48 protein-coding genes and 1 pseudogene are annotated in these 47,333 nt (G+C 68.2%); 28 read left to right on the top strand and 21 right to left on the bottom strand.

Annotation, left to right across the window (positions count from 1 at the left end; translation table 11 throughout):
* On the bottom strand, positions 1-1,081 hold a 1,081-nt coding region (locus QQJ79_RS05125; protein WP_431307571.1), incomplete at its 3' end, for a D-alanyl-D-alanine carboxypeptidase family protein.
* A gap of 253 nt (positions 1,082-1,334) precedes the next feature.
* On the opposite strand from QQJ79_RS05125, the gene QQJ79_RS05120 reads away from it, so the two are divergent.
* A complete protein-coding gene (locus tag QQJ79_RS05120) occupies positions 1,335-1,874 on the top strand; it encodes a phasin family protein (protein WP_284221818.1) in 540 nt (179 codons plus the stop codon).
* Between the two features lie 66 nt (positions 1,875-1,940).
* Here QQJ79_RS05120 and QQJ79_RS05115 read toward each other — a convergent pair whose 3' ends face one another.
* Positions 1,941-2,291, bottom strand: a complete 351-nt coding sequence (locus QQJ79_RS05115; protein ID WP_284221817.1) for a hypothetical protein — start codon at positions 2,289-2,291, stop codon at positions 1,941-1,943.
* Between the two features lie 111 nt (positions 2,292-2,402).
* Here QQJ79_RS05115 and clpS point away from each other — a divergent pair, with 111 nt between their 5' ends.
* From clpS to QQJ79_RS05100, 3 genes are all read left to right on the top strand, one after another.
* Entirely contained in the window at positions 2,403-2,738 is a 336-nt protein-coding gene (clpS, locus tag QQJ79_RS05110) for an ATP-dependent Clp protease adapter ClpS (RefSeq protein WP_284221815.1), read from the top strand.
* 13 nt (positions 2,739-2,751) lie between these two features.
* Complete coding sequence (gene clpA / locus QQJ79_RS05105; RefSeq protein WP_284221812.1) at positions 2,752-5,064, top strand: ATP-dependent Clp protease ATP-binding subunit ClpA; 2,313 nt, start codon at positions 2,752-2,754, stop codon at positions 5,062-5,064.
* 101 nt (positions 5,065-5,165) lie between these two features.
* Positions 5,166-5,747 (top strand): DUF4287 domain-containing protein, encoded by a 582-nt coding sequence (locus QQJ79_RS05100; protein WP_284221810.1) that lies wholly within the window; start codon positions 5,166-5,168, stop codon positions 5,745-5,747.
* Between the two features lie 4 nt (positions 5,748-5,751).
* On the opposite strand, the gene QQJ79_RS05095 is transcribed toward QQJ79_RS05100, so the two are convergent.
* Positions 5,752-7,401 (bottom strand): sensor histidine kinase, encoded by a 1,650-nt coding sequence (locus tag QQJ79_RS05095; protein ID WP_284221809.1) that lies wholly within the window; start codon positions 7,399-7,401, stop codon positions 5,752-5,754.
* Positions 7,402-7,533: 132 nt separating this feature from the next.
* On the opposite strand from QQJ79_RS05095, the gene QQJ79_RS05090 reads away from it, so the two are divergent.
* Positions 7,534-8,223: a TorF family putative porin gene (locus QQJ79_RS05090; protein WP_284221807.1), complete on the top strand. Its 690-nt coding sequence runs from the start codon at positions 7,534-7,536 to the stop codon at positions 8,221-8,223.
* Positions 8,224-8,230: 7 nt separating this feature from the next.
* On the opposite strand, the gene QQJ79_RS05085 is transcribed toward QQJ79_RS05090, so the two are convergent.
* Positions 8,231-8,536: a CsbD family protein gene (locus QQJ79_RS05085; protein ID WP_284221802.1), complete on the bottom strand. Its 306-nt coding sequence runs from the start codon at positions 8,534-8,536 to the stop codon at positions 8,231-8,233.
* 359 nt (positions 8,537-8,895) lie between these two features.
* Here QQJ79_RS05085 and QQJ79_RS05080 point away from each other — a divergent pair, with 359 nt between their 5' ends.
* Positions 8,896-9,471 (top strand): DUF2239 family protein, encoded by a 576-nt coding sequence (locus tag QQJ79_RS05080; RefSeq protein WP_284221800.1) that lies wholly within the window; start codon positions 8,896-8,898, stop codon positions 9,469-9,471.
* Positions 9,472-9,647: 176 nt separating this feature from the next.
* Here QQJ79_RS05080 and cobS read toward each other — a convergent pair whose 3' ends face one another.
* The 4 genes from cobS to QQJ79_RS05060 all read right to left on the bottom strand — a co-directional run bounded on the left by cobS (position 9,648) and on the right by QQJ79_RS05060 (position 12,777).
* Positions 9,648-10,652 (bottom strand): cobaltochelatase subunit CobS, encoded by a 1,005-nt coding sequence (gene cobS / locus QQJ79_RS05075; protein ID WP_284221799.1) that lies wholly within the window; start codon positions 10,650-10,652, stop codon positions 9,648-9,650.
* Positions 10,653-10,663: 11 nt separating this feature from the next.
* Positions 10,664-11,773: an FAD-dependent oxidoreductase gene (locus QQJ79_RS05070; RefSeq protein WP_284221798.1), complete on the bottom strand. Its 1,110-nt coding sequence runs from the start codon at positions 11,771-11,773 to the stop codon at positions 10,664-10,666.
* A 48-nt stretch (positions 11,774-11,821) separates the two neighbouring features.
* Positions 11,822-12,013, bottom strand: coding sequence for a hypothetical protein (locus tag QQJ79_RS05065; protein ID WP_284221796.1), 192 nt, complete (start codon positions 12,011-12,013; stop codon positions 11,822-11,824).
* 92 nt (positions 12,014-12,105) lie between these two features.
* Entirely contained in the window at positions 12,106-12,777 is a 672-nt protein-coding gene (locus QQJ79_RS05060) for a J domain-containing protein (protein ID WP_284221794.1), read from the bottom strand.
* A gap of 45 nt (positions 12,778-12,822) precedes the next feature.
* Here QQJ79_RS05060 and QQJ79_RS05055 point away from each other — a divergent pair, with 45 nt between their 5' ends.
* The 3 genes from QQJ79_RS05055 (at position 12,823) to QQJ79_RS05045 (ending at position 15,701) form a co-directional block, all read left to right on the top strand.
* A complete protein-coding gene (locus tag QQJ79_RS05055; protein WP_284221792.1) occupies positions 12,823-13,131 on the top strand; it encodes a BolA family protein in 309 nt (102 codons plus the stop codon).
* Between the two features lie 99 nt (positions 13,132-13,230).
* Positions 13,231-15,051, top strand: a complete 1,821-nt coding sequence (locus tag QQJ79_RS05050; RefSeq protein ID WP_284221791.1) for a response regulator — start codon at positions 13,231-13,233, stop codon at positions 15,049-15,051.
* 134 nt (positions 15,052-15,185) lie between these two features.
* On the top strand, positions 15,186-15,701 hold the full coding sequence (locus QQJ79_RS05045; protein ID WP_284221789.1) for an RcnB family protein: 516 nt from the start codon (positions 15,186-15,188) through the stop codon (positions 15,699-15,701).
* A gap of 56 nt (positions 15,702-15,757) precedes the next feature.
* Here QQJ79_RS05045 and QQJ79_RS05040 read toward each other — a convergent pair whose 3' ends face one another.
* Positions 15,758-16,363 (bottom strand): hypothetical protein, encoded by a 606-nt coding sequence (locus QQJ79_RS05040; RefSeq protein WP_284221788.1) that lies wholly within the window; start codon positions 16,361-16,363, stop codon positions 15,758-15,760.
* A gap of 103 nt (positions 16,364-16,466) precedes the next feature.
* Between QQJ79_RS05040 and QQJ79_RS05035 the strand changes: the two genes are divergently transcribed.
* From QQJ79_RS05035 to egtB, 3 genes are all read left to right on the top strand, one after another.
* A complete protein-coding gene (locus QQJ79_RS05035; protein WP_284221786.1) occupies positions 16,467-17,444 on the top strand; it encodes a mechanosensitive ion channel family protein in 978 nt (325 codons plus the stop codon).
* A gap of 4 nt (positions 17,445-17,448) precedes the next feature.
* Positions 17,449-18,462 (top strand): threonine aldolase family protein, encoded by a 1,014-nt coding sequence (locus QQJ79_RS05030; protein ID WP_284221784.1) that lies wholly within the window; start codon positions 17,449-17,451, stop codon positions 18,460-18,462.
* A gap of 98 nt (positions 18,463-18,560) precedes the next feature.
* On the top strand, positions 18,561-20,720 hold the full coding sequence (gene egtB / locus QQJ79_RS05025; RefSeq protein ID WP_348521775.1) for an ergothioneine biosynthesis protein EgtB: 2,160 nt from the start codon (positions 18,561-18,563) through the stop codon (positions 20,718-20,720).
* Between the two features lie 59 nt (positions 20,721-20,779).
* Here egtB and QQJ79_RS05020 read toward each other — a convergent pair whose 3' ends face one another.
* Together QQJ79_RS05020 and QQJ79_RS05015 are read right to left on the bottom strand one after the other, a co-directional pair.
* Entirely contained in the window at positions 20,780-21,004 is a 225-nt protein-coding gene (locus tag QQJ79_RS05020) for a con-10 family general stress protein (RefSeq protein WP_284221782.1), read from the bottom strand.
* Between the two features lie 119 nt (positions 21,005-21,123).
* Positions 21,124-21,285 (bottom strand): hypothetical protein, encoded by a 162-nt coding sequence (locus QQJ79_RS05015; RefSeq protein WP_284221781.1) that lies wholly within the window; start codon positions 21,283-21,285, stop codon positions 21,124-21,126.
* A gap of 143 nt (positions 21,286-21,428) precedes the next feature.
* Here QQJ79_RS05015 and QQJ79_RS05010 point away from each other — a divergent pair, with 143 nt between their 5' ends.
* Positions 21,429-21,710, top strand: coding sequence for a hypothetical protein (locus QQJ79_RS05010; protein ID WP_284221779.1), 282 nt, complete (start codon positions 21,429-21,431; stop codon positions 21,708-21,710).
* An 8-nt stretch (positions 21,711-21,718) separates the two neighbouring features.
* On the opposite strand, the gene QQJ79_RS05005 is transcribed toward QQJ79_RS05010, so the two are convergent.
* Entirely contained in the window at positions 21,719-22,420 is a 702-nt protein-coding gene (locus QQJ79_RS05005; protein ID WP_284221821.1) for an MBL fold metallo-hydrolase, read from the bottom strand.
* Between the two features lie 205 nt (positions 22,421-22,625).
* Between QQJ79_RS05005 and tig the strand changes: the two genes are divergently transcribed.
* The 7 genes from tig (at position 22,626) to QQJ79_RS04970 (ending at position 29,339) form a co-directional block, all read left to right on the top strand.
* The gene (tig, locus tag QQJ79_RS05000; RefSeq protein WP_284221778.1) at positions 22,626-23,969 is read left to right on the top strand and encodes a trigger factor; all 1,344 of its coding nucleotides are present in this window, start codon (positions 22,626-22,628) and stop codon (positions 23,967-23,969) included.
* Between the two features lie 141 nt (positions 23,970-24,110).
* Positions 24,111-25,082 carry a hypothetical protein gene (locus tag QQJ79_RS04995; RefSeq protein ID WP_284221776.1) on the top strand — a complete coding sequence of 324 codons (972 nt, stop codon included), beginning with the start codon at positions 24,111-24,113 and terminating at the stop codon, positions 25,080-25,082.
* A gap of 94 nt (positions 25,083-25,176) precedes the next feature.
* Positions 25,177-26,148 (top strand): hypothetical protein, encoded by a 972-nt coding sequence (locus QQJ79_RS04990; RefSeq protein ID WP_284221774.1) that lies wholly within the window; start codon positions 25,177-25,179, stop codon positions 26,146-26,148.
* A 62-nt stretch (positions 26,149-26,210) separates the two neighbouring features.
* Entirely contained in the window at positions 26,211-27,137 is a 927-nt protein-coding gene (locus QQJ79_RS04985; protein WP_284221772.1) for a hypothetical protein, read from the top strand.
* 98 nt (positions 27,138-27,235) lie between these two features.
* Positions 27,236-28,183: a hypothetical protein gene (locus tag QQJ79_RS04980; protein WP_284221770.1), complete on the top strand. Its 948-nt coding sequence runs from the start codon at positions 27,236-27,238 to the stop codon at positions 28,181-28,183.
* Between the two features lie 114 nt (positions 28,184-28,297).
* Entirely contained in the window at positions 28,298-28,939 is a 642-nt protein-coding gene (locus QQJ79_RS04975; protein WP_284221819.1) for an ATP-dependent Clp protease proteolytic subunit, read from the top strand.
* Positions 28,940-29,018: 79 nt separating this feature from the next.
* A complete protein-coding gene (locus tag QQJ79_RS04970; protein ID WP_284221768.1) occupies positions 29,019-29,339 on the top strand; it encodes a hypothetical protein in 321 nt (106 codons plus the stop codon).
* Positions 29,340-29,345: 6 nt separating this feature from the next.
* Here the strand turns inward: QQJ79_RS04970 and QQJ79_RS04965 are convergent, their stop codons facing one another.
* The gene (locus QQJ79_RS04965) at positions 29,346-29,987 is read right to left on the bottom strand and encodes an HAD-IB family hydrolase (protein ID WP_284221766.1); all 642 of its coding nucleotides are present in this window, start codon (positions 29,985-29,987) and stop codon (positions 29,346-29,348) included.
* Positions 29,988-30,176: 189 nt separating this feature from the next.
* Here QQJ79_RS04965 and clpX point away from each other — a divergent pair, with 189 nt between their 5' ends.
* Both clpX and lon read left to right on the top strand, forming a co-directional pair.
* Positions 30,177-31,451 carry an ATP-dependent Clp protease ATP-binding subunit ClpX gene (gene clpX, locus QQJ79_RS04960; protein ID WP_284221764.1) on the top strand — a complete coding sequence of 425 codons (1,275 nt, stop codon included), beginning with the start codon at positions 30,177-30,179 and terminating at the stop codon, positions 31,449-31,451.
* 376 nt (positions 31,452-31,827) lie between these two features.
* Positions 31,828-34,224: an endopeptidase La gene (gene lon / locus QQJ79_RS04955; RefSeq protein ID WP_284221762.1), complete on the top strand. Its 2,397-nt coding sequence runs from the start codon at positions 31,828-31,830 to the stop codon at positions 34,222-34,224.
* An 87-nt stretch (positions 34,225-34,311) separates the two neighbouring features.
* On the opposite strand, the gene QQJ79_RS04950 is transcribed toward lon, so the two are convergent.
* The 3 genes from QQJ79_RS04950 to QQJ79_RS04940 form a co-directional block, all read right to left on the bottom strand.
* Complete coding sequence (locus QQJ79_RS04950) at positions 34,312-35,007, bottom strand: pirin family protein (RefSeq protein WP_284221760.1); 696 nt, start codon at positions 35,005-35,007, stop codon at positions 34,312-34,314.
* Positions 35,008-35,085: 78 nt separating this feature from the next.
* On the bottom strand, positions 35,086-36,171 hold the full coding sequence (gene aroC, locus QQJ79_RS04945) for a chorismate synthase (protein ID WP_284221759.1): 1,086 nt from the start codon (positions 36,169-36,171) through the stop codon (positions 35,086-35,088).
* Between the two features lie 8 nt (positions 36,172-36,179).
* A complete protein-coding gene (locus QQJ79_RS04940; protein WP_284221758.1) occupies positions 36,180-36,905 on the bottom strand; it encodes a DnaJ C-terminal domain-containing protein in 726 nt (241 codons plus the stop codon).
* Positions 36,906-36,992: 87 nt separating this feature from the next.
* Between QQJ79_RS04940 and pdxH the strand changes: the two genes are divergently transcribed.
* Positions 36,993-37,667, top strand: coding sequence for a pyridoxamine 5'-phosphate oxidase (gene pdxH / locus QQJ79_RS04935; protein ID WP_284221756.1), 675 nt, complete (start codon positions 36,993-36,995; stop codon positions 37,665-37,667).
* 4 nt (positions 37,668-37,671) lie between these two features.
* Here pdxH and QQJ79_RS04930 read toward each other — a convergent pair whose 3' ends face one another.
* Together QQJ79_RS04930 and udk are read right to left on the bottom strand one after the other, a co-directional pair.
* Complete coding sequence (locus tag QQJ79_RS04930) at positions 37,672-38,307, bottom strand: TetR/AcrR family transcriptional regulator (protein WP_284221754.1); 636 nt, start codon at positions 38,305-38,307, stop codon at positions 37,672-37,674.
* A gap of 73 nt (positions 38,308-38,380) precedes the next feature.
* Positions 38,381-39,025: a uridine kinase gene (gene udk, locus QQJ79_RS04925; protein WP_284221751.1), complete on the bottom strand. Its 645-nt coding sequence runs from the start codon at positions 39,023-39,025 to the stop codon at positions 38,381-38,383.
* A 144-nt stretch (positions 39,026-39,169) separates the two neighbouring features.
* Here udk and QQJ79_RS04920 point away from each other — a divergent pair, with 144 nt between their 5' ends.
* Both QQJ79_RS04920 and QQJ79_RS04915 read left to right on the top strand, forming a co-directional pair.
* Positions 39,170-40,804 carry a long-chain-fatty-acid--CoA ligase gene (locus QQJ79_RS04920; RefSeq protein ID WP_284221749.1) on the top strand — a complete coding sequence of 545 codons (1,635 nt, stop codon included), beginning with the start codon at positions 39,170-39,172 and terminating at the stop codon, positions 40,802-40,804.
* Positions 40,805-40,808: 4 nt separating this feature from the next.
* On the top strand, positions 40,809-41,498 hold the full coding sequence (locus QQJ79_RS04915; RefSeq protein ID WP_284221747.1) for a DUF1499 domain-containing protein: 690 nt from the start codon (positions 40,809-40,811) through the stop codon (positions 41,496-41,498).
* A 2-nt stretch (positions 41,499-41,500) separates the two neighbouring features.
* On the opposite strand, the gene QQJ79_RS04910 is transcribed toward QQJ79_RS04915, so the two are convergent.
* Positions 41,501-42,403: an MBL fold metallo-hydrolase gene (locus QQJ79_RS04910; protein WP_284221745.1), complete on the bottom strand. Its 903-nt coding sequence runs from the start codon at positions 42,401-42,403 to the stop codon at positions 41,501-41,503.
* A 57-nt stretch (positions 42,404-42,460) separates the two neighbouring features.
* Between QQJ79_RS04910 and QQJ79_RS04905 the strand changes: the two genes are divergently transcribed.
* On the top strand, positions 42,461-42,607 hold the full coding sequence (locus tag QQJ79_RS04905; protein ID WP_284221743.1) for a hypothetical protein: 147 nt from the start codon (positions 42,461-42,463) through the stop codon (positions 42,605-42,607).
* 4 nt (positions 42,608-42,611) lie between these two features.
* Here QQJ79_RS04905 and QQJ79_RS04900 read toward each other — a convergent pair whose 3' ends face one another.
* Both QQJ79_RS04900 and QQJ79_RS04895 read right to left on the bottom strand, forming a co-directional pair.
* Positions 42,612-43,010, bottom strand: coding sequence for a protein tyrosine phosphatase family protein (locus QQJ79_RS04900; protein ID WP_284221741.1), 399 nt, complete (start codon positions 43,008-43,010; stop codon positions 42,612-42,614).
* A gap of 2 nt (positions 43,011-43,012) precedes the next feature.
* A complete protein-coding gene (locus tag QQJ79_RS04895; RefSeq protein WP_284221739.1) occupies positions 43,013-43,528 on the bottom strand; it encodes a cell division protein FtsQ/DivIB in 516 nt (171 codons plus the stop codon).
* A gap of 291 nt (positions 43,529-43,819) precedes the next feature.
* Here QQJ79_RS04895 and QQJ79_RS04890 point away from each other — a divergent pair, with 291 nt between their 5' ends.
* Both QQJ79_RS04890 and QQJ79_RS04885 read left to right on the top strand, forming a co-directional pair.
* On the top strand, positions 43,820-46,804 hold the full coding sequence (locus QQJ79_RS04890) for a TonB-dependent receptor plug domain-containing protein (RefSeq protein ID WP_284221737.1): 2,985 nt from the start codon (positions 43,820-43,822) through the stop codon (positions 46,802-46,804).
* Between the two features lie 160 nt (positions 46,805-46,964).
* Positions 46,965-47,333 (top strand): annotated as a pseudogene (locus QQJ79_RS04885) (hypothetical protein); the annotation flags it as partial.

The following is a 47,333-nucleotide window of genomic DNA, read 5'->3' as shown; positions in this document are numbered from 1 at the left end:
CGGGCCGCTCGACCGAGGCGCGTTCGGACGGCGGCGGCGTCACGCGCGCCGGCTGGACCGGACTGGCGGGCAGGGCGGCGTAGGCGACGCCGGCAGACGGCGGAGCGCTGGATCCGGCGCCGGTCTCGCCGTCCTCGTCATCGGCGACGGCGGCGTATTCGATCGGGCCGTTGCTGTCGGGGCCGATGCCGAAGCCACGGGCCTCGAAGAAGGTCTGCGCCACCTGGATGGTCTCGCCCCGGGCGCGGGCGCGTTCGACTTCGAAGCCCGTGTCCATCAGGGCGGCGACGTGGGCGTTGCGGCTGGCCGTCGATCGGCCGCCCAGGACGATGGTGATGATGCGACGCCCGTCGCGCACCGCCGAGGCGGCCAGATTATAGCCGGACGCGTTGGTATAGCCCGTCTTCATGCCGTCATAGCCCGCGCCGCCGCGCAGCAGGCCGTTGGTGTTGCGGTAGTCCCGGCCGTTGTAGGCCCAGTCGTGCAGGCCGAAATAGCGATAGTACTGCGGATAGTCCCGCATGACGGCCCGGGCCAGGATGGCCAGGTCGCGGGCGGAGGTCAGCTGACGGGCGTCGGGCAGGCCGTTGGCGTTGACGTACCGGGTCTGGGTCATGCCCAGTTCGCGGGCCTTGAGGGTCATCTGCGCGGTGAAGCGCGCCTCGGACCCGCCGATGTGTTCGGCCAGGGCCACGGCCATGTCATTGGCGCTGCGTACGGCCGTGGCGCGCATGGCGTCGTCGAGGGTGATGGTCTGGCCCGCGGCAAGGCCCAGTTTCGACGGCGGCTGGCTGGCGGCATGGGGGGAGACGGTCAGGACGTCGTCCAGCTTCACCTTGCCTTCGGCGAGAGCCTCGAACGTCAGATACAGGGTCATCACCTTGGTGATGGAGGCGGGATAACGGCGGCTGTCAGCGTGGCGGGCGAACAGCACCTCGCCCGACTCGGCGTCCACGACGATGGCGGCATAACGCGCATTGTCAGCGGACTGGGCGTGCGGCGCGCGTGTCGGCGTCAGCGTGACCGCGACGGCCAGCAGCAGCGACAGGAAGCCGCGACGGATCAGGGCGGAGAGCGGCAAAGATCAGGCCTCACAAGACATTAGCGCGACGGCGGCCCCACCACGCGACGCTGACGAAAGGCTAACATGCGTCATTCCGGTTTCGTGAGGGTAAACAACCCGTCAACGATTTTGTGAACTTTTGTGCAGCGCACCATTTTCCCTTGACGTCTGTTCGCACTTGCACCATATGACCGTCTGTCGCGATGGACTGGCTCCTCGCGGAACCGATCACAGGCGGTCCCCCCGCCGCGAAACGATACTGGAGATCATCATGGCTGACACCACCGCCGACACCGTCAAGAAGACCGTCGAAACCGCCACGGACACCGTGAAGAAGACCGTCGAAACCGCTACGGCGACCGTCAAGGCTTCGGCCGAGAAGGCCCAGGCCACGTTCCAGGCCAATGCCGAGCAGGCCCAGGCCGCCGGCGCCAAGGCGCTGCGCGAAGTCGCCGACAAGTCGACCGCCGGCCTGACCGAGCTGAACGCCCAGTCGAAGCAGAACCTGGAAGCCCTCGTCGCCTCGGCCGCCGCCGCCCAGAAGGGCGTCGAGACCCTGTCGGCTCAAGGCGTCGCCTTCACCAAGAAGTCGTGGGAAGACGCCACCGCCGCCGCCCAGTCGATGTCGCAGGCCCGCTCGATCCAGGAGCTGCTCGAGCTGCAGACGACCTGGGCCAAGTCGGCGACCGAGGCCTATCTGGCTGAAGTCACCAAGGCGACGGACGTCCTGACCGCCTCGGTCAAGAACAGCTTCCAGCCGATCACCGAGCGCGTCACCGCTTCGGTCGAAAAGTTCCAGGCCGCCCGCTAGGCCTGAGACCGAAGTAAGCTTACGGACGAGCCCCCGGCGGAAACGCCGGGGGCTTTTTCGATTGCGTCAGGCCTCGCCCCAGAGGTTCAGGTGCATCCAGGTCGCTTCAGCCAGGATGGCCTCGCCGCCGTGGGCGCCGCGGTTCCAAACTTCGTCCCGGTCGTCAGGTCCGCCGGAGGCTTCCCACCCCGGAGCCGCAAGGGCTTTCACCGCCTCGAAGGTCGCGGCCTGATCGGGAGACGCCAGTTCCAGCCACAGGCCGAACTGGTCCTCGAACTTCCAGTAGGGATAAACGCGGCACTCACGCACCGTCGCGATCGGAGCGAGCGCCGCGATGAGCCGCTCCGCCAGTCGAAAGGCGGCCGGATAGTCCGCAGCCGTCCCGTAGACGCGCAGTCCCAGTTTGCGGTGATCCATGTGTCACTCCGGAAGTTTCATCGCCCGTCACGCAAGCTGTGACTGGACGCCCCTGTAAATCAGGCCATCATTCCCTATCTGATCCATCGACTCTCCCCATACGGATTACGAATGCCGCCGTCCCGCAGGCCAGGTGAACAACAAGGTGGAGGTCTCGGCGCCGCCACGGTCACCGAGACCAAGCCGAAGCTTCAGAAGCCCTCGCTGTACCGGGTGCTGATCCTGAACGACGACTACACGCCGATGGAGTTCGTCATCTATGTGCTGGAGCGGTTCTTCCAGAAGGACCGCGAGGCGGCCACTCGCATCATGCTGCATGTGCACCAGCATGGCGTCGGAGTGTGCGGCGTCTTCACCTACGAAGTGGCCGAGACCAAGGTCGCCCAGGTGATCGAGACGGCGCGACGCCACCAGCACCCCCTGCAATGCACGATGGAAAAGGACTGAGAGGAACTTCCCCATGCCCTCATTTTCGCGTCCTCTCGAAGAGACCCTGCACCGCGCCGTTCACTATGCGAACGAGCGCCGGCACGAGTACGCCACCCTCGAACACCTGCTGCTCGCCCTGGTCGATGATCCGGACGCCGGCAATGTGATGACCGCCTGCAACGTCGATCTGGTCGCGCTCAAGACCGCGCTGACCCTGTATGTCGACACCGACCTGGCGGCGCTCGCCACCAGCGACGGCGAGGACGCCAAGCCCACGGCCGGCTTCCAGCGCGTGATCCAGCGCGCCGTGATCCATGTCCAGAGCTCTGGCCGCGAGGAGGTTTCCGGCGCCAATGTGCTGGTCGCCATCTTCAGCGAGCGGGAGAGCCACGCCGCCTATTTCCTGCAGGAGCAGGACATGACCCGCTACGACGCGGTCAACTACATCGCCCATGGCATCGCCAAGAAGGCGGGCGGTTCGGGCGAGACCCGTCCGGCCAAGACCGGTGGCAGCCCCGAGGACGCCGAGGACGCCGCCGCCGCCAAGACCGGCGGCGAGGCGCTGGAAGCCTATTGCGTCGACCTCAACGAGAAGTCGCGCAACGGCAAGATCGACCCCCTGATCGGCCGTCACGCCGAGGTCGAGCGCGCCATCCAGATCCTGTGCCGCCGGACCAAGAACAACCCCCTGCTGGTCGGCGACCCCGGCGTCGGCAAGACCGCCATCGCCGAGGGGCTGGCCCGCAAGATCGTCAACCACGAGGTCCCGGAGGTGCTGGAAGGCGCCACCATCTACAGCCTCGACATGGGGGCGCTGCTGGCCGGCACCCGCTATCGCGGCGACTTCGAGGAGCGGCTGAAACAGGTCGTCAAGGAGCTGGAGACGCACGACAACGCCATCCTGTTCATCGACGAGATCCATACGGTGATCGGCGCGGGGGCGACCTCGGGCGGGGCCATGGACGCCTCCAACCTGCTGAAGCCGGCGCTGGCCTCTGGCTCCCTGCGCTGCATGGGCTCCACCACCTACAAGGAATACCGCCAGCATTTCGAGAAGGACCGGGCCCTGGCCCGCCGCTTCCAGAAGATCGACGTCAACGAGCCCACGGTCGAGGACACGATCAAGATCCTCAAGGGGCTGAAGACCTCCTACGAGGGCCACCACAAGGTCCGCTACACCGACGCGGCCCTGCGCACGGCGGTCGAGCTGTCGGCGCGCTACATGACCGACCGCAAACTGCCGGACAAGGCCATCGACGTCATCGACGAGGCGGGCGCCAGCCAGATGCTGCTGCCCGAGTCCAAGCGGAAGAAGGTCATCGGCCAGAAGGAGGTCGAGGTCGTCATCGCCCGCATGGCCCGCATCCCGGCCAAGTCGGTGTCCAAGTCCGACACCGAGGGCCTGCGCCAGCTGGAGACTGATCTGAACCGCGTCGTGTTCGGCCAGTCTTCGGCGATCGAGCAGGTGTCGGCGGCCATGAAGCTGGCCCGCGCCGGCCTGCGCGATCCGCAGAAGCCGATCGGCGCCTTCCTGTTCAGCGGCCCGACGGGCGTGGGCAAGACCGAGGTGGCCAAACAGCTGGCCTCGACCCTCGGCATCGAGATGCTGCGCTTCGACATGTCGGAATATATGGAGCGGCACACCGTCAGCCGGCTGATCGGCGCGCCTCCGGGCTATGTCGGCCATGACCAGGGCGGCCTGCTGACCGACGCCGTCGACCAGCATCCGCACGCCGTGGTCCTGCTGGACGAGATCGAGAAGGCCCACCCGGACGTCTACAACATCCTGCTGCAGGTGATGGACAACGGCATGCTGACCGATGCGGTCGGCAAGAAGGTCGACTTCAGGAACACCATCCTGATCATGACCACCAACGCCGGGGCCGCCGACAACGCCCGCGCTTCCATCGGCTTCGGCCGCGGCAAGGTCGAGGGCGAGGACGAAAAGGCCATCCAGCGCCTGTTCGCGCCCGAGTTCCGCAACCGTCTCGACGCCATCGTCGCCTTCAAGGCGCTGGACGCCGAGACGATCAAGTCGGTGGTCACGAAGTTCATCATCCAGCTGGAGGCTCAGCTGGCGGACCGGAACATCACCATCGAACTGACCGACGAGGCGGCCGACTGGCTGGCCAAGAACGGCTTCGACGAACTGTATGGCGCGCGGCCGCTGGCCCGGGTCATCCAGGAGCACATCAAGAAGCCGCTGGCCGACGACATCCTGTTCGGACGCCTGACGCGCGGCGGCCATGTGAAGGTGACCCTGACCGACGGCAAGATCGCCTTCGACGTCAGCGGACCCAATGCGGCCCAGACCAAGGCGGTCGAGGCCCAGACGGCGGACTGATCCAGTCCGTCGCCCGATGAACGAGGCCCCGGCGTCGCCGCCGGGGCCTTTTTCTTTGCCGCGGGCGGGGGCAAGGTCCCGGACGAGCGGAGGCGGGGACCATGAAGAGCGGCGCGGGGCTGACCGAACGGCAGCGGAAATGGTTCGCCACGGTCGAGGCCAATTTCGAGAGGGCCACCGGACGGCCGGTGGCGGTCTGGGTCGACATCCTCAAGGGCTGTCCCGAGACCCGGCCCCGGGCCCAGGCGGCCTGGTTGAAGGCGACTCATGGCATCGGCGCCAATCATGCGGCCCACATCCTCAGCGCGGCGCGACCCGACGAGGCCATGGGCTGGGATGACGCCGAGGCCTTGCGCGCCGCCCTGTGGAGCGAGCCGCGGTCGCTGGCCATTCTTGAGGCGATCGAACGCGCGGCGGCGGGCGTTGACGGCGTGATCTCGGGGCAGCGCAAGGGCTACACCGCGTTCAGCCGGGCCGTGCAGTTCGCGGCGACCCGGCCGTTGAAGGGCGGCCGGGCGTTATTGGGGCTGAAGCTGGAGCCGACGGCGTCGCCGCGCCTGATGCCCGCCGCGCGCAAGGAAAGCTGGTCCGAACGTCTGTCGGCCGTGATTGAACTGGACGGACCCGGCGCCGTGGACGGCGAGATCGCCCGCCTCTTCGCGGCGGCGGCGGAAAACGGCTGAGGCCTCAGGCGGCCTGCTGTTCGGCCGCCGCCTGCCCCTCGACCCGCTCGGCGGGCAGATGGACGGTGAAGATCGATCCCATTCCGGGCGTGCTCATGGCGCGGACCGCGCCGCCCATGGCCTCGACCAGGCCGCGGGCGAGGGTCAGGCCGATGCCCGCCCCCTCCCGGGTGCGGGTGTGGGAATCATCGGCCTGGACGAATTTCGCGAACAGCTCGGGCAGGCGCGACGGGGCGATCCCGACGCCGGTGTCCGCCACCCGGAACTCGAGCTCCGAACCGATCGCCCGCGCCGTCAGCCGCACGGACCCCCTGGGCGTGTGCCGCAGGGCGTTGTCGACCAGATGATCGAGGACCTGCCGCAGGTAGTCCCCGTCCAGCCGCCAGAGGCCCTGGATGGAGCTGTCCGCCTCGGCGGTCAGGGTCAGGCCGGCGCGCTCGGCCGCGGCCCGGTGCGCATTCGCGACGGTCTGGAGCAGGGTGACGGCGTCGACGCCGGTCGGGCTGGGGACCATCTCGCCCTTTTCCAGCTTGGCGACGGTCAGGAGGCGTTCAATCAGGCTCAGCAGGTTCTCGCCCGACTGTTTCAGCACGGCCAGCTGGCTGCGCTGCTTGGCGTCGAGGTCGCCCATGGCGAGGATTTCGGCCATGCCCAGCACGCCATTGAGGGGCGTGCGCAACTCGTGGCTCATGACGCCGAGGAACCGGGTCTTGGCGATATTGGCGCCCTCGGCCCGGTCGCGGGCCTCGGTCAGGTCCATCTGGTTTTCCTCCAGCCGGCGCACGATGCCGCGGACCCGCGCGAACAGGGCCGCGGCGGCGGCGGCCAGCAGCAGGATCAGCCCTCCAACCGCGGGCGCGGCTCCCGTGAGTACCGAGAGTCCCGGCCGCTCCGGCGTCCAGCGCACCTGGCCCAGCACCACGCCCCCCGCCCCTTTTAGAACGAGGTAGCCCTGGTTGTCCTGCGAGGGACCGGCCTCGGTGAGGACCGGGCTCCGGATCGCCAGGTCCTTTTCAAGGGCGATGAGAAGTTCGGAAATCGGCTTGGCGGAGACGATGACCGGGTCGTTGTCCAGCCGCGGCGCCTTGAGGTCCTCGCGCACCACGGTGCCGAAGCCGACCAGATAGATGTCGGTCCCCGCCCGCACCAGGGCGGAGCGGTTGACGGCGGCGTCGAAGCTCACGCGAGGGCGGTCGTGCCTGCCGGCGGCCTCACGGCGCACCTCGGCCACCAGCGGCGCGACGGCGTCGACGAAGGCCTGCTCGCTGGCGGCGGAGACCGGCTCGCTGTCGCGGGAGGCCAGGATCAGTTCGCCGTGCCGGTCGTAAACCAGGGTGACGGCGTGACCCATGAAGTCGGCGTAGTAGTCGCCGAAATTGGACTGGATCCAGGCCAGGTCGGGCTCGCCTGCGAAGGTGATGACAGCGTCGTTCCAGATCGCGGAGGAGTTGATATTCTCGATCAGGCCTTCGAACGTGCGGTCGAGGCGGACCTGGGCCAGTTCGCGTTCCTTTTCGGCCTGCACCCGGTCGATGCCGGCGGCGGCATAGGCCATCAGGCCGACCGCGCCGGCGATGACAAGCGTCAGGGCGGCCAGCGTGATCGCGATGATCCGCTTGAGGTCCTTGCGCTCTGAGCTTGTACGGCCCGCCATGCTCAAGGCGGTCGCACGACGGGCGATAAGGTTCGGTGATGGAACTCGGTTACCGCTGGTTAATCGTAACCGTACACGGAAGATTGCGCGTCCCTGTGCGACGGGTCGCCGGTGTGGAACGGGGCGTGGACCATGAAGTATCGAGTCATCGCGGCGGGTCTGGCGGCGCTGTGTGCGTCCAGCCTTCCGGCGCTCGCGCAGGAGGCGGGGCCGTGGTCCGTCGAGGGGCGTGTCGGCGCCGTCTCTGACTATCGCGACCGGGGCTATACCCTGTCCGCTGAGGAACCGGTGCTTCAGGGCGAGGCGACCCTGTCCCACGCTTCCGGCCTGTATGGCGGCGTCTGGGGCTCGGGCATCGAGGAATACGGCGTCGGGCCGGACGGGGACGGCGCGACCGTGGAGGTCACCCTGTACGCCGGCTGGGCCGGATCGGCGGGAGGCTTCGACATCGACCTCGGCGTCTGGTCCAACGTCTACCCCGACGGCGACGACGTGAACTATGTCGAATTCCCCGCGCAGATCGGCCGCACCTTGGGCGACGCGACCTTCAGCACCGGCGTCGTCTGGGCCCCGTCCCAGACCGGCACCGGCGACGAGGCCAACACCTGGGTCTGGACCCGCGCCGAATACGCGCCCGAAGACTGGCCCGTGAGCCTGCACGCCATGGTCGGCCATGAGGACGGCGGCTTCGCCCCCGACGGCAAGACCGACTGGCGCGTCGGCGTCGCGGCGCCGCTGGGCGCCTTCACTCTCGGCGTGGACTGGGTGGACAGCGACACCGAGGACAACGCCGTCGTCGCCTCGGTGTTCTGGGGCTTCTGAAGCGGTCCTAGCGGCGGCGGCCCAGGCCGCTGAGCAGCACGGCCAGACCGGCGACGATGCCGGTGGTCAGCAGCGGCTTGCGACGGGCGAAGTCGAGACCCTGACGCGCCCGGCCCTGATATTCGAGCGGCGCCTTCTCGACCAGGCCGTCCAGCCCGTCGATGACGCGGCCATAGGCGTCCAGCGCCCGGCCCTTCACCTCGTTGAGCTTGCCGTCGAGCTGCAGCTTCGTGTCGCCGGTCAGGCGGCCGAGGCCGGACTGGACCTTGCACTCGAGCTCGGCGGCGGCGCCTTCGATGCGTTGGTCGGTCATGAGGAAATCCTTGGTTTGAACGGGGCGGGGAGGCCTGAACCGGAAGTGCATGTCGGGATCGGTTGTTCCTGCGGCAAGGCGTCCGGGGCGAAGGAATTCGGCGCTTCCCGGTCGCGTCGATTGTATCCGGGTTATATTGACGGCGAGTGTTTGATCCGGGTAGAAAGCGGTTTCCCGAGGCGTGGGACGTAAAAACACCGTCCGAAGCGTCCGAAGCGTCCGAAGCGTCCGAAGCGTTCGCTCCATTCGCTGCGTCAGACTGATCCACCGCGTCCTCCCCGTCCGGCGCCGCCCGGCGCGCAGGATAGGACGCCCCTACGTCAGAACCGGACGCAGCCGCGTCCGGCCCGGAGCCCGCCATGTCCGCGTCCATCGACCTGCCCGTCGTCGTCTTTTCGGCCCACCGCCTGATCGCCCGCGGGCCGCTGGGGGCGGTGCTGGCCGATATCCGGGCGGCGGCCGAGGCGGAGACGGCGCCGCTGGTCATCGATCTGGCCACGGGGCGGGTGGTGGACCTGGACCTGCGCGGGACCGTGGACGAGGCCACCGCCCGGCTGACCCCGGCGCCGGAGCCGGAGAAGCGCGGTCCCGGCCGGCCGAAGCTGGGCGTCACGGCGCGAGAAGTCACATTATTGCCGCGCCACTGGGATTGGCTGGCCGGCCAGCCGGGTGGGGCCTCGGTCGCGTTGCGCAAATTGGTCGAGGGCGCGCTGAAAGAGGCCGAGGGGCCGGACCGGGCGCGGCGGTCCAAGGAGGCGACCTACCGTTTCATGACGGCGATCGCGGGCGATCTGCCCGGCTATGAGGAGGCGACGCGGATGCTGTTCGCCGGGGACTGGACGGCGTTCGACGCGGCGACGGAGGCGTGGCCGGAGGGGGTGCGGGAGACAGCGCGCGGGATGGCGGCGGGGGCGTGGCGGAACGGGGCTGGGTGAGCATTCCTTCTCCCCTTGCGGGAGAAGGTGGCGGCCGAAGGCTGACGGATGAGGGGTTTCTCTGACGGCGAGAGTCATCGACCGTCGGTGGCGCGCTCGCCGGCTCCGCCGGTGTGACCCCTCATCCGACCTCGCTTCGCTCGGCCACCTTCTCCCGCAAGGGGAGAAGGGTCGGCTTACCCCACCTTCACCCGCGTCGCCGCTTCCGGCAGGTCTTCCCCGAACGCCCGCTGGTAGAACTCCGCGATCGTCGGTCGCTCCAGCTCGTCGCATTTGTTCAGGAAGGTCAGGCGGAAGGCCAGGCCCACATCCCCCGCGAAGATGATCGCGTTCTGGGCCCAGGTGATGACCGTGCGCGGGCTCATGACGGTGGAGATGTCGCCGTTCATGAAGGCGTTGCGGGTCATGTCGGCGACGCGGACCATGGCGGCGATGCGGCGGCGGCCGTCGGCGTCCTGCCACTCGGGCACCTTGGCGGCCACGATCTCGGCCTCGACGTCGTGGTCGAGGTAGTTGAGCGTGGTGACGATGCTCCAGCGGTCCATCTGACCCTGATTGATCTGCTGGGTGCCGTGGTACAGGCCCGAGGTGTCGCCCAGGCCGATGGTGTTGGTGGTGCTGAACAGGCGGAACCACTTGTTCGGGCGGATGACGCGGTTCTGGTCCAGCAGGGTCAGGCGGCCCTGGGCCTCGAGCACGCGCTGGATGACGAACATCACATCGGGGCGGCCGGCGTCGTACTCGTCGAAGCACAGGGCGATCGGGCGCTGCAGGGCCCAGGGCAGCATGCCCTCGCGGAATTCGGTGATCTGCTTGCCGTCCTTGAGGACGATGGCGTCCTTGCCGACCAGGTCGATGCGACTGACGTGGCTGTCGAGGTTCACCCGCACCATCGGCCAGTTCAGGCGGGCGGCGACCTGTTCGATATGGGTCGACTTGCCGGTGCCGTGATAGCCTTGGACCATGACGCGGCGGTCGAAGGCGAAGCCGGCGCAGATGGCCAGGGTCGTCTGCGGGTCGAAGCGATAGGCGTCGTCGATCTCGGGCACATGGCTGTCGCGCTCGGTGAAGACCGGCACGACCATGTCGGAGTCGACGCCGAAAATCTCGCGCACGGTCGCCTTGCGGTGCGGTTCCAGGGTCAGCAGGGGATCGGGGGAGGCGTCGAGCGGGGAGGTCATGACCGCAGCGATTACCGCACCCTCACCGGGTGGTCGAGGCCCATGCCGACGCGGATGATGCGGTTCATCACAAAGGGCAGGCGGCTGAGCGCCGGTATGGCCAGACGGCGGATCAGATCCGCGCGCCCGGACCTGGCCCGGGCCGCCGCGGTCAGGGCGCGAACGCGGCGGACGACGGCCGCGTCGACGGGCTGACGGATGCGGCCGTAGTCGTCCAGCCGCCCGGCCTCTCCGGCCAGAAAATCGGCGGCGCAGGCGGCGAAGACGAAGGCGTCCTCTATGCCCAGATTCATGCCGCGCGCCCCGACCGGCGAGTGGATGTGGGCCGCGTCGCCGCCCAGGCACACCCGGCCGACGGTCATGGCCTCGACCATCCGGTGCGAGATGTGGAATCCCGATGCCCAATGCACCGTTCCGGCGGTCCAGCCCGTGGGCAGGTGCTCCAGCGGCGAGGGGCCGAAGCCGATCAGGCGAAAGGTGCGGCCCGAGAACGGCAGGCAGACGAACGGGCCGGTGGGCCGCAGGTCGATCCAGGCCTCGTCGGCGGCCGGACCGGTCAGATCGATGTCCAGAAGATGCCAGGGCTCGTCCCAGGCGTCGCCGGGGAAGTCGAGGCCCAGGGCCTTGCGGGCCGCCGAATGGGCGCCGTCGGCGGCGAACAGGATCGGAACGACGACGCCGGTCCCGTCCGACAGTCTCGCGGTGACCGCATCGCCGGTCTGTGACAGGCCGGTCAGGCCGAGGCGGCGCTCGACCGTCACGCCGAGGGCGGTCAGGGCTTCGGTGAGCAGGGCCTCGGTGCGCGCCTGGGGCAGGATGACCATGCCGTGGTCGGCGCCGAGGGCGGCCCAGTCGATGGTCAGGGTCGCCAGAGGCCGGCCCAGCCGGTGCAGCCGCAGGGCGCGGACGCCCTGGGCCTCCGCCTCGATGGCGGCGGTGACGCCCGTGTCTTCCAGCAGTTTCAGCGTGCGCGGATTGACGCCGAGCGCCTTGGACGTCCGCGTCGGCTCCGGCGCGGCGTCGATGATGCGAACCGGAACGCCGCGCCGTGTCAGGAACAGGGCCGCGGCCAGTCCCGTGGGACCGGCGCCGACGATCAGAACCTGGGCCGGGCGCGTCATGGGGAGAGTCTAGGCCCACGCCGGGACCGGCTCAATCGGGCAGGGGCTTCAGGCCGCCTCACTGGCGGCGCGGGTCGAGCGGCGACGCGCGCGGTCCCGCATGACGGCGTTGAACCAGACCCCGACCCCGGACGCCACGCCGTCCACATCGAACGCCTGCATGTCGCCGTCCCGCTCCCGGGCGAACCAGGCGGACAGGCGAATCTTGCGGTTGTTTCGTCTCGGGACCTTGCCGAACATGCGGTTAGCGCCTCCAAGCGCTGCGGTCCGGTCATAACCTGTTGGCGGGACAAAGGTTGCATTCGCGCGGAATACAGATTCCGCGAGTGCGCTCAGGCCAGCCCCGCCTTCTTCAGCGTCTTGTAGGCCTTGATGACGCTTTGCAGCTTGGCCTCGGCGCCGCGATCGCCGTGGTTCAGGTCCGGGTGGAAGCGCTTGAGCATCTCATGATAGCGCGCCTTGACGCCCGCCTTGCTGGTGCGGGCGTCGAGGTCGAGCACCGACAGGGCGGCCCGCTCCAGCTTGCCGAGGCGGAGCGTGTCCTCGCCGGCGGGTCCGGCCTGCTCCTTCATCCGGCGGCCGAACAGGCCGAAACTGTCCTGCCAGCTGCCGGCCCCCTTGGTGTTGGCCGTGCCCATCTTCGAGGCGAAGGCGGCGGCCTCGCGACTGAACTTGCCCGCCTTCATCTCCCAGGTCGGGCGGCCGCCGGTCATGGCCTCGTTTTCCTTGGCCGCGCGGACCTCGCCGTCGCTCATGCCGGCGTAGAAATTCCAGCCCTTGTTGTACTCGCCGGCATGACCCTGACAGAAGTCGTAGAAGTCGTTCAGCCGCTCACGCGACTTGGGCGCGCGCGCCGTCGCCGGCTTGCTGCAGTCCGGCCACTGGCAGCGGACCTCGCCGGGCTTGAGGTGCAGGACATCGGCTTCCGCCGCCGCCTCTTCGGGGCGCGGCGGTTTGATCCGCATGTCCTTGAAGCGGGGTTTGTATTCAAACTCGGATGACATCGGCGCAAGTGTAAGGTCGAATTGGTCACCAACAAGGACACACCCATGCCGGAAGGCCCGATTGCGACGATTATCCGGAAAAAACTGACGGCGGGCCTGTCGCCGGACCGGCTGGAGATCGAGGACGACAGCGCGCGGCACGCCGGCCACCATCACGAAGGCGGCATGGACGGGCGACCCGGCGGCGAGAGCCATTTCAACGTCACCGTGGTCTCGGCGGCGTTCGAAGGGCAGGGCCGGGTGCAGCGCCAGCGGGCCGTTACCGCCCTGCTGCGGGCCGAACTGGCCGGTCCGGTCCATGCCCTGTCGATCCGGGCGTTGACGCCGACGGAGGCTGAAACCCCGGCCGGCTGAAGTTCGTCGAACAATGATCGTGACAGAACGGTCACGTTCACCTCGTCTTAGAAGGTTCGCCCTAGCGTCCCGGTTGGGGTTTTTCAGGGGCTGGGCGCAATGGTTGAATCCGACGGCATCGGCAAGTCGGCGAGCGGCGAGCCCGGAGCCGGCGAGGCCGCGCAAGCCTTGCGCGCGATTCTCCAGACCCAATACCTCCGCTACCTGATCATCGGCACCTGGGCGCTGGGCCTGCTGGCGACGGTCGGCTTCGCCAGCGCGGCGCTGTGGTTCCTGGGCACCGTCGCCGCCGGCGCCATCCGGGGCGCGGTGGAAAAACGCATCAGCGACCGCGTCGGAACCGGCTGGGGGCTCGTATTCCCGGCCGTCGCGACCGCGACCACCGCCGCCTGGGCCACGGCGCCCCTGATCGCCTGGTACTCCGGCCATCCCTTCGGGCCCGCGCTCGCGGCGACCCTGCTGGTCTGCGGCTATGTGCTGGTGTTCTCGCAACTGCGCGCCTCGCCGCGGCAGGCCCTGGTCATCTCCTCGCCCTATGGCGTGGCCGCTTCGGTCATTCTGATCAGCATGTGGGGCGGCCCGCTGTTCTGGCCCTTCCTGTCGATCCTGCCGCTGGCCGGATCGGGTCTCGTGGTCCTGGTCATGATGACCATGCTGCGGGAAGAGCGGATCCGCGCCTTCCAGGAGCACCAGTCCCATCTGATCGAGGAGCTGGAGGCCGCGCGCGACAAGGCCAACGCCGCCAACGACGCCAAGTCCAACTTCCTCGGCGTCATCTCGCACGAGCTGCGCACGCCGATGAACGGCGTCCTGGGCGCCGCCCAGTTGCTCGGCGCGACCCGGCTGGAGCCGACGCAGCGCGAATATCTGTCGATCATCCGCAACTCGGGCGACAATCTCCTGAGCCTGCTCAACGACATCCTCGACATGACCAAGATCGAGGCCGGCAAGATGACCTTCGAGACGGTCGATGTGTCGATCGAGGATCTGCACAAGCGGGTGACCGGACCGTTCCAGGCCCAGGCCGAGGCCAAGGGGCTGACCTTCACCGCCCGCTTCGAGGGCGACATCCCGACCGTGGTGCGCGGCGACCCGCTGCGTGTCTGTCAGGTCATTCACAACCTGCTCTCCAATGCGGTGAAATTCACCGACAAGGGCGAGGTCTCCTATGTGGTTCGGGGCGAGCGGCTGGAGAGCGGTCGTGTCCGCTTCGACTTCGCCGTCACCGATTCCGGCGCCGGCATCGCGCCGGACGATCTGGCGCGGCTGTTCCAGCCCTTCACCCAGGTCGACGCCTCCTCGACGCGCCGCTTCGGCGGGACGGGCCTGGGTCTGACGATCTCGCGGCGCATGGCCAATATCATGGACGGCGACATCAGCGTGGTGTCGACCCTGGGCGAGGGCTCGACCTTCACCTTCACGGTCGAGGCCGATGTGGTCGAATGGACGCGTCAGGTGGCCGCCGAGCCGATCCATGCCGAGATCAAGGACGGCCGGGCGCTGAGCGTCCTCGTGGTCGAGGACCACCCGGTCAATCGCATGATCCTGGAAGCCTGGATGGGTTCCGCCGGCCATACCTCGGCCACGGCCGAGAACGGCCAGATCGCCGTTGAGGCCGCGGGCGAGCAGCGCTTCGACCTCATCATCATGGACGTGAACATGCCCGTGATGGACGGACTGACCGCCACGCGGGCGATCCGCGCCTGCGAAGGCCCGAACCAGGACACGCCCATCGTCGTCCTGTCGGCCTCGGCCCGCAGCGAGGACCATGCGGCGGGGCTGGACGCCGGGGCGGACGCCTATCTGAACAAGCCCATCGACTTCGCGGCCCTGGCCAAGGTCATGAGCCGCGTCGGCGGCGGCCGGACGGCCATCCGGGCGCTGGTGGACGCCGGCGAGACGACCGCCGCCGCCGCCTGATCGGGCCGCAATCGCGTTCAAAAGGCGACCGCCTTCTGAACCCCGGATGACCAGGGTCGTTCAGACCCGGCTCAACAGCCGCGTCCCAGAGTGCGGGCAAGTCGAACCCCTTCGGCCGCACCTGGAGACGTCTCATGAAGAAGATTCTCACCGCCGCTATCGCCGCGACGCTCGCCATGAGCTCGTTGGGCGTGGCCTCCGCCGCCGAGGCTCAATCGCGCGGCGCCTACGAACAGCGCCAGGATCGCCGTGACGATCGCCGTGACGACCGGGGCGACCGCCGCGAGGATCGTCGTGACGACCGCCGCGAGGATCGCAACGACCGCCGTGAATGGCGCCAGGACAATCGCGACGACCGTCGTGAGTTCCGTCAGGAGCAACGCGCCTACGGTCGCTGGCAGCAGTCGCAGCGCCGTTACAACGCGGGCCGCTACCATGCGCCGCGCGGCTATCAACAGCGTGACTGGTCTTATGGCCAGCGCATGCCGTCCTACTACCGCTCGGATCAGTACGTGGTGAACGATTACAACCGTTACGGCCTGCGCGCTCCGCCCCGCGGCTACCACTATGTCCGCAGCGGCGATGACGTCGTCCTCGCCGCCGTCGCCGGCGGCCTGATCAGCGCCGTGATCGCGGGCCTGTTCAACTAGGACACGCCGACCGCCTGAAGAGCGCCCCGCAGGGAAACCCGCGGGGCGTTTTCGCGTCAGCGGTCGGCGCCCCGCCATGCCGGGTCGCGTTCACCGGTCAGTCCGCACAACTGCAGAAAGCCGATCACCGCCGCCGTCCGGGCCGGCGTGGGCCGGGCCAGGAACAGCTGCGGGGCCGCCTCTGCGCGGGCCATCAGCGGCAGAACGATCCAGCGCTCGGGAAAGCGCCGCACGTCGATGTGCGGATCGGCCTTGAGATGGGGACAGTAACGCAGCGACCGGTCGACGCAGGCGCGGTGCAGGGGGGCGATGGCGCCCGCATCGACAAGGATCGCGTCATCCGTCAGGTCTGTCGGCAGCCTGTTGCCCCGCCCGTCCGCCCGCAGGCGACCGGCGGCCACCGGATGCGCCACCTGGGTCCAGCGGTCCTGCGCACTGGTCGGCCGGCCGCACATCGGGCACAGCATGTCCCTGACCGACAGCCGCTGCCGCACGGCATGGTTCTGGGAGTACAGCGGCTTGCCCTGACCGGGATTGCCGGCCTGAAGGATGGCCGGCGCGCCGCCGACGGACGGGCAGGGGCCTACCCCGAGGGACGGCTCGCCGGTCCAGCTGGTGACCCAGGGCACGTCCACGCCGACCTTCAGTGACGATGCCTTCATCGGAATCCCTCGCGCCGATCCTGCGCGCCCGCGCCGTCGCCGTCGAGCAGCGTTTGCGGACCGCCGGGGTTCCAAATCCGGGCGGAGACGTTAGACCCGGCGCATGGCGACGCGCATTCCCACCCTGAACGAGGCCCTCTCCGCCGGTGAAAAGGCCGTGGCCGTCGATACGGCCATGGTCGCCAAGATAACCGACATGGCCGGCGACCTCGCCGTCAATCTGTCGATCGCCGTCGTCATCCTGGTCGCCACCGTGCTGGCGTCACGATGGATCTCGGGGATCACGCGACGGATGTTGTCGCGGGTGCGGGGCTTCCGCCATGACCGCACGGTCATCAGCTTCATCGTTCAGGTGGTGCGGGTCGTCGTCTATATCGTCGGCTTCATCGCCGTGCTGCAGCGGCTGGGCGTCCAGACCACCTCGATCATCGCAGTCCTGGGAGCCGCCTCGCTGGCGGTGGGACTGGCGTTGCAGGGCACGCTGTCGAACGTCGCCGCCGGCGTGTTGCTGCTGGTGTTGCGCCCCTACAAGGTCGGCGACGTGATCGAGGTCGGCGGGGCGTCAGGCACGGTGCAGAGGCTTGATCTGTTCGTCACCCAGATGTCGAACGCCAACAATCACAAGATCGTCGTGCCCAATTCCAAGGTGCTGGGCGACGTCATCATCAACCTGACAGGCCAGAAGACACGGCGGATCGAGATCCTGTTCAGCGTCGGCTACAGCGCCAATCTGAAGCAGGCGAGGGCGGTTCTGGCCGGCGTCGCCGAGGCGCATGAAAAGGTCCTGCCGGATCCGGCGCCCTGGGCCGGGGTGACGAACCTGCTGGACAGCGCGGTGGAGGTGACCCTGCAGGCCTGGGTCGAGGTCGACGACTGGTGGCAGGTCAAGGCCGACCTGGTTCAGGCCGGCAAGGAGGCGCTCGACGCCGCCGGGGTGGAAATCCCCTTCCCGCATCAGGTCGCCGTGGCCTATGAACCGCCCGCGCCGGGTCCTGACCCGGTCGAAAAGCCGAAACCCGAACCTGAGCCCCAGACACCCGCGCCGGCCTCGCGCCGCCGCCGGCTGGGCCGAAAGGCCTGATTCCATGCGTTATGACTTCGGCTCCGACAACACCGCCGGCATGGCTCCCGCCGCGCTTCAGGCCCTGATCGCGGCGAATGACGGCTACGCCCGGGCCTATGGCGCCGACGACGTCACCGCGCGCGCCGCCGACCTTATCCGCCAGCGCCTGGACGCCGACGCGGAGATTCGCTTCGTCTTCTCCGGCACGGCCGCCAACGCCATCGCCCTGTCGATGCTGGCCTGGCCGCATGAGGCGGTGCTGGCGCACCACGCGGCCCATGTCTGCACCGACGAGACGGGGGCCCCGGGCTTCTTCGGCTCAGGCGTCGGCCTGATCGGCCTGCCGGGTCTGTCGGGCAAGATCGAGCCCGGGGCGCTGCAGGCGATTCTGGACGAGCCCGAGGTCGGCCACCGCCAGCCCCCGGCGGCGCTCAGCCTGACCCAGTCCACCGAATACGGGACGGTCTATACCGAGGAGGAGCTTCGCCATCTGATCGAGCCGGTGAAGCTGAAGGGCCACGGCGTGCACATGGACGGCGCGCGGCTGGCCAATGCCGCCGCGGCGGGTTTCGACCTGACGCAGATCGCCCGGCTGGGCGTCGATGTGCTGGTGTTCGGCGGGGCCAAGGCCGGGGCCAACTGCGCCGAGGCCATCGTCATGTTCGACCGGTCGCTGGCGCGCCGGATCGACAACCGCCTGAAGCAGGCGGGGCAGACCGCGTCCAAGACCCGCTTTCTCTCCGCCCCGATCCTGGGCCTGCTGGAGAGCGGCGACTGGGAAGCCGGCGCCGCCCACGCCAATCTGATGGCGCAACGGCTGGCGGCGGGCATCGCCACCCGCTCGGCCTTCGCCCTGGCCCATCCGGTCGAGGCCAATGCGGTGTTCGTGCGGATGCCGCCCGAGGCGCACCAGCGGCTGAATGACGCCGGCTGGGCCTGCTACCGGTTCGACGACGGATCGGTGCGGTTCGTCTGTTCGTGGGCGACCCGCGAAGAGGCCGTGGACGAACTTTTGCAGGCCATCGCAACGCTTTGAGCGCGACGTCATTGAACAGTCGCCATGCCCCACCTAGATAGAACAAAACGAGACCATTCTCGCCTGACGGCGATCGGTCCGGGGCCGGAGGGACTGACATGAACGCACCGTCGCGAATCGCCGATCGCACCGCCGACGACCTCATGGCCTACCGGGTCGTTCGCGCCGCCATGCCGATTCTGGCGGAGGGTCTGGGCCCGGAGGACCTTGCGGCCCAGTCCATGCCCGACTGCAGCCCCGGCAAATGGCACCTGGCCCACACCAGCTGGTTCTTCGAGGCCATGATCCTGGGCGAGGAGCCCGGCTATCAGCCGGTCGATCCGCGCTTCCAGACCCTGTTCAACAGCTATTATGAGGCGCTCGGGCCGCGGGTCGACCGTCCCGCGCGGGGCCTGATGACCCGGCCCTCGCTCGACGAGGTGCTGGCCTATCGCCGCGAGATCGACCGGCGCATGACCCGCTGGCTGGGCGAGGGGCCCACCGATGCGCGCCGCCTGTATCTGTTCACGCTGGGACTGAATCACGACCAGCAACATCAGGAGCTGTTCCTGATGGACCTGCTGAACCTGATGGCCCGCTCGCCGCTGGATCCGCGGGCCTATCCGGCTGAGCCGCGTTCACGTCCGCCGCAGCGGGCGCTCGGGGGGATCACCCGGTTCGACGGGGGTCTGGTCGAGATCGGACACGGCGGCGCGGGCTTCGCCTTCGACAATGAGGGGCCGGCGCACCGCGTCTGGCTGGAGCCCTACGCCCTGGCCAACGACCTGGTGTCCAACGCCGACTGGTTCGCCTTCATCGCGGACGGCGGCTACGCCCGGCCCGAGCTGTGGCTGTCGGACGGCTGGTCGACGGTTCAGGCCGAGGCCTGGGATGCGCCCCTCTACTGGCGCCGCGACGGCGACGGCTGGACCACCATGGGTCTGACGGGCCGCGCGCCGCTCGATCCGGCGGCCCCGGTCCGCCACATCAGCTTCTATGAGGCCGACGCCTACGCCCGCTGGGCCGGCAAACGGCTGCCGACCGAGGCGGAGTGGGAGCATGCGGTGCGCTGCCGCCCCGAGGCCTTCTCCAATGCCTTCGGGGAGGTCTGGCAGTGGACCGCCAGCGCCTATGCGCCCTATCCGGGCTTCCGGCCGACCGAGGGCACGGCGTCCGAATACAACGGGAAATTCATGGCCAACCAGATGGTGTTGCGCGGCTCCAGCTTCGCCACGCCCGAGGGCCATGCCCGGGTCAGCTACCGCAACTTCTTCTACCCGCATCAGCGGTGGGCCTTCACGGGATTGAGACTGGCCGAGGACGCGCCCGCGCCCCTGGTTCGCGCGACGGACCAGGGCGAGACCGCCCGGTTCCGCCGCGATCTGGTCGCCGGCCTGTCGCGCTCGCCCAAGGTCGCCTCGCCGAAATGGTTCTATGACGCCGAGGGCTCGAGCCTGTTCGAGGCCATCACCCGCCTGCCGGAATACTACCCGACGCGGCAGGAGGCGGCCCTGCTGCGGCGCGTCGCCCCGGACTGGGCGGCGCGTTTCGGGTCCGGCGCCGCCCTCGTCGAGTTCGGCTCCGGGGCCAGCGAGAAGACCCGCATCGTCCTCGACGCAGCCTCCGACCTCGGCGCCTATGTTCCGATCGATATCAGCGCCGACGCCCTCGACGCCGCTGCAGGCCGGATCGCCGAGGCCTATCCGGCTTTGACGGTGACGCCGCTGGTCGGCGACTTCCTTCATCTGGGCGCCCTGCCGGCCGGGATCGGGCAGGGCCGGCGGGTCGGCTTCTTCCCGGGCTCGACCATCGGCAATCTGGAGCGGGACGAGGCCATCGCCTTCCTGACGGCGGCGCGCGGCCTGCTCGGCCCCGACGCCCTGTTCATCCTCGGGGTCGATCTGGTCAAGTCGCCGGAAACGCTGATCGCCGCCTATGACGATTCCGCGGGCGTGACCGCCGCCTTCAACCGCAATCTTCTGGTCCGCGCCAATCGCGAACTGGGGGCCGGGTTCGATGTGGATTCCTTCGCCCATCGCGCGGTCTGGAACGCTACGGCGTCGCGGATGGAGATGCATCTCGAGGCGACCCGCGACATGACCGTTCTGCTCGACGGCCGCCGCATCCCGTTCCGGCGCGGCGAGACCATCCATACGGAGAGTTCGCGGAAATACACTGAGGACTCGGTGCGCGAGCTGGCCGAGGCCTCCGGCTGGACGGTGGCCGGATTCGAGACCAATCCCGACCCTTCCGTGGCCCTGGCGCTGCTCGAAGCCTGAAATCAAAAAAGGCGGCGACCGGTGCGGTCGCCGCCTTTTCGGATGGATGGCCGGGTCGGCTATTCAGCGACGGGCGGCGTGGTGCGGGGGCGGGCGCCGTGGGAGGCCTCGCCGCCCTTGCGGCCGGCCTGGGCGGCCAGGCTGCGGTCCTGGGAGAAGCTGCGCTTTTCGCTGGGGACGCTGGCCCCGCCCTTGCGGGCGATCTCGCGCTGCCGTTCCGGATCCATCGAGGCGAAGCCCCGCTTGGAGACGCCGGAGGCTCGAGTGGGCTGACCTTGAGCCATTGGAGGTTCCTTTCGTGGCGACGATGACGGTTCGGGGGATGAACCCTCCGCACCGTTTCCGGTTCCGGATGCGCGGTCACACAATTGCGAGCGAATCACAGGGTTTGGACGAGAGCGGCTCACTTTTCGTCATACGGTCGGGCGTCGCCTTCGCCGCCGCCGCCCGGGTCCTGTTGCGGAATTTCGTCGGGCACGCCGGACGGGTCGATGTCCGGTCCCGGCGTCTCGGGCGGCATGATTTCCGGCTGGCCGCCGGGGCTGTCAGGCTCGATAAAGGTCATGGCTGTTCTCCATCCTGACAGGAGAACGCGGCGGCGGCCGGCGCCGTTCAATCACGATTGGACGTCGTCCCATGTTCGGCGGAACCGGGGCGGCGGGGCGGGATTGAGGCAGGCCGGATCCCCTGCAACGGAACGCCCTCGCCATGACCGAACCCTATAACGGACAGACCTTCGCCGACGACATCGAGGCGGACGTCGACTCGCCCTCGGCCCGCCTCGATCGGGAGGCTGACGCCATCCTTTTGGAAGGCGACCGCCAGCCCCGTCCCCTGCGGCGCGCGGTGCGGGAGGATGCGGGCCTCGTACGCGACTGGGGGCGGGAGCGGGCTGCCCGTCTGCGGGGGACGGTCGAGGCCGAGCCTCTCAAGGCGACGCTCTATGCGCTCGCCCTCGGCGTAATGATCGGCATGCTGGCGGCGCGCTAGGCCGGGGCTCAGGACGGCCCGGTCGCCGGACGGGCGATCGGCGTCCCGCGCATGGCGGCGTCCGACACGAACGGATTGCTGCGCCGCTCGGCTCCGAAGGTCGAGGTCGGACCATGGCCCGGCACGAAGGTGACGTCGTCGCCCAGCGGCCAGAGCTTGGTGGTGATGGCGTGCAGCAGGCTGGCGTGGTCGCTGCGCGGGAAGTCGGTGCGTCCGATGGACCCCTGGAACAGGACGTCCCCCACCTGGGCGAAGCGGGCCTCGCGGTTGAAGAAGATCACATGGCCCGGCGTGTGGCCGGGGCAGTGCCGGACCTCCCAGGTCGTCTCGCCCAGGGTCAGCACATCGCCGTCGGCCAGCCAGCGGGTCGGGGTGAAGCTCCGCGCCTCGGGCAGGCCGTACATCTGGCCCTGGGCCGGAATGCCGTCGATCCAGAACTGGTCGTCGGGATGCGGGCCGATGATGTCCAGCCCGGTCTTCTCCTGCATCTCGGCGGCGCCGCCGGCGTGATCGAGGTGGCCGTGGGTGATCCAGATGGCGTCCAGAGTCAGCCCCTGCTTCGCCACCGCGCCGAGCAGGCCGTCGACCGAGGCCCCCGGGTCTATGATCGCGGCCTTCAGCGTCTTGCGGCACCAGACGAGGGTGCAGTTCTGCTGCAGGGGCGTCACCGGAAAGACGGCCACGCCGATGGGGGAGGGGGAGGAGCTCATCCCGGCTGGATAGCGCGCCTCGGCGTCGATCGAAACCATGCTTCGTCCGCGTCTCACGTTGACCTTTCGGACGGTCATCGACATAAGGGCGGGCTTCAAAGGCGCCGCCTCCCCGGAAACGGATTTGGGGCGGCCCTTTTTGTTTTACCCACACAGTGCAGCGCCCGCCCCAAAGGCGCCGCCCCAGAGCGTCAGAATCCCGGCCATGCAAGTTGTCGAAAAGTCCAACGAAGGTCTCAGCCGCGTCATCGCGGTGACCATTCCCGCCGCCGAGCTGAACCAGAAGCTGGACGCCAAGCTGAAGGAAGTCGCGCCGCAGATGAAGCTGAAGGGCTTCCGTCCCGGCAAGGTCCCGGTGTCTCACGTCAAGAAGACGTTCGGCCGCGACCTGATGGGCGAGATCGTCAATGACGCGCTGAACAGCTCGAGCCAGAAGGCCCTGGACGACGCCAAGGTGCGTCCGGCCGCGCCCGCCGAGATGAAGCTGACCTCGGACATGGACAAGGTCATCGCCGGCACGGAAGACCTGGCCTACGAAATGGCCCTGGAGGTGATGCCCGACTTCACTCCGACCGACATCAAGAAGCTGAAGCTGGCCCGCCCGACCTATGAGGCGACCGACGCCGACCTCGACGAGGCCCTGACCGAACTGGCCGGCCAGGCCAAGTCCTATGAGGACAAGAAGGGCAAGGCCGTGAAGGCCGCCGAGGGCGACGAGGTCACCATCGACTTCCTCGGCAAGCTGGACGGCGAACCCTTCGAGGGCGGCGCCGCCGAGGACGCGCAGCTGGTGATCGGCTCCAACCGCTTCATCCCGGGCTTCGAGGAGCAGCTCAAGGGCGCCAAGGTCGGCGACGAGAAGGTGCTGAACGTGACCTTCCCGGCCGACTACCAGGCCGCCCATCTGGCCGGCAAGGCTGTGACCTTCGAGGTCAAGGTCAAGGCGATCAAGGCCGAGGCCCCCGCCGTGATCGACGAGGACTTCGCCAAGCGCATCGGCATCGAGTCGCTGGACAAGCTCAAGGAGCTGCTGCGCACCAATCTGAACCAGCAGTACACCGGCGCCGCCCGCTTCAAGCTGAAGCGCGCCCTGCTGGACGCCCTGGACAAGGCCCACGACTTCCCCCTGCCGCCCAAGATGGTCGAGGCCGAGTTCGACGGCATCTGGCAGCAGGTCCAGGCTGACAAGGAAGCCGGCCGCCTGCCGGAAGACGACGCCAAGAAGTCCGAGAAGAAGCTCAAGGACGAGTATCACAAGATCGCCGAGCGCCGCGTGCGCCTGGGTCTGGTGCTGGCCGAGATCGGGCGCGCCAACAACGTCCAGGTCACCGACCAGGAACTGAACAACGCCATCATGAACGAGGCCCGCAACTACCCGGGCCAGGAGCGTCAGGTGCTGGACTTCTATCGCCAGAACCCCAACGCCGCCGCCCAGATGCGCGCCCCGATCTATGAGGAGAAGGTCTGCGACCTGATCTTCGACACCGCCAAGGTGACCGACACGCCGATCAGCAAGGAAGAGCTGCTCAAGGAAGACGACGACCTCTAGGTTCGACGTCCAGCCCGACTATCCCGCCCCGCCGCGACCCCGTCGCGGCGGGGTTTTCGTATTCGGGAACCTCCGGGGCGGATATTTCCGACTGGCCTGAACGCTGGTACGCTCCGTGTCCAGTCAGTCCGGGACACGCTCATGTTGTACGCCCTTTTGGCCGCCGCCTTGCTGGCGTCGCCCCAGGCCGCCCAGACGCCGCCTCCGTCGCAGGACCCGGTCCGCCTTGAGGACGTCGTGGTCGACGCGCAGCGGCTGGAGGACACGACCGAGGCCTATGTCGACCAGGTCGCCGCCCCGGCGCCCCGGCGGGGCCTGGCCCGCTGGAAGGACGGCATGTGCGTGGGCGTCGTCAATCTGGAGACGGAGACAGCCCAGTACCTCGCGGATCGGGTCTCGGACGTGGCCCGCAGCCTCGGCCTTCGGGCCCACGAGCCCGAGTGCCACCCCAGCGTCCTGATCGTCGCCACCAGCGATGGCCCCGGCTTCACGGAGCAGTTCGTGGCGATGCGCCCGCGGCTGTTCCGCGTCGGCGCGGCGGGCATGGACCGCGGGTCCGCTGAACTGCGCGATTTCATCAGCGAGGATCGGCCGGTCCGCTGGTGGCATGTCAGCCTGCCGGTGGACAGCGAGACCGGCCTCCCGGTGGTGCGTCCACCGGGATTCGTGGCGGGTTCAGGAACGGGCGGCGGGGGGCGGGATGCGACATCCGCACAGGAATATGCACCGATCACAGCCATCCATGCCGCGTCGCGCCTCACCACCCAATATGTGGACGTCCTCAAGCGCGTCTTCATCATCGTTGATGTCGATCAGCTCAACGGCGCGAACATCCAGCAGCTTGGCGACTATGTGGCCATGGTGGCCATGGCCCAGATTGACCCCGACGCGGACACCAGCCGTTTCGACACCATCCTGAACCTGTTCGACGATCCGGCGACGGCGCCGACAGGTCTGACCGGCTGGGACCGGGCCTATCTGGAAGGTCTCTACGACGCCGGTTCCGAGACCCACCGCATCAACCAGCGCGCCCAGGTCCAGGCGGTCGCCTCGGCCATCGCCAGCGCCTACCGCGGCAGCGCCGCCGAGCCGGAAGACCTCGAACAACCCTGAGGCCTGAAAGCCCGGTTCCGGTTCGCCGCGCGCCGTATTCCCAGCAGGTCGGAACGCTGGTATGTAACGTGTATCTTCAAGCGGAGACACGTCGATGTTGTATGCCCTTCTGGCCGCCGCCCTGCTTGCGTCGCCCCAGTCCGCTCCGGCCGCCCGGACGCCGCCTGCCTCCCAGGACCCTGTCCGGCTGGAAGACGTCGTGGTCGACGCCCGGCGGCTTGAAGACACCGCCGAAGCCTATGTTGATGAAGTCGCCGCGCCGGCGCGCCGCCGCGGGCTTGCCCGCTGGAAGGACGCCGTATGCATCGGCGTGGCCAATCTGGAGCCGGAGGCCGCCCAGTATATTGTCGACCGGGCTTCCGACGTCGCCCGCGGCCTCGGTCTTCGCCCCCGCGAACCCGACTGCGACCCCAGCGTCCTGGTGATCGCCATAAGCGACGCCGCCAGCTTCACCGAGGACTTCGTCGCCCGCCGCCCGAGACTGTTTCGCGTCGGCGGCGCCGGCATGGATCGCGGCGGGGCCGAACTGCGCGATTTCATCGGCGACGACCGGCCCATCCGCTGGTGGCATGTCAGTCTGCCGGTGCACCGCGAAACCGGTGGGGCGGCCGTGCGTCTTCCCGGCGACGTTTCGGGCAGCGGGGCGGTCACCGGCGGACCTTCCGCCCAGCAGTATGCGCCGCTGAGCCGCGTCAGCGCCCCCTCCCGCCTCAACGACGACACCGAGGACGTGCTCGCGCGGGTCTTCATCATCATCGATGTCGATCATCTGAACGGCGCCAGTCTGCAGCAACTGGGAGACTATGTGGCCATGGTCGCCATGGCCCAGGTCGACCCCGACGCCGACACCGGCCGGTTCGACACCATCCTGAACCTGTTCGATGATCCCGCGACAGCGCCGACGGGCCTGACCGGCTGGGATCGGGCCTATCTGGACGGCCTGTACGACCCTCGATCGGAAACGCATCGCGTCAACCAGCGGGCCCAGGTGCAGGCGGTCGCCTCCGCCATCGCTGCCGCCTATCGCGGCAGCGCCCCCGACCCTGAGGACCTCGAACAGCCCTGATCCTGCGCGATTGACGGCGTGCAAGGCCGGGGTCAGGGTTCAGCGTCGCCTGGGAGGGCTGGATGTCCCTGTTTGTCGCCATCGCCGCGCTCGCCCTGGGCGCCCTGGAGGATTCGGGCGGCCAGGAGCCCGCTGCGCCGCAGACGCGGCCCGTGCCTTCCGCCGTCGGGCAACTCGAAGACATCGTCGTGGAGGGCACGCTCGAGAGCCGGGTCCGGGCGTTCGTTGACGAGATCGTCGCGCCGCCCAAGGGCCGGTTTCTCGCGCGCTGGCACGACCGGCTGTGTCCGGGCGTCGTCAACCTGGACCGGGAGGCCGCGCAGGCCGTCGCTGACCGGATCGGAGACCTTGCGGCCTCACTCGACATCGATGTCGGCCGTCCCGGCTGCGACCCCAATGTCGTGGTGATCTTCACGACGGAAGCGGCCGGGCTCGCCACGGCGATGGTCGAGCGGGACCGCCGCATCTTCGACCATCCGCAGCTGGGAGCCTTCAACCGCGGCGACGTCGCGTTGGAGCACTTCATGACCTCGGACGCCCCGGTGCGGTGGTGGCACCTGAGCATGCCGGTCGATCCCCTGACCGGCCTGCGCACGGTTCGGCTGGGTGAAGACCTTCAGCCGCGACAGCCTGTGGCGGCGGAGGGGCGCCTGGGCGTGTCCACGGTCGACGTCCTGTACAAGGCGATCATCATCGTCGACGTGGACCGGCTGGGCGGGGCGGACTTCAGCCAGGTTGCGGACTACATCGCCATGGTCACCCTGGCGCAGATCGAGCCTGAGGCGGACATCGCCGGCCAGCCGACGATCCTCAACGTCTTCCGGCAACCGGATGTCGCGCCCGGCCTGACTGAATGGGACCGGTCCTATCTGGACTCGCTCTACGCCTCCATTTCCCGGCGGCGGAACCCTGGCAGTCGTACATCCGAGGTCGTCAACCTGATGGTCCGTGACCAGCGGCAGGATCCGGAACCCGCCGAACAGCCCTAGATCGGACCCGCGGACTTCGCGTTTAGATGGTAGCAAACGGGATTGACCCGTTTGTGTGGCGGAGTCAGTGTGGACAGGCTGTCTCAGTGGGGGTTGTCATGCCGTCGTTGCCCGTCGTTCTGTCCCTGACCTTCGCGCTCGCGGCTGGTGCAGCCTCGGCGCAGGAGCCTCCCACCCGGCAGCCGCCGACGCGGCCTTCTGCCCAGCTGGACGACGTGGTCGTCGAGGGCCGTCAGCTGGAAAACCTGGTCCGGAATTTCGTCACCGAGGTCTCCCAGCCGGCCAACAATCGCGGCCTGGCGCGGTGGAACCGGCCGATCTGCGTCGGCGCGGTCAACCTGCGCAATGACGTCGGTCAGTATGTCGTCGACCGTATCTCCGACGTCGCCCGCGAACTGGAGGTCGAGGCGGGCGAGCCCGGCTGTCGGCCCAATATCCTGATCGTGGCCGCAGACGACGGCGCGGCCCTGGCATCGGCCATTGTCGAGGACCGGCCCCGCAATTTCGACCTGCGTCACAACGGCACCGACGCCGGTACGCGGGCGTTCCGGAATTTCCGGACCGGCGAGCAGCCGGTGCGCTGGTGGCAGATCAGCATGCCGATCAACGCCGAGACGGGCGATCGCGCCGTAAGACTCCCCGGCGACATCGATCCCGCGACCGGCCAACCAGCCGCGCCGACCATTCATGTCTTCGCCGCCTCCCGCCTCCGCACCCAGATCCGCGACGACATGGTGCGATCGGTCATCATCGTCGATGTCGAGCGGCTGGCGGGCGCCAACCTGGTTCAGCTGGCCGACTATCTGGCGCTGGTGGCCCTCGCCCAGGTCGACGCCGAGGCCGACACCTCGGCCTTTCCGACCATCCTGAACCTGTTCGCGGACCCGGCGTCGGCGCCGGCGGGCCTTACCGACTGGGACCGGTCGTATCTGACCGCGCTCTATGAGCACGACCAGTTCCGCATCAACCGCAACAGCCAGGTCCGCGCCGTGGCCGAGGCCGTAATCCAGGATCGGCGCGAGGCGGCGGAGACCGCGTCCGAGTGATCCGGCATTCCTGACGCCATCGCGCCTTGCGTCAACGGTTCGGCAACGCGATATCCTGTCCAACAGGGGGAGCGACCGGTGAGTCGCACCCGAATGCATCCCGAGAAGGCCGAAATGCGCGATCCCATCGAACTGATGAACATGAACCTCGTCCCCATGGTGGTCGAGCAGTCCAGCCGGGGCGAGCGCGCCTTCGACATCTTCTCGCGCCTGCTGCGCGAGCGGATCATCTTCCTGACGGGGCCGTTCGAGGACAGCATGGCCTCGCTGATCTGCGCCCAGCTGCTGTTCCTTGAGTCGGAGAACCCGAAGAAGGAAATCAGCATGTATATCAACAGCCCCGGCGGACAGGTGTCGTCGGCGCTCGCGATCTACGACACCATGCAGTACATCCGTTCGCCGGTGTCCACCGTGTGCATGGGCATGGCCGCCTCGGCCGGTTCGCTGATCCTCACCGCCGGAGCCGCCGGCCAGCGCGTGGCCCTGCCGAACGCCCGCATCATGGTGCACCAGCCCTCGGGCGGCTTCCGCGGCCAGGCCTCGGACATCGAACTGCACGCCGCCGACATCCGCTACACCAAGCGCCGCCTGAACGAGATCTACGTCCACCACACCGGCCGGACCTATGAGGAGGTCGAGAAGACCCTCGACCGCGACCACTTCATGAGCGCCGAGGAAGCCAAGGCCTGGGGCATCGTGGATCACGTCTACGACCGCCGCGAACAGGCCGAGAGCGACGGCGTCAAGACCGTCTGATCCGCACCCGCCGCCGGCAAGTTGAGAAAGGGCGCGTCGTGACCGGCGCGCCCTTTTCCTTTTGTGCTATCAGGCCAGCATGGAACATACGCGTGAAACGAGCGGGACCGTGGAGGTCGACGGCGAGACCTATGAGTGGGAAATCCGTCGCCAGCCGCGGCCGCTGGCCGGCGGCAAATGGGACGGGATCGCGATCAGCCTGCGGCTGAAGGATTTTCCGCGGGCGGCCATCATCCAGTTTCCCATGCCGATGCGCCCGAACGGCCGGCCTGACATGGAAAAGCAGCGGGTCAACGTCGAGAGCGTGCGCAACGCAGTCTCGGCCTCGATTGAGGCGGGCTGGAATCCGACCTCGCGCGGCAAGGACATGGTGTTCGAAGTGGATGCCGACGGCCGCTGACGCCCGTCAGCCCTTGAACCGCCGGAACCCGGCCTCGTCCGCGATGGCCAGCATCTCCGTGTCGCCCGTGGTGTCCCCATAGGCCGCCGCCAGCTGCATATCGTCACCGAACGCCGCCCTCAGCCGCCGCACCTTTTCCTCGCCCCGGCAGTTCGGGCTGGCGAAGGCGCCCGCCACGCGGTCGTCGCCGTCAAACACCAGCGGCGTGCCCAGAAGGGCGTCCGCTTCCAGACGCCGCGCGAACGGAGCGACGGTGGTCTCGGGGCTGGCGGTGACGATGACGCGATACGCCCCCCGCCTTCCCCAGTCCTTCCAGCAGGCGAGGGCGTCATGGCGCATGAAGCCGGGCCAGACCTGGCCGGCGAAGGCCTCGGCGTCGGCTTCCAGCTGGATTCGGGGCACGCTCTTCAGAAACTCCCGCACCGAGGCGGCCTTGAGCCGCCCCCGGTCCCGGTCACCGACATAGGCCGCCAGGTCCGGCGCCATCCTCGCCAGTCCCCCGAACCAGCCGCCCGCGCCCGCCCGCCAACGCAGGAAGGCGGTGAAACTGTCACGTACCGTCAGCGTACCGTCGAAATCGAAGGCGACGATGGCCTGATCCTTGCGGTGCGGCTGGTGAATCAGGGCAGGGCTTCCCATGTCAGACATTCGCCGCGATCTCCCTCAACAGTGTGATGTCCGCTTCGGACTCCGGCCCAGCTTGGTCGGGGTTGTGGCGGGGCTCGGTATGGGTGATTGTCAATTTTTGAAGACCTTTGCGCCCATTGTCCGGGAATCAAACGCGAAGGATGCGCGTTAGCCCCATATCGGGGCGAACCGCGGGAGTGAGAAGACTCGATGACCAAAGCCGCCGGCACCGACGCCAAGAGCACGCTCTACTGCTCGTTCTGCGGGAAGAGCCAGCACGAAGTGCGCAAGCTCATCGCCGGACCGACCGTGTTCATCTGCGATGAATGCGTCGAACTCTGCATGGACATCATCCGTGAAGAGCACAAAATCTCGTTCTCCAAGGCCAAGGACGGCGTGCCGTCGCCCAAGGAGATCCGCGAGGTTCTGGACGACTACGTCATCGGCCAGTCGCACGCCAAGAAGGTGCTCTCGGTCGCCGTTCACAACCACTACAAGCGGCTGAACCACGCGACGAAGAACAACGACGTCGAACTGGCCAAGTCCAACATCATGCTGATCGGGCCGACCGGCTCGGGCAAGACGCTGCTGGCCCAGACGCTGGCGCGGATCATCGACGTGCCCTTCACCATGGCCGACGCCACGACCCTGACCGAAGCCGGTTATGTCGGCGAGGACGTCGAGAACATCATCCTCAAGCTGCTCCAGGCGTCGGACTACAATGTCGAACGGGCCCAGCGCGGCATCGTCTACATCGACGAGATCGACAAGATTTCGCGCAAGTCTGACAATCCGTCGATCACCCGTGACGTCTCGGGCGAGGGCGTGCAGCAGGCCCTGCTGAAGATCATGGAAGGCACCGTCGCCTCCGTCCCCCCGCAGGGCGGCCGCAAGCATCCGCAGCAGGAATTCCTGCAGGTCGACACGGCCAACATCCTGTTCATCGTCGGCGGCGCCTTCTCCGGCCTGGAGAAGGTCATCGCGGCGCGCGGCGACGGGGCCTCGATCGGCTTCGGCGCCAAGGTCAAGGAAATCGACGAGCGCCGCACCGGCGACATCCTCAAGGGCGTCGAGCCGGACGACCTGATGCGCTTCGGCCTGATCCCCGAGTTCATCGGCCGTCTGCCTGTGCTGGCGACGCTGGAAGATCTGGACGAGCCGGCCCTGGTCACCATCCTGACCGAGCCCAAGAACGCCCTGGTCAAACAGTACAAGCGCCTGTTCGAGATGGAGAATGTCGATCTGACGTTCACCGACGACGCCCTGATCGCGGTGGCCAAGAAGGCCATCACCCGCAAGACCGGCGCCCGTGGCCTGCGTTCGATCCTCGAAGGCATCCTGCTGGAGACGATGTTCGAACTGCCGACCTTCGAAGGCGTCGAGGAAGTGGTGGTCAACGCCGAGGTCATCGAGGGCAAGGCCCAGCCGCTGCTCATCTATTCCGAGACCAAGTCCAAGAAGGCCGCTCCCGACAGCGCGGCCTGATCGAGACCCGGAAACGACAAGGGAGGGGCGGATCCGGCGACGGGCCCGCCCTTTTCCGTGCCTCCTCGACGTCGGCTGACACACGATGATGCGCGGCGGCCACAGGCCGCTACGGCCACGGGACGGCGGCCCCGCGCGGTTTCATGCAAGATCCATGCGTCGCAGCCGCCCGTCCCTCCGGAATCATGCAGCCTTGCGGTCTGTGGATGGAAGGAGTCGTTCGGCGCCCGTCACGCTTGAACCGCGCCGATCGTAAACCACATACTCATCCGAAGGCCGCTGAATGGCGGGCCGAGTCGAAACGGCGGGGCACAGGCGCTCCGCACGCCGCCGCGGCGGGTCCGAGATGAACGAGGACCCCGTGAGAGTAGGCATTATGTCCGAGACCAAAACCCTGCCCGTCCTGCCGCTGAGAGACATCGTCGTCTTTCCGCACATGGTCGTGCCGCTGTTCGTTGGCCGCGAGAAGTCCGTCAAGGCGCTCGACGAGATCATGAAGGGCGAAAAGCAGATCCTGCTGGCCACCCAGAAGAACAGCGTCGATGACGACCCCTCCGCCGACGCCATCTATCCGATCGGCGTCCTGGCGACGGTGCTGCAGCTGCTCAAACTGCCCGACGGCACCGTCAAGGTGCTGGTCGAGGGCAAGAGCCGCGCGCGCCTGACCAAATTCACCGACCGCACGGAATATTTCGAGGCCGAGGCCGTCGAGATCGCCGACGATCCGGGCGAGCCCGCCCAGTCGGAAGCCCTGCTGCGCGCGGTGATCGAGCAGTTCGAAAACTATGTGAAGCTGAACAAGAAGGTCCCGCCGGAGGCCCTCAGCTCCATCCCGCAGATCACCGACCCGTCCAAGCTGGCCGACAGCGTGGCGGCCCATCTGTCGGTCAAGATCGGCGACAAGCAGGGTCTGCTGGAAACCATCGCCGTCCCGGCCCGGCTGGAGAAGGTCTACGGCCTGATGGAGGGCGAGATTTCCGTCCTCCAGGTCGAGAAGAAGATCCGCTCGCGCGTCAAGCGCCAGATGGAGAAGACCCAGCGCGAATATTATCTGAACGAGCAGATGAAGGCGATCCAGCGCGAGCTGGGCGAGACTGACGACAGCCGTGACGAGATCATGGAGCTGGAGAAGCGCATCCGTAAGACGCGCCTGTCCAAGGAAGCCCGGATCAAGGCCGAGGCCGAGGTCAAGAAGCTGCGCAACATGTCGCCGATGTCGGCGGAATCGACGGTCGTCCGCAACTATCTGGACTGGCTGCTGTCGATCCCGTGGGGCAAGGCCAAGACTAAACCCATTGACCTCAACAAGGCTGAGGAGATCCTCGAGGAGGACCACTACGGGCTTGAGAAGGTCAAGGAACGGATCATCGAGTATCTGGCCGTCCAGGCGCGCACGAACACGCTGAAGGGGCCGATCCTGTGCCTCGTCGGCCCTCCGGGCGTGGGCAAGACCTCGCTGGCCAAGTCGATCGCCAAGGCGACGGGCCGGGAATACATCCGCATGTCGCTGGGCGGGGTGCGCGACGAGGCCGAGATCCGCGGCCACCGCCGGACCTATATCGGCTCGATGCCGGGCAAGATCATCCAGTCGATGAAGAAGGTGAAGACCACCAACGCCTTCATCCTGCTGGACGAGATCGACAAGCTGGGCGCCGACTGGCGCGGCGATCCGACCTCGGCCCTGCTCGAGGTGCTGGATCCGGCGCAGAACAACGCCTTCGGCGACCACTACCTCGAGGTCGATTACGACCTGTCCAACGTCATGTTCGTGACCACGGCCAATACGCTCAACATGCCCCAGCCCCTGCTGGACCGCATGGAGATCATCCGGGTCAGCGGCTATACCGAGGACGAGAAGGTCGAGATCGCCAAGCGGCACGTCCTGCCCAAGGTGACCGCGGAGAACGGCCTCAAGCCGGCTGAATTCATCGTGCCGGAAAGCGCGATCCGCGACCTGATCCGCTACTATACGCGGGAGGCGGGCGTCCGCTCGCTGGAGCGCGCCCTCGGCGGCCTGGCCCGCAAGGCGGTGCGCGAGATGGCGCGTGAAAAGACGCTGTCGATCACCATCGACGACGAGAAGCTGGCCAAATACGCCGGCGTGCGGAAATACCGCTACGGCGAGACGGACGAGGAGGATCAGGTCGGCATCGTCACCGGCCTGGCCTGGACCGAGTTCGGCGGCGAGATCCTGACCATCGAGGCGATCAAGATGCCGGGCCGCGGCCGCATGACCGTGACCGGCAACCTCAAGGAGGTGATGAAGGAGTCGATCTCCGCCGCCGCCTCCTATGTGCGGGCCCGCTCGCTCAGCATCGGGGTCAAGCCGCCGATGTTCGAGAAGACCGACATCCACGTCCACGTGCCGGACGGCGCCACGCCCAAGGACGGTCCCTCGGCCGGCGTGGCCATGACCGTCGCCATGGTCTCGGTCCTGACCGGCATCCCGATCCGCAAGGACATCGCCATGACCGGCGAGATCACCCTGCGCGGCCGGGTCACCGCCATCGGCGGGCTGAAGGAGAAGCTGCTGGCGGCCCTCCGTTCGGGCATCAAGACGGTGCTGATCCCCGAGGAGAACGAGAAGGACCTCGCCGAGGTGCCCGACAATGTGAAGGGCGCGCTGGAGATCATCCCGATCAAGACCGCCGACGAGGCCCTGAAATGGGCCCTGACCGGCAGCCTGACCCCGGTCGAATGGGACGAGGCCGCCGACCCGCTGCCGGCCGCCCCGCCGATCCAGGACCCGGGCACGGTCCCGGCGACGCACTGACGGTCTGAGCGCTCAACAGAAACGCCGCCCCGGTTGCCCGGGGCGGCGTTTTCCTTTGCCCTTCTCCCCCGGAGGGGAGAAGGGACGCTACCGGCTATCCACCATCACCAGTTCCGCGTCGGCCTGGGCGTTGATCGTGATCTCCGCTTCGTCCTTGATCGCCGCGCCGTCGCGGGCGTTCAGGGGCACGCCATTGACCTCGACCGCGCCGACCGCCGGCACCAGATAGGCGCGGCGGCCCTCGGCCAGGCTGTAGGTCAGGCTCTCGCCGGCCTTGAGCGTCGCACCCAGCACCCGGGCGTCGGCGTTGATGGCCAGGGCCTCGTCGGTCGGATCGCCGGAGGCCAGCACCTGGAATTTCCCGGTCCGGTCCGATTTCGGAAACGGCTTCATGCCCCAGCCGGGCTGCGCGCCCGGCTTGTCGGTCTCGATCCAGATCTGGAACAGGGTGGTCATCTCGTTCTCGAGATTGAACTCGGCGTGGCGCACGCCTGTGCCCGCGCTCATCACCTGGACGTCGCCGGCGCCGGTGCGGCCGCGGTTGCCCATGGAATCCTCATGGGTGATGGCCCCGGTGCGGACATAGGTGATGATCTCCATGTCGGCGTGAGGGTGGGGCGGAAAGCCCGACTGGGCGGCGATCTCGTCGTCGTTCCAGACGCGCAGCCGGCCCCAGCTCATGCGGTTCGGGTCGTAGTAGTTGGCGAAGGAGAAATGGTGTTTGGCGTTCAGCCAGCCGTGGTTGGCGCCGCCGAGGGTGTTGAAGGGTCGAACGTCGATCATGGGGATGCTCCCGGGACTCCGAGGGTTATGAACCTCGCTGGCGTCTATATAAGCAACAGTATCGGTGGCGGAAAGGGGTCAGCCGATCTGAGCCCGATGCCGCAGCATCGCATCCGCCAGCACACAGGCCGCCATGGCCTCGACCACCGGCACGCCGCGCAGGGCCACGCAGGGGTCGTGACGGCCCTTGGTGCGCACCTCGGCCTCTGCCCCGTCTCGCGTAATCGTCTGGCCCGGCGTCAGGATCGAGGAGGTGGGCTTGAAGGCCACCCGCGCCGTCAGCGGCTGGCCCGTCGATATGCCGCCCAGCACCCCGCCCGCATGGTTGGACAGGAAGACCGGCCGTCCGTCCTCGCCCAGCCGCATGGCGTCGGCGTTCTCTTCCCCCGTCAGTTCAGCGGCGCCGAAGCCCGCGCCGATCTCGACGCCCTTGACCGCATTGATCGACATCATCGCCGCCGCCAGTTCGGCGTCCAGCTTGCCATAGACTGGCGCGCCCCAGCCGGCGGGCAGGCCGGTGACCTCCAGCGCCACCACGGCGCCGATCGACGACCCCGCCTTGCGCACGCCGTCCAGATAGCCCTCCCACGCAGGCACAACTTCAGCCGAAGCCGCGAACAGGGCGTTGTCGTACACCGCGTCGAAATCAACAGTGTCGGGCGCAATCCGGTGCGGCCCCAGCTGGACGACTCCGGCGCGGATGCGCACCCCGTCGCCGAGCACCTTGCGCGCCACCGCCCCGGCCGCCACCCGCATGGCCGTCTCGCGCGCCGAGGAGCGGCCGCCGCCGCGATGGTCGCGGACGCCGTATTTGGCCTGGTAGGTGAAGTCCGCATGCCCCGGCCGGAAGGCGCGGGCGATCTCGCCATAGTCCTTCGAACGGGCGTCCTCATTCTCGATCTGGATGGCGATCGGGGCGCCCGTGGTCACCGGACCGTTCCCGTCGTCGAACACGCCGGACAGGATGCGCGCCATATCGCTCTCCCGCCGCTGGGTGACGAAGCGGCTGCCGCCCGGCTTGCGCCGGTCGAGCCAGGGCTGCAGGTCGGCCTCGGTCAGGGGGATCAGCGGCGGACAGCCGTCGACGACGCAGCCGATCGCCGGCCCGTGGCTCTCGCCCCAGGTCGTCACGCGAAACAGATGGCCGAAGCTGTTGTGGGACATCGGACGACCTAAGCCGCCAGCCGGTCCGGCGTCCAGACGCGTGTGAAGCGGACCAGCAGGTCTTCCGCAGGCGACGGGGCCGCCTCGGAGGGCTCGAGGGTCACGAACAGATGCCCCTGCGGACGGCCGCCGCGCGCCGGGAGACCCAGACCCTTCAGCCTCAGCCGCAACGGCTGATGCCCCGCGACCAGCCAGGCCGAGCGCGGGCCCGCATGGGTCTCGACCTCCAGCCGTCCGCCGTCCGCCAGCAGGCGAGGGGACACCGGGCAGGTCATATAAAGGTCGTCGCCGACCGCGCTCAGCCCGTGCGCGCCGCGCACCAGCACCGGCAGATACAGGGTCGCCCCGTCCTCGCCCGCCGCCTTCAAGCGAAGATGCTCGCCGGTGCGCAGGCCCGCGGGAACCCGGACGCGCAACAGACGCCCGCCGATCCGGACCTCAACCGCGCCGCCGTTCAGCGCGTCGAGCGGACTGATCGCCAGCACCGGGGCGGCGGGCGGCGGCGCCGCGGGGGCGGCCAGCGCCAGGGGGGCGGTCTGCCTCTGGATCAGTCGCCAGGCCGCGATCGTCTGGCGGAACCGCGCCTCGCTGCCGCCTGCGGCTTCGGGTCGCGCGGCCTTGATGGCGATACGGAAGGCCGCGGTCAGCGCCTCGCCCTCCACCGGGCCGGTCAGGCCAAGCAGGGCATAGGCCTCGCGGGTCGAGGCGACTTCAGGGTGCGATCGGGCGCGCATCGGCGCACTAAGGCCCTGCACATGGTCAAGACCCGGTTAACCGTGAAGCCTCTCCCCAGCCGGGCCGGGAGGGTCTATCTGCAAGCCATGACCGCACCTGTGATCCCCCCCAGCCCGACCCGCGAGGAATATGCGGAGCACTACGCCGCCGCCCTGGCCGCCAATGGCGACGAATCCATCTTCGACCGCGCCGAGCCGACCGGCCTGTTTGTCGAGTGGCTGGCCGATGCGACAGGGAGCGAGCCGAACGACCCCAACGCCATGACCCTGGCGACCGTCGACGCCGACGGCGTCCCGGACGCCCGGATCGTGCTTCTCAAGGACGTCGATGCGCGCGGCTTCACCTTCTACTCCAACCGCGAGAGCGCCAAGGGTCTGGCCTTGGCCGCCCATCCCCGCGCGGCCCTGCTGTTCCACTGGAAGTCGCTGCGGCGGCAGGTGCGGGTGCGGGGCGAGATCGAGCCCGTCAGCGCGGCCGAGGCCGACGCCTATTTCGCCAGCCGGGCCCGCGAGAGCCGCATCGGGGCCTGGGCCTCGGACCAGTCCCGGCCACTGGACAGCCGCGCGGCTTTGGAAGCCGCCGTGGCGCGCGAGACGGAGCGGTTCGCGGACCAGGACGTGCCCCGGCCCGCGCGCTGGACCGGTTGGCGCGTGATTCCGGAAACCGTCGAATTCTGGCGCGACCGGCCGTTCCGCCTGCATGACCGTCTGCGCTTCGACCGCGTGGGCGTGGACTGGACGAAGACCCGCCTCTGGCCCTGAGCCCTCAGACCCCGTAGCGGGCCAGGAAGGTGTCGACCGCGTCCTCGACGATCGCGGCGTTCGTGCGCCGGACCTTGATCTCGTCGCCGGTGACCAGCGGTACGAAGAAGACCGGGTGTTCGACCATCCCCATCAGATGCCCCGCCGCCCAGGACGGCCGCTCGATCGGCCGCAGCGCGCCGGATTTCGACAGGGCGGTCAATATGCCGATCAGCGTCGCGCCGAACGCCTCCCGACCCTTTTCGAAGAACCTCAGGGCCACGGCCTGGAACCGGGGACGTTCGGCCATCACCAGACGGAAGACCGCGCGAACGAACGGGTCGCTCATGAAATCGGCATAGGCTTCGGCGAAACTGACCAACTGCTGGCGGGCGTCGCCTTCGATGGTTCCGAGCCGGGCCATCTGCTGTGCGAAATCCTCGGCGGCCTCGTCGATGACGAGCGAGAACAGCTGGGCCTTGCCGTCGAACAGGGCATAGAGGGTCGCGGTCGAAACACCCGCTTCCCGCGCAATCGGCTCGATCCTGGTCGCGGCGTATCCCTCACTGACGAAGGCCTTGCGGGCCTGTTGGAGGATCGCCTGTCGTTTGGGATCGGGGGGAAAGGAAGAACGGACGCCGGGGCCGTGCATGGAATTCATCACTCGCATAGCTTCGCAGGGTGACGCCTGAGCCCACGACGGGTCAAGGGGCGGGCGAACGTTGTTCGCTTCGTCAGCCGATCAGGGGTGCCAGCAGCGGGTGGGCCAGTACCGGCGCGGCCAGCCGGACCACGGCCTGGGGGTCTTCCAGCCGCACCGCGGCCGTGGCGTCGGCCACGATGAAGTCCGCGTTCAGCCGCGAGGGTTCGGTCAGCCGTTCATGCCCCGGACGCACCGTCGCCAGATACTGGGCGATCACCGAATCCGGGGTGCGTCCGCGCTCGGTCTGGTCGCGCAGCAGGCGACGGATGAAACGGATGTCGGCCGGGGTGTCGACGAACACCCGGATGTCGAACAGGACCGTCAGTTCCGGCGTGCACAGCACATGGGTGCCCTCGACAATGACGACCTCGGCGGCCCGGACAGGCTCGCCTCCCGGCTCGCGTCCATGGTGGATGAACGAATAGAGGGGGGCCACGATGTCCCGCCCGGCCTTCAGTTCGGCGAGATCGCGGATCATCAGTTCGTGGTCGCGGGCCGCGACATCGTCGAAGTCGAAGGTGGCGGGGTCGAAATCGGGCAGGCCGGCCGCGTCGCGGTAGTAGGAATCCTCGCGCAGCAGCACCGCCGTCCCGTCGGGCAGGGCCGCGACCAGGGCCTCGGCGAGCGTGCTCTTGCCTGAGCCGGAGCCGCCGGTGATGGCGATGAGGATGGGCATGAACCGCTTCCAGGACCCGTAACGACATTTCGCCAGGCTCGTCTAGCGGCGGGGTGACCTGACGTCACGTTGCTTATCACCGATCACGCCGATAGCGTGGAGTTCAAGCGCCTCGAAAAGCAGGCGCAGGCTTGAGGGATCGCGATGCTTGGATTGATGCAGGACTGGCCGCTGACGGTCGACAAGATCCTCGACCATTCGAAGAACTGGCATGGCCACCGGGAGGTGGTCACCCGGTCGATCGAGGGGCCGATCGTCCGCACCACCTATGCCGAGATCCATGCCCGGGCCAGGCGGGTCACCAGCGTCCTGAAGGGCTGGGACATCAAGGTCGGCGACCGGATCGCCACCCTGGCCTGGAACACCAGCCGCCACATGGAGGCCTGGTACGGCATCATGGGCATGGGGGCTGTCTGCCATACCCTGAACCCGCGGCTGTTCCCGGAACAGCTGATCTACATCATCAACCACGCCGAAGACCGCATCATCTTCGTCGACCTGACCTTCATCCCCCTGCTGGAAGCCATCCTGCCGCACTGCCCGAGCGTCCAGCGCGTCATCGTCATGACCGACGAACTGACCATGCCGGCGACGAAGTTGCCGGGCGCCGAATGCTACGAAGCCCTGCTGGGATCCGCTTCGGAAGACGTCGCTTGGGGCGGGTTCGACGAACAGACGGCCTGCGGCCTCTGCTACACCTCGGGCACGACCGGAAACCCGAAGGGGGTGCTGTATTCGCACCGCTCGAACTTCATCCACACGCTGCTGGGGATGCAGGCCACCGTGCTGGGGCCGTCGCCGAGCGAGGTGATCCTGCCGGTGGTGCCGATGTTCCACGCCAACGCCTGGGGCATCGCCTTCGCCGGCCCGGCCTCCGGCGCCAAGCTGGTCATGCCGGGCGCGCGCATGGACGGGGAGGCCATCTATGAGCTGATCGAGAAGGAGGGCGTCACCTTCTCGGCCGCCGTGCCGACCGTGTGGCAGGGCCTGCTGGCCCACCTGCGCGAGCACAATCTGAAGATCCCGACGGTCAAGAAGGTCCTGATCGGCGGCTCGGCCGTGCCCGAGAGCCTGATCCGCGCCTTCCATGACGAGTTCAATATCGAGGTGCTGCAGGGCTGGGGCATGACCGAGACCTCGCCCATCGGCACCCTGTCGACCATGACCCCGGAACTCGCCGCCCTGCCGTATGACGAGCAGATGAAGTGGCGGGTCAAACAGGGCACGCCGCCGCTGGGCGTCGAACTCAAGCTCAAGAATTACGCCGGTCAGGAGATGCCGCACGACGGGCACACCTACGGCCGCCTGATGATCAAGGGGCCGACCATCGCCGGGGCCTATTTCAAGGGCGAGGGCGGCGACATTCTCGACCATGAGGGCTTCTTCGACACCGGCGACGTCTCGACCATCGACGAGCAGGGCTTCATGCAGATCACCGACCGCGCCAAGGACGTGATCAAGTCCGGCGGCGAGTGGATCAGCTCGATCGAGATCGAGAACATCGCCGTCGGCCACCCCGCCGTCGAACTGGCCGCCGTCATCGGCGCGGCCCATCCGAAGTGGGACGAACGGCCCGTGCTGATCGTCAAGCTGAAGCCCGGTCAGGCCCAGAACAAGCAGGAGCACCTCGACTTCCTGCAGGGCAAGATCGCCAAATGGTGGATGCCGGACGACGTCGTCTTCGTCGACGACATCCCCCTCGGCGCCACGGGCAAGATCGACAAGAAGCTGCTGCGCGAGCGGATGAAAGACTATCGTCTGCCGACAGCGGGGGCCTGAGACGATGGCGCGCCGCACGCCCGGCGCCGGGCGCGTCCAGGCCCTGGCCCTCCTCGCGCTGGCCGCGCCGGTCCTGGTGCTGGTCGCGGCCCTGGGCACGCGGGTCGGGGCCTGGCCGGTCGAGATCGGCTATGACCTGCTGACCCTGGGGGCGGGCTGGTTCCTCGCCTTCGTCGGCGCGGCGGCGGCCCTCGGCGCCCTCGTCCTGTCGTTCGGCAATTTCCGCAAACTGGGCCTTCCGGCGATCGCCGCCGTGCTGGTCGCCGGGGCGACTCTCGGCGGCTTCATCTGGCAGAAGGCCCGTCTTGCGGCCGGTCCGGTCGAGAACGTCAGCACCGATCTGACCGAGGTTCCGGGCTTCGGCGACCTCGGCGAGGAGCGAGGCGGGCAGGGGCCCGGTCCGGCCGTGGGCGCGGAGGCCTGCCCCGGCGCCCTGCCGGTCATGCGCCAGATCGCGCCGACCGCCGCGATCTACGCCCTCGAACAGGCCGGCTTCACCCTGCGCGGCGCGGGCGTGGCCCGGGCCGACGGCAGCCAGGAAGGCTTCTGGTTCGGCTTCGACCATGACGCCGTGATCCGCATCCGGCCGGGCCGCACCGACATTCGCGTCGCCGCCCGCGACCATCGGCCCCACGGCGGCGAGGCCTGCCGCATGGCGACCGCCATCAGCGAAACCCTCCGCTCCGCCGGTTGAACTCAGACCAGGGTCCAGTCCGCATCGATCGCCGGTCCGGGAGCGGCCCTCACGATCCCCGTCTGTTCGAGCGCGATCAGGTGGGCCCAGACCGACAGGCTGGCGGCCGGCCACAGCCGCGAATCGACGGCGGCGTAGAGGACCGGGACCATGTCGGCGATCCGCCGGTCCCCGGCCGCGAGCCGGGCCAGGACCTGGGCTTCGCGGGCCAGCCGGTGCGCCTTGTAGGCTTCGAGAAAAGGCCCGGGCTCGGTGATCGGCGCGCCGTGGGTGGGCCAGATCGTTGAGAAGCCGCGCGCGATGACCGCGTCCAGACTGGCCATATAGGCGGCCATGTCGCCGTCGGGCGGCGCCACGATGGTCGTGGACCAGCCCATGACGTGGTCCCCGCTGAACAGGGCGTTCTGTTCCTCAAGGACGAAGGCCATATGGTTGGAGGCGTGGCCCGGCGTCGGCAGGGCCTCGATCGTCCAGCCGTCGCCCTGCAGCCGCTCCCCGCCCGTCAGGACGATGTCGGGCCGGAAGGTCTCGTCGTCCTCCTCGTCCAGCGACGCCGAAGTGTGGACCGTCCGCGCCGGGGGCCGGGCGGCCAGAACCGGCGCGCCGACGGCCTCGGCGAAGGGCCGGGCGAGGGGGGCGTGGTCGCGGTGGGTATGGGTCACCAGCACATGGCTGACCGTCTGGCCCTCCACCGCCGCCAGCAAGGCCGCCAGATGGGTCTCGTCCAGCGGACCTGGATCGATCACCGCCACGCCTGCCCCGACCTCGCCGCGCCCCACGACATAGGTGCCGGTCCCGGTGAAGGTGAAAGGCCCCGGATTGTTGGCGATCACGCGCCGGATCAGGGGCGAGACCGCATCGGTCCGTCCATATTCGAACGCCGGCATCGGGACGAAGGGGATCATCAGGCGCGGCCCGCCCCTTGCGTTAGGACTTCGTAAATCTTCTGCGGAGTGCCCAAAGTGGCCGTTTCCATCGCCCTGGCTGTCTCAAATCGGCTCCAGCCCATCGCGGCGGCCTTCCTGTGTCTCATGGCGATGCAACTCGCCGTGGCGTCCTGCACGCCGGAACCGGCGCCCTACGCCACCCGCGTGGCGATCCTGCGCTAGGTCCTTACAGCGGAACCCGGCCGAGGTCGTAGCCCGCCGCCGCGGCGGCGGCGCGCAACTCTTGCGAATCCGCCCCCTTGAGCCGCTCCGCCATGGCCCAGGCGGCGGCCGAGCGCATGCCGGACCGGCAGAACATCACCGTCGGCGCGCCATCCGCCAGCAACTCCGCCACCGCCGCGACCTGATCCGGCCCCGGCAGGCCGGTCACCGGGATCCAGGCAAAGGCCAGGCCTGCATCCCGCGCGGCCGCTTCCATCACGGCGACCGTAGGCTGGCCGGGGTCCTCGCCGTCCGGACGATTGCTGATGACGCGGCCGAAGCCGGACGCCGCCAGGGCCGGCATGACGTCCGGGGAAAGCTGCGCCGAAACCGAGACGGTCGGCGACAGCGCGCGAAGCGTCACCGCTACTGTCTCCGCACCCGGACGGCCCGGCTGTCGCCTACGGTCAGCAGGAAGCTGCCGAGGGTGGCCTTGCGGACCCGGACGGGCTGACCGGGGCGGTTCTGGAAGCGGACGCGTTCGGAATCGATCTGCCGCCACACGCTTCCGTCTTCGAGGCGGAAGACCCAGCGGCCCTCGCCGACCAGCGAGGCGCCCTGCAGCGTCGACTCGATAGCTTCGATCTCGGCGGCGCCTTCGGGGCCGAACAGGCGGGGCAGCGACGGCATCTCGAAGCCGAACAACTGGCGGCGGGTCTCGGCGACCCCGGCGCGGTCGATAACCACGACGTCGCCCTGCCGTTCAGCCGTGTCCAGCGCCCCGGCCGCGGTGTCGAAACAGGCCAGCCGCGCGGTGTTGTCGGCAATGCCGCGGCAGGCCATCAGCCGGGCGAGCGTCTCGGGGCGTTCCTGCGCGGGCGCGGCCTGGGTCGAGAGGGTCGAGGCCGCCGCCAGCGCAGCAAGGCCGGAAATCAAAGACATCGGTTCAACCTCGATAAAAAACCCGCTTCGGGACCCCCGACTTCAGTCGGACAAGACAGCCCCAGGGTCAACTCCCGCCCCGCAACAGCGCCTGTGTCCGTATCGTGGCCTAAATACGACAGTAACGCTTCGACAGAGTTACAGTCTGGTAATTTGGCTGGCGAAAGCGTCGGCGCAGCGCATAACCTTACGCAACTGCGGTCGGATTCCGTCCGCGGGGGAAGGGAATATTCCATTCTAAGGCCGCGGGAGCCCGGATTCCGGAAGCTGCCGAACATCAGGAGACGACCTTTGAGAACCCAGAAAATCCGTAATCGGCTGCTGTCGACGACGATGATCGGCGGATTCGCCGCTCTCGCCTTCGCCGCGCCGGCCATGGCCCAGGACGCCCCGGCGTCGCAGGACCTCGACGATGTCATCGTCACCGGTTCGCGCATCCCGCAAACCAACCTGGTCACCACCAGCCCGGTGACGCAGGTCACCGGCGAGGACATCGACGTCGCGGGTGTGACCCGGGTCGAAGACCTGATCTCGCAGCTGCCGCAAGCCTTCGCCGCCCAGAACTCGACGGTCGCCAACGGCGCCTCGGGCACGGCCACGGTGTCGCTGCGCAACCTCGGTTCGTCGCGCACCCTGGTGCTGATCGACGGTCGCCGGATGGGCTACGGCTCGCCGAACGACGATGCGGCCGACCTGAACCAGATCCCGGAACAGCTGGTCGAGCGCGTTGAAGTCCTGACCGGCGGCGCCTCCGCCGTGTACGGCTCGGACGCTGTCGCCGGCGTCGTCAACTTCATCATGAAGAAGGACTTCGAAGGTCTGCAGGTCGACGCCCAGTACGGCTTCTATCAGCACAACAACGACTATGACGGCGTCGGCAACCTGCGGGCTGAAATCGCCCGCCGCGCCACGACCAACGCCGCCCAGTTCGTGCTGCCGGACGACAACGTCTCCGACGGCGAAAGCCGCTCGCTGAACGTGACCCTCGGCGTTTCCTCGCCCGACGGCCGCGGCAACGTGATGGCCTACGCCGGCTACCGCAACAACAACCCGATCCTGCAGGCCGACCGCGACTATTCGGCCTGTTCGCTCGGCGCGCCGAACGCCGGCTCGGGTCCGACCACCTATTCCTGCGGCGGCTCGGGCACCTCGTTCCCCGGCCAGTTCACGGACTTCTCGACCTTCGCCTACACCATCGGCACGGGCCGGACCTTCGTTCCGTACAACGGCAACGTGAACGCCTACAACTTCGGCCCGCTGAACTACTACCAGCGCCCGGATGAGCGTTACACCCTCGGCGCCTTCGGCCGTTACGAAGTCAACGACAAGGCGGAAGTCTTCGCCCAGCTGATGTTCTCGGACTATCAGTCGGTCGCGCAGATCGCCCCGTCGGGCAGCTTCTTCAGCGTCGCCGACATCAACTGCGACAGCCCGCTTCTGTCGGCCCAGCAACGGACGGCCATCGGCTGTACCCCGGCCGACATCCTCGCCGGCAACCGTCGCGACATGTACGTCGCCCGTCGTAACGTCGAAGGCGGCGGCCGTCAGGACAGCCTGAACTATACCTCGTACCGCGGCGTCGCCGGTGTGCGTGGTGAGATCACAGCAGGCTGGAACTATGACATCGCCGCGCAGTTCTCGCGCGTCCGCCTGGCCCGCACCTATCTGAACGACTTCTCGGTCACCCGCCTGACGCGGGCCCTCGATGTCGTCGACGTCGCCGGCACCCCGACCTGCCGCTCAGTCGTCAACGGCACCGACACGACCTGCGTCCCCTACGACATCTTCGTCCCGGGCGGCGTGACCCAGGCGGCCCTCGACTACCTGCAGATCCCGCTGATGCAGACCGGTGAAACGACCCAACAGGTCGTCACCGCCGCCATCACGGGCGACACGGGCTGGTCGGTGCCGACCGCCTCGCGCACCGTTCAGGTCGCGTTCGGCGCCGAGTATCGCCGCGACGGCCTGGCTTCGGAAACCGACGCCGCCTTCCAGACCGGCGACGGCGCCGGTCAGGGCGGCCCCACGATCGGCATCTCGGGTGATGCGGACGTCGCCGAAGTCTTCGGTGAAATCCAGATCCCGCTGGCCGACGATCAACCCTGGGCCTACTCGGCCTCGATCGACGCCGCCTATCGTCGTTCGGAGTACGAGAACGTCGGGACCGACACCTACAAGGTCGGCGCCGACTACGCCCCGATCGAGGACATCCGCTTCCGCGCCAGCTACTCGCGCGCGGTTCGCGCCCCGAACGTGATCGAACTGTTCGCGGCCCAGGGCTTCAACCTGTTCGACGCTGACAACGATCCCTGCGACGACCTGAACGACGACGGCGTGCTGAACAACAGCATTCCGGCGGCGTGCATCGGCACCGGCGGTCACCAGGTCACCCTGGCGCAATCCGACAGCGGCGCCCTGAACAGCCCGGCCGGCCAGTACAACTTCCTGGGCGGCGGCAACCCGAACCTGAACCCCGAAGAAGCGGACACCTACACCTACGGCGTGGTGTGGACGCCCAGCTTCGTCCCGGGCTTCAACATCTCGATCGACTACTTCGATATCCAGGTCGACGGCCTGATCTCGACGGTCGGCGCCCTGAACACCTTCGACCTCTGCTATGCGCAGGGTGATGCCGCCGCTTGCGGTCGCATCAACCGTAACGCAGGCGGCCAACTCTGGGTCGGTTCGGGCTTCGTTGAAGACCTGAACAACAACATCGGCGGCCTGGCCACCTCGGGCATCGACGTGAACTCCAACTATGCCTTCGACCTCGAAGACATGGGCATGGCGAACATGGGCTCGATGCAGCTGTCCTTCGTGGGCACCTATCTGAGCGAGCTGCTGACCGACACCGGTCTCGGCGGCCCCGCCTCGGTCTATGACTGCACGGGCTTCTACGCCAACCAGTGCGGCGTTCCGAACCCGGAATGGCGTCACCGCGCCCGGGCCACCTGGCTCACCCCGTGGGACGTGGACATCTCGGCCACGTGGCGTCACTACGGCGAAGCTGAAATCGCCGTCCTGGCGGCTGACGGCTCGCTGAACAACGGCGGCGCCCGTCTGGACCGCTACTTCGACGCCGAGAACTACCTCGACCTGGCGGCGACCTGGGGCATCACGGACACCGTCACCCTGCGTGCCGGCGTCAACAACGTCCTCGATGACGATCCGCAACTGTCCTACAGCGTGGGTACGACCGGCAACGGCAACACCTACCCGCAGCTGTATGATGCGCTGGGCCGTTACTTCTTCTTCGGTGTCACCGCCAACTTCTAGGGCCTGACGTCGAGAACATCTGGGGCGGCGGATCTTCGGGTCCGCCGCCCTTTTTGTTGCCCGGACCATTTCTTGCTCAGGACTGTCGCCGCAGAAAAACCATCTGCCCTGTTCAAGCGTTGCGGTCTGACCTTCCCGCTGCACGTTCCCGGATGTCTTCATGTTCCTGAGCCTCGTCTCCGCCCTCGTCATCGCCACGCAGACGCCGCCGCCGGCCCAGGACGCCGGGGTCATGTCCACCGCGCCGGGGGTGGATGCGGTTGAAACCGAACGCTTCCGCGAAGCCGTGGCCTACGCCAACCCCATGCCGCGGGGGGCGCCCGAGAGCGACTATCCCCTGGTCGCCTGGTGCGAGGCGCTGGTGAACGGCCACGTCGCGCTCGGCGAGACCCTGACCAACGGCGATCCGCTGGATCTGGACATCATCCGTCTGGGCAAGCTGGAGGCCGCTGATTTCCGCGCCGCCCTGAACGCCGCAGAGCCGCGCCAGACCGCCGCCAGCCGCGCCGCCGCCGCCTCCGCCGCCGCC

The sequence above is a fragment of the Brevundimonas denitrificans genome (assembly GCF_030160755.1).
Lineage (GTDB): Bacteria > Pseudomonadota > Alphaproteobacteria > Caulobacterales > Caulobacteraceae > Brevundimonas > Brevundimonas denitrificans.
The sequence above is the reverse complement of the archived record's forward strand: the minus strand, read 5'-3'. Positions and strand labels throughout refer to the sequence as shown.

Bases quoted from the DNA above. Each gene is read 5' to 3' on its own strand.
- QQJ79_RS05020 (WP_284221782.1), bottom strand. From the start codon at position 21,004: ATGGCTCAAGGTCAGCCCACTCGAGCCTCCGGCGTCTCCAAGCGGGGC.
- QQJ79_RS05050 (WP_284221791.1), top strand. From the start codon at position 13,231: ATGGTTGAATCCGACGGCATCGGCAAGTCGGCGAGCGGCGAGCCCGGA.
- QQJ79_RS05065 (WP_284221796.1), bottom strand. From the start codon at position 12,013: ATGTTCGGCAAGGTCCCGAGACGAAACAACCGCAAGATTCGCCTGTCC.
- QQJ79_RS05015 (WP_284221781.1), bottom strand. From the start codon at position 21,285: ATGACCTTTATCGAGCCTGACAGCCCCGGCGGCCAGCCGGAAATCATG.
- udk (WP_284221751.1), bottom strand. From the start codon at position 39,025: ATGCCCATCCTCATCGCCATCACCGGCGGCTCCGGCTCAGGCAAGAGC.
- aroC (WP_284221759.1), bottom strand. From the start codon at position 36,171: ATGTCCCACAACAGCTTCGGCCATCTGTTTCGCGTGACGACCTGGGGC.
- QQJ79_RS05055 (WP_284221792.1), top strand. From the start codon at position 12,823: ATGCCGGAAGGCCCGATTGCGACGATTATCCGGAAAAAACTGACGGCG.
- egtB (WP_348521775.1), top strand. From the start codon at position 18,561: ATGAACGCACCGTCGCGAATCGCCGATCGCACCGCCGACGACCTCATG.
- QQJ79_RS05100 (WP_284221810.1), top strand. From the start codon at position 5,166: ATGAAGAGCGGCGCGGGGCTGACCGAACGGCAGCGGAAATGGTTCGCC.
- QQJ79_RS05080 (WP_284221800.1), top strand. From the start codon at position 8,896: ATGTCCGCGTCCATCGACCTGCCCGTCGTCGTCTTTTCGGCCCACCGC.
- QQJ79_RS04980 (WP_284221770.1), top strand. From the start codon at position 27,236: ATGCCGTCGTTGCCCGTCGTTCTGTCCCTGACCTTCGCGCTCGCGGCT.
- pdxH (WP_284221756.1), top strand. From the start codon at position 36,993: ATGACCGCACCTGTGATCCCCCCCAGCCCGACCCGCGAGGAATATGCG.
- QQJ79_RS05030 (WP_284221784.1), top strand. From the start codon at position 17,449: ATGCGTTATGACTTCGGCTCCGACAACACCGCCGGCATGGCTCCCGCC.
- QQJ79_RS05040 (WP_284221788.1), bottom strand. From the start codon at position 16,363: ATGAAGGCATCGTCACTGAAGGTCGGCGTGGACGTGCCCTGGGTCACC.
- QQJ79_RS04895 (WP_284221739.1), bottom strand. From the start codon at position 43,528: ATGTCTTTGATTTCCGGCCTTGCTGCGCTGGCGGCGGCCTCGACCCTC.
- QQJ79_RS05120 (WP_284221818.1), top strand. From the start codon at position 1,335: ATGGCTGACACCACCGCCGACACCGTCAAGAAGACCGTCGAAACCGCC.
- QQJ79_RS04910 (WP_284221745.1), bottom strand. From the start codon at position 42,403: ATGATCCCCTTCGTCCCGATGCCGGCGTTCGAATATGGACGGACCGAT.
- QQJ79_RS05010 (WP_284221779.1), top strand. From the start codon at position 21,429: ATGACCGAACCCTATAACGGACAGACCTTCGCCGACGACATCGAGGCG.
- QQJ79_RS05115 (WP_284221817.1), bottom strand. From the start codon at position 2,291: ATGGATCACCGCAAACTGGGACTGCGCGTCTACGGGACGGCTGCGGAC.
- QQJ79_RS04930 (WP_284221754.1), bottom strand. From the start codon at position 38,307: ATGAATTCCATGCACGGCCCCGGCGTCCGTTCTTCCTTTCCCCCCGAT.
- clpA (WP_284221812.1), top strand. From the start codon at position 2,752: ATGCCCTCATTTTCGCGTCCTCTCGAAGAGACCCTGCACCGCGCCGTT.
- cobS (WP_284221799.1), bottom strand. From the start codon at position 10,652: ATGACCTCCCCGCTCGACGCCTCCCCCGATCCCCTGCTGACCCTGGAA.
- QQJ79_RS05060 (WP_284221794.1), bottom strand. From the start codon at position 12,777: ATGTCATCCGAGTTTGAATACAAACCCCGCTTCAAGGACATGCGGATC.
- QQJ79_RS04975 (WP_284221819.1), top strand. From the start codon at position 28,298: ATGCGCGATCCCATCGAACTGATGAACATGAACCTCGTCCCCATGGTG.
- QQJ79_RS05005 (WP_284221821.1), bottom strand. From the start codon at position 22,420: ATGAGCTCCTCCCCCTCCCCCATCGGCGTGGCCGTCTTTCCGGTGACG.
- QQJ79_RS04985 (WP_284221772.1), top strand. From the start codon at position 26,211: ATGTCCCTGTTTGTCGCCATCGCCGCGCTCGCCCTGGGCGCCCTGGAG.
- QQJ79_RS05090 (WP_284221807.1), top strand. From the start codon at position 7,534: ATGAAGTATCGAGTCATCGCGGCGGGTCTGGCGGCGCTGTGTGCGTCC.
- QQJ79_RS05085 (WP_284221802.1), bottom strand. From the start codon at position 8,536: ATGACCGACCAACGCATCGAAGGCGCCGCCGCCGAGCTCGAGTGCAAG.
- QQJ79_RS05045 (WP_284221789.1), top strand. From the start codon at position 15,186: ATGAAGAAGATTCTCACCGCCGCTATCGCCGCGACGCTCGCCATGAGC.
- lon (WP_284221762.1), top strand. From the start codon at position 31,828: ATGTCCGAGACCAAAACCCTGCCCGTCCTGCCGCTGAGAGACATCGTC.
- QQJ79_RS04915 (WP_284221747.1), top strand. From the start codon at position 40,809: ATGGCGCGCCGCACGCCCGGCGCCGGGCGCGTCCAGGCCCTGGCCCTC.
- QQJ79_RS05035 (WP_284221786.1), top strand. From the start codon at position 16,467: ATGGCGACGCGCATTCCCACCCTGAACGAGGCCCTCTCCGCCGGTGAA.
- clpX (WP_284221764.1), top strand. From the start codon at position 30,177: ATGACCAAAGCCGCCGGCACCGACGCCAAGAGCACGCTCTACTGCTCG.
- QQJ79_RS04965 (WP_284221766.1), bottom strand. From the start codon at position 29,987: ATGTCTGACATGGGAAGCCCTGCCCTGATTCACCAGCCGCACCGCAAG.
- QQJ79_RS04950 (WP_284221760.1), bottom strand. From the start codon at position 35,007: ATGATCGACGTTCGACCCTTCAACACCCTCGGCGGCGCCAACCACGGC.
- QQJ79_RS04995 (WP_284221776.1), top strand. From the start codon at position 24,111: ATGTTGTACGCCCTTTTGGCCGCCGCCTTGCTGGCGTCGCCCCAGGCC.
- QQJ79_RS04990 (WP_284221774.1), top strand. From the start codon at position 25,177: ATGTTGTATGCCCTTCTGGCCGCCGCCCTGCTTGCGTCGCCCCAGTCC.
- QQJ79_RS05095 (WP_284221809.1), bottom strand. From the start codon at position 7,401: ATGGCGGGCCGTACAAGCTCAGAGCGCAAGGACCTCAAGCGGATCATC.
- QQJ79_RS05070 (WP_284221798.1), bottom strand. From the start codon at position 11,773: ATGACGCGCCCGGCCCAGGTTCTGATCGTCGGCGCCGGTCCCACGGGA.
- QQJ79_RS04920 (WP_284221749.1), top strand. From the start codon at position 39,170: ATGCTTGGATTGATGCAGGACTGGCCGCTGACGGTCGACAAGATCCTC.
- clpS (WP_284221815.1), top strand. From the start codon at position 2,403: ATGCCGCCGTCCCGCAGGCCAGGTGAACAACAAGGTGGAGGTCTCGGC.
- QQJ79_RS04940 (WP_284221758.1), bottom strand. From the start codon at position 36,905: ATGCGCGCCCGATCGCACCCTGAAGTCGCCTCGACCCGCGAGGCCTAT.
- QQJ79_RS04970 (WP_284221768.1), top strand. From the start codon at position 29,019: ATGGAACATACGCGTGAAACGAGCGGGACCGTGGAGGTCGACGGCGAG.
- tig (WP_284221778.1), top strand. From the start codon at position 22,626: ATGCAAGTTGTCGAAAAGTCCAACGAAGGTCTCAGCCGCGTCATCGCG.